At 72.6% G+C, this 57,671-nt stretch carries 13 protein-coding genes and 2 pseudogenes (1 of these 15 running past the window's edge); 6 read left to right on the top strand and 9 right to left on the bottom strand.

The features are described from left to right. Nucleotides 1–446, top strand: the final stretch of a protein-coding gene (locus tag ACFYOY_RS16450) for a flavin monoamine oxidase family protein (RefSeq protein WP_388587661.1). 1,213 nt of this gene lie to the left of the window's left edge; the window shows 446 of its 1,659 coding nt (coding positions 1,214–1,659); its start codon lies beyond the left edge, outside the window; it ends in the stop codon at nt 444–446. Between the two features lie 91 nt (nt 447–537). Here the strand turns inward: ACFYOY_RS16450 and ACFYOY_RS16445 are convergent, their stop codons facing one another. Together ACFYOY_RS16445 and ACFYOY_RS16440 are read right to left on the bottom strand one after the other, a co-directional pair. Then, nucleotides 538–1,947, bottom strand: a complete 1,410-nt coding sequence (locus ACFYOY_RS16445) for a class I adenylate-forming enzyme family protein (RefSeq protein ID WP_351882308.1) — start codon at nt 1,945–1,947, stop codon at nt 538–540. Nucleotides 1,948–2,005: 58 nt separating this feature from the next. Then, nucleotides 2,006–2,611, bottom strand: coding sequence for a thioesterase II family protein (locus ACFYOY_RS16440; RefSeq protein WP_237513509.1), 606 nt, complete (start codon nt 2,609–2,611; stop codon nt 2,006–2,008). A 385-nt stretch (nt 2,612–2,996) separates the two neighbouring features. Here ACFYOY_RS16440 and ACFYOY_RS16435 point away from each other — a divergent pair, with 385 nt between their 5' ends. From ACFYOY_RS16435 to ACFYOY_RS16425, 3 genes are read left to right on the top strand one after another with little or no spacing between them, the layout of a single operon-like run. Further along, nucleotides 2,997–4,022 carry an ATP-binding cassette domain-containing protein gene (locus ACFYOY_RS16435; protein ID WP_351882306.1) on the top strand — a complete coding sequence of 342 codons (1,026 nt, stop codon included), beginning with the start codon at nt 2,997–2,999 and terminating at the stop codon, nt 4,020–4,022. Then, entirely contained in the window at nt 4,019–5,449 is a 1,431-nt protein-coding gene (locus ACFYOY_RS16430) for an ABC transporter permease (RefSeq protein ID WP_236669511.1), read from the top strand. The genes ACFYOY_RS16435 and ACFYOY_RS16430 overlap by 4 nt, the downstream gene beginning before the upstream one ends. Before the next feature lie 33 nt (nt 5,450–5,482). Beyond that, entirely contained in the window at nt 5,483–6,421 is a 939-nt protein-coding gene (locus tag ACFYOY_RS16425) for an ACP S-malonyltransferase (protein WP_093461881.1), read from the top strand. 250 nt (nt 6,422–6,671) lie between these two features. On the opposite strand, the gene ACFYOY_RS16420 is transcribed toward ACFYOY_RS16425, so the two are convergent. From ACFYOY_RS16420 to ACFYOY_RS16410, 3 genes and pseudogenes are all read right to left on the bottom strand, one after another. Next, nucleotides 6,672–9,251 carry a tetratricopeptide repeat protein gene (locus ACFYOY_RS16420; RefSeq protein ID WP_388587656.1) on the bottom strand — a complete coding sequence of 860 codons (2,580 nt, stop codon included), beginning with the start codon at nt 9,249–9,251 and terminating at the stop codon, nt 6,672–6,674. Between the two features lie 290 nt (nt 9,252–9,541). Continuing rightward, nucleotides 9,542–9,750 (bottom strand): annotated as a pseudogene (locus ACFYOY_RS16415) (DUF397 domain-containing protein). Beyond that, nucleotides 9,747–10,584 (bottom strand): annotated as a pseudogene (locus ACFYOY_RS16410) (helix-turn-helix domain-containing protein). The pseudogenes ACFYOY_RS16415 and ACFYOY_RS16410 overlap by 4 nt, the downstream one beginning before the upstream one ends. 372 nt (nt 10,585–10,956) lie before the next feature. Between ACFYOY_RS16410 and ACFYOY_RS16405 the strand changes: the two are divergent. Next, a complete protein-coding gene (locus tag ACFYOY_RS16405) occupies nt 10,957–11,307 on the top strand; it encodes a hypothetical protein (RefSeq protein WP_388587654.1) in 351 nt (116 codons plus the stop codon). Next, complete coding sequence (locus tag ACFYOY_RS16400) at nt 11,307–11,522, top strand: hypothetical protein (protein WP_351882298.1); 216 nt, start codon at nt 11,307–11,309, stop codon at nt 11,520–11,522. Before ACFYOY_RS16405 ends, ACFYOY_RS16400 begins: the two co-directional genes overlap by 1 nt. 55 nt (nt 11,523–11,577) lie before the next feature. Here the strand turns inward: ACFYOY_RS16400 and ACFYOY_RS16395 are convergent, their stop codons facing one another. The 4 genes from ACFYOY_RS16395 to ACFYOY_RS16380 all read right to left on the bottom strand — a co-directional run. Further along, nucleotides 11,578–23,331, bottom strand: coding sequence for a type I polyketide synthase (locus ACFYOY_RS16395; protein ID WP_388587651.1), 11,754 nt, complete (start codon nt 23,329–23,331; stop codon nt 11,578–11,580). Nucleotides 23,332–23,393: 62 nt separating this feature from the next. Further along, complete coding sequence (locus ACFYOY_RS16390) at nt 23,394–40,601, bottom strand: SDR family NAD(P)-dependent oxidoreductase (protein WP_388587648.1); 17,208 nt, start codon at nt 40,599–40,601, stop codon at nt 23,394–23,396. 29 nt (nt 40,602–40,630) lie between these two features. After that, a complete protein-coding gene (locus ACFYOY_RS16385; protein WP_388587962.1) occupies nt 40,631–50,245 on the bottom strand; it encodes a type I polyketide synthase in 9,615 nt (3,204 codons plus the stop codon). A 59-nt stretch (nt 50,246–50,304) separates the two neighbouring features. After that, nucleotides 50,305–57,671: type I polyketide synthase (locus tag ACFYOY_RS16380; protein WP_388587645.1), on the bottom strand; the 7,367-nt coding region annotated here is incomplete at its 5' end.

Below are 57,671 nucleotides of genomic sequence, written 5' to 3'. Positions count from 1 at the left end.
TGTCGTACACCTGGAACGACGACTCACTGAAGGTCGCCACGCTCTCGGCCGAGGAGCGGCTGGAGACGCTGCTGACCAAGCTGGCCGCGATCTATCCGGATGTGGACATCCGGTCGCACATCATCGCGGGGCCGCTCACCGTCACCTGGGAGACCGAGCCCCGCTTCATGGGGGCCTTCAAGAACAATCTGCCCGGCCACTACCGCTATCAGCGGCGGCTGTTCACCCAGTTCATGCAGGACGGGTTGGATCCGGCGCAGCAGGGCTTCTTCCTGTGCGGGGACGATGTCTCCTGGACGGCCGGGTTCGCCGAGGGAGCGGTGACCACGGCGCTGAACGCGGTGTGGGGAGTCCTCCGCCACCTCGGCGGCACCACGCATCCGGACAACCCGGGCCCCGGTGATCTCTTCGACACCTTCGCGCCGCTGGAGCTTCCGTACGACTGACGGCCATGGCCGTACACCTACTGACGGCCGTGGCCGTACACATACAGCACACAGGGGGAGCCGACGTGCGCCGTCGGCTCCCCCTGTCGTCTCAGCCCTGGGCTATCTGCTCGAGCCGGCGCTTGTCCGGCTTGCCGTTGCGGTTGAGCGGGAAGCTCTCCAGCACCTCGACCCGGTTGGGCTGTTCGTAGAGCGGGAGCACCTGGCACAGCCGCTCCCGCCAGTGCTTGGCGTCCCGCAGCTCGTCGTCCTCCACGAAGAAGACCAGCTGGGTGTCGCCGGCCCGGCGCTCGTCGGGGAGCGGCACGATCCGGGTGGAGATCTCGGCCAGGGCGGCCTTCCGCTCGATCAGCTCGGGGTGGAGCGTGTAGCCGGAGCGGTGCACCGCGAACTTCCGCCCCAGGACGAAGAGGTTGTCGTCGGCGTCGAGGTAGCCGAGGTCGCCGGTGGTCTGCCAGCCGGTGGGCACGGCGTCGATGGTGCCGTCCTCGGCGAGATGGCCCTCGAGCGCGTCCGGGGTGTCGACCTCGATCTCGCCGGCCTCGCCGGGGGCGGCCGGGTGGCCGTCCTCGTCGATGACGCGCAGCTTGATGCCCTCCATGGCCCGGCCGCAGGAGACCGGGTTCTCCAGGGTGGCGAAGGCGATGTTGCCCAGCTCGGTGCTGCCGTAGCTGTCCAGCAGCGGCAGGCCGAACTCGGCCACATAGCGCTCGGAGAGCGCGCCGTCCAGCGGCGCGGCGCCCGAGCAGAACATCCGGACGCCCTCCAACTGCGTCCGCAGCGACGGCTTCCGGCCGACCAGGTTGAGCATGGTGCGGTAGCTGGAGGGGGTGGCGTCGATCACCGTGGCGCCGGTCCGGCCGGCCATCTGCACGGCCCGGTCCAGGCGCTTGTACGGGGCGATCACCAGCGAGCAGCGGGTGAGCCAGGCGATGAGCACCATGGACAGCCCGTACTGGTGGGCGAAGGGCAGCAGCGGCAGCAGTACGTCGTCCGGCCGGTGCCCGACCTGGGCGGCGTTGCGCTCCAGGTTGGTGAGGAACTTACGGCCGGACTTGACGGCGCCCTTGGGCTCGCCGGTGGAACCGGAGGTCCACATGATCAGGCCGTCGCGGCGGTCGGCCCAGGCGTCGAAGGACAGCTCCCGGGTGGTGAGCGGGCGTCCGGCGGCCGGGGCGATCAGTTCGTAGAGGTTCACCGTACGGATGTCGGCGTGGATCGGGGCGTCGTCGTCCACGAAGGCGATCGCGACGCCGGTGCGCTGGGCGATCCGCCGGGTCTCGTCCGGGTGCTCCTGCTGGTCGATCAGGACGATGGAGGCTCCCACGTGCATGAGCGCGAACAGCACGCTCACGTAGGCGGCGGAGTTGCCCGCCTTGAAGATGACGCGGTCGCCGTGGGTCACCCCGTGCTCGCGGATCACATCGGCGACGCGCAGCGCGTCCAGCTCGAAGTCGGCCAGGGTCTGCACCGAGTCGAGCGCGTAGATCTTCGCGGTCATCGAAACGTACTCTTTTCCTTTTCGCTCAGGAGTACGGGCAGCCCTGGGCGGGTCCCCCCTAGGCTCCCTGGTCTTCGAAGCCGGTCTCCCACTCGGCATCGACGGGGACGTGCGAGAGCAACTGGTCGTGCACCAGGTTGACGACCTCTCTCCGGCTCGAGTCGAGGTAGTAACGGGCGCCGGGAAACACCTCGAGGTCGAATCGTCCGCTCGTACGCCGCCGCCAGGCCCGTACGCCGCGCAGCGGGGTCTTGGGGTCGCCCTCACCGGCGAGGGCGACGATCCGGCAGCCGAGCTCCGGGGGCCCCAGGGACATGCCCCAGTGCGCGGTGCGGCCGGATACGAACAGGGTCAACAGTGCCGTCCCGGTCTCCCGTTCCAGGCGCTCGGCGACGCGGTAGGCGAGGTCGGCGCCGGCCCGGTGGCCGAAGAAGGCCAGCGGGCGGTCCATCCACTCCCCCAGCGCACCGAAGATCCGGTCCGCGAGGTCGGCCGAATCGGTCAGCCGCTCATCGTCGTCGATGCCCACGTACAGCGGGTACTGGATCGCCAACACCTCGACGGTGGGCAGCAGAAGCTCGGACAGCGAGAGGTAGTACGCGGTGGAGTGGGCGGATTCCGGGAAACAGATCAGCCGGAAACTACTCGGAGTTTCCGTTTGCAATATCCGAATAAGGCCCACATCATCGGGCTTGATCTGGCTCAAGGAGTACATCCCCGCGATTGCACTGAGGGGCCGGGCACGAGTGCGATGGTGGGGCGCGTCGACCACGCTCGTCCGAGATGCTGACTCCGTGAGGCTATGAGCCCTTCTCCCGGGCCACAACCCCTAGTAACCGCTATTCGCGGTACGCGCGATATGCGGGTACCACGCCATCGCGGCGTGGCCCGGGACACAGCGGGACACAGCAGGCGCCCCCTAAGGCCCCCTCACCCGTGCCACCACCCCCTAATCTGCGGACAGTTAGGGGTCAGGAGTCAAGCCGTCGTGCTAAACAAGAGGAAAGTAATGTTCTCCTCAAGCCAATTAAATCGGTGCGACGACAGCGATGAACACAACACGCCCTATTGACTTCGCCGTCGTTGTCGACGGCTTGATCAAGAAGTATCCCGGCCGGCCCGTTCCGGCTGTCGACAATCTCAGCTTCACCGTCAGGCACGGCGAGGTCTTCGGCTTCCTCGGACCCAACGGAGCGGGCAAGACCACCACCATCGGTATCCTGACCACCCGTGTCGCCCCCACCGGCGGGCGTGCCTTCGTGCAGGGCGTCGATGTGGTGCGCAGGCCGGCGGTGGCCCGGCAGTCCTTCGCCATCGTGCCGCAGCGCAACAACCTGGACCGGTCACTGACGATCCGTCAGAACCTGACCTTCCACGCCGGCTACCACGGTCTCCCCCGCTCGGAGCGCAACCGCCTGGCGGACGAGAGCCTGGAGTGGGTCGGCCTCGGCGACCACGCCAAGGCCCGCGCGGACCAGGTCTCCGGTGGTCAGGCACAGCGCGTGATGATCGCGCGGGCGCTGATGCACCGCCCCCGAGTGCTGTTCCTGGACGAGCCGGCCACCGGTCTGGACCCGCAGTCACAGATCTTCGTACGCGACCGGGTCGCCGAACTGAAGACCCGTGGCGTCACGGTGGTGATCACCACCCACGACATGGAGGAAGCCTCCAAGCTGTGTGACCGGATCGGCATCGTCGACCACGGCAAGCTGCTCGCCCTGGACACCCCCGAGGCACTGACCAGCCGGATGAGCAACACCGCGCTGACCGTCACGGTGCGCCCGCCGCACAGCGGGATGAACGGCGTGGTCCACATGGTGCAGGGCCTCGGGGTCGCCGAGCGGGTCGAGGTGCTCAGCGCCGAGGCCGAGATGGCCGCAGCCATGGGCGGGGCCGGGGCGATCGACGACGGCACCTTCCGGATGAAGGTCTACAGCAACGCGTCGTCCTCCGTACTTCTGCCCACGGTCATCAAGGCCCTGACCGACACCGGCTGCGAAATCAAGGACCTGAATGTGAGCAAGGCGAGCCTGGAAGACGTCTTTGTCGACCTGACGGGGAAGGAGATGCGATGAGCTCCTCCTCTCGACCCACGTCATCGACGGACGGGACCACGGGCGGCAAGGGCGCGGAGGAGAAGCCCGCGGCCGGCGCCGGGGCACCCGCGTCGCACCAAGGCGGCGCCGCCAGGGACGGTGGGCACCGGCCCGCCGACCCCAGGACCCCCGCTGCCAGGCCGGACGGGAACCGCACCACCGACCCGCGGGCCCCCGAGTCCAAGTCCCCCGAGGACGACGGCTTCGAGGACACCCGGACCGTGCTCGTCCGGTCCAAGCCGTCGGCCCCGCGTCCGGCCGCCGAGGTGCAGAAGGCCACCCCGAACGCGCCGGTCAAGCACGAGGGCAAGGCGCCGGATGTCCGGCAGCCCGACCCCCGGCAGCAGCAGAGCCGGCCGCAGGAGCACCGGCACCACGAGGCCAGGGGCATGGCCGCCCCGCACGGCGGCGGCGACATCGGGGACACCCTGACGCTCGTCATAAAGCCCATACCGGCCCCGTCGGCGACCCAGGCCGCACAGGACGCCAAGGCCGCGCTGAACGCCATCATCGCGGCGGCCGACGCCCGTTCGCCGCTCGTGGAGCCCGAGCCCGAGCCGCAGCCCGAACTCGAACTCGAACTGCCCGACGCCAAGCGCCGCCCCGGGCGCCACCGGCGCCGCGCCAACCGGTGGCGGACGTTCTTCTTCATCCTGTGGCGCGACATCTTCGTCACCGGCCGCGAGATGGGCCCCTTCCTGGGCCAGGTCATCGTGGAACCGTTCTTCATGCTGTTCGTCTTCGGCAAGGTGCTCGGCGAGATCGGCTTCACCCAGCCCGGCTTCCAGCAGGTGCTGCTGCCCGGTGTGGTGGCGCTCAACAGCTTCCTGGTCGCCCTCCAGAACACCGCACTGCCGCTGGCCATCGACTTCTCCTGGACCAAGGAGATCGAGGACCGATTGCTCGCCCCCATCCCGGTCTCCCTGGTGGCGGTGGAGAAGGCGATCTTCGGCGCGATGCGCGGTCTGATCGGCTCCCTGGTCATGATCCCGATCGGTCTGGCGCTGCTGGACGACGTCTCCTGGCCGCTGGAGAAGATGCCGGTGACGCTGGGCATCCTGAGCCTGGGCGGACTGGTCGGCGGCTGCGTCGGCCTCACCCTGGGCACCCTGGCGCCCGCGCGTCATATCTCCATCGTCTTCGCCATGACGCTCACCCCGATCATGTTCACCGGGGCCACGCAGTTCCCGTGGCGGAGCCTGGAGGGCGTCCGCTGGTTCCAGATCCTGTGCTCCTTCAACCCGTTGACCTACGTCACCGAGGCGATGCGCGGACTGCTGCTGGAACCCGGGCCCAAGGTTCCGGAGTCGATCCCGCTGTGGATCTGCTTCTCCGCGATCGGAGCGGCGATCCTGATCTTCGGGACCATCGGCATCCGCGGCTTCAACCGCCGGGCGCAGGACTGAGCGACGGCAGGATCGAGAGTAAGGCACCACACCATGACGGCATCCGAGCAGACGAAGACAGCCATCGTTTTCCCCGGTATGGGGCCCTCCGGCTTCTCCGAGGTGGGCAGGTTCCTGACGCTCGACCCGTTCGCCCGCAAGCGGCTCGCCGAGGCCGACGAGGCGCTGGGCTACTCGGTCTTCGACCGGCTCCGCGACTCCGAGGACGACTACTCCGAGGCCACCCAGATCGCCTTCCTGGTGAACTCGATGGCCTCGGCGGACCGCGCGGAGCAGGAGCACGGACTGGTCCCGGACCTGTGCGTGGGCCCCAGCTTCGGGCAGAAGGCGGCGGCGGCGTACGTCAGTTCGCTGCCGTTCCCCGAGGTGGTGCGGCTCACCGCGGAGCTGGCCCGCTGTGAGCACGCGTACTTCGCCGAGGAGCACCAGGACGCGGTCACCCACACCTTCGTCCGCACTCCGCAGGAGAAGCTGACGGAGATCCTCACCGAGCTCGGCGAGCGCGGTGAGTGGTACGACTACTCCGGCTATCTCGACGACGGCTTCTTCATGGTCTCGCTGCGCGAGAAGGAGCTGGAGGGGTTCAAGAAGGCGATCAGCCAGGCCGGCGGCTACTCCATGTACACCATGGTCCCGGCGGTGCACGCGCCCGCGTTCGCGGAGCTGCGGCGCCGGGCGGCCGAGGAGATCCTGCCGAAGTACGACATCCTCGACCCCAAGCTGCCCGTGGTCACCGACCAGGACGGCACCATCGTGACCTCGGCGGACGCGCTGCGCACGATGCTTCTGGACACCTTCGACCTGCCGATCCACTGGCCGAAGGTGGTGGACACGCTCAAGGGCGCCGGGGTGTCGAAGATGTACATCACCGGGCCGGACAACCTCTTCCACCGGCTGGACCGCACCAAGTCCAACTTCGAGGTGGTGACGGTGGGTCCGGGCAAGCGCTCGCGGCCCGCCCGTAAGCGCTGATGACGGCGTGACGCGCAGCGGCGGCAGTACTCCGCTCAACGCCTTGTGACTCTGCTGCGTTGACGGGGTGTTGGCGTACTCGGGGCGTCCGAGGCGCGCCGTATCCTCGAAGCGCCGCAGACCCGCCGCCGCCCGGAACCGGAGAACCGTGCGCGGAGGTATCCCGAATCATGAAGAGGGAGCGAGAGCTTCGCAGCGAGGACTCATTCGCCACGTGGGGTACGTCAGCCCGGGCGGTCGCCCCCGCACCTCAGGGGTGGTCGCCGATTTCCCGGAAGATGGTGAGCGCCTTCGTTCGGGCGTCGATGGCCTTCTTGAATCGCCCCCTCGCCAACAGGGCGTTGCTGAGGTTGTGCAGGGCTAGACCCTCACGGTGGCGGTCGCCGGTTTCCCGGAAGATGGTGAGCGCCTTCGTCTGGACGTCGATGGCTTCCTTGAACCGCCCCGCCTTCGACAGAGTGGCGCCGAGGTTGTGCAACGCCAATCCTTCACGGTGGCGGTCGCCGAGGTCGCGGTAGCTGGCCGCGGCCTGGGTGTGAGCGTCGATAGCCTCACTCAACCGCCCCATCTCACCCAGAGGCCGACCGAGATTGTTCAGCGCTTGGCTTTCACCATGGCGGTCCCTGGTCTCACGGAAAATGGCGGCGGCCTGGGTGTGAGCATCGATAGCCTCGCCGAACCGTCCGACCTCGACCAGAGCCAGGCCATGGTTGTTCAGCGCGATGCCTTCACGGTGGTGATCGCCGACCTCACCGTAGATCGCGGCGGCCTTGGCGTGAGCATTGATGGCCTGGTCGAACCGCCGTAGCCCGACCAGAGCCCGGCCAAGGTTGTTAAACGCGAGTGCTTCACCGTGGCGGTCACCGTGGGTGCGAAAGATGGTGGCAGCCACCACATGGTATTCGGTGGCCCATTCGAACTGCCGCAGCTCGGTCAAGACGCCGCCAGCGTTGTTCAGCGCATGGGCAGCATCCTGGCGGTTGCCGGCCTTATTGAAAATGGTGGCTGCCTGGGTGTAGGCGATGAGAGCATCGTCGAACCGCCGCAGCTCATTCAAAGTGGTGCCGAGGTTGCTGAGCGCATGACCTTCCCTCTGACCGTCGCCGGTTTCATGGAAAATGGTGACCGCCTGGGTATGCGCGGTGACGGCATCGTCGAACCGCCGCAGCTCAGTCAGCGCGCTGCCGAGATTCGTCAGCGCCCCCGCTTCACCGTCGCGGTCCCCGAGGTCGCGATAGACGATTGCGGCATTGTCGTGGGCGTCGATGGCCTCGTCGAACCGCCGCAGCCCGGCAAAGGCGAGACCGAGCTGGTTCAGCGCCGCCGCTTCACCGCAGCGGTCCTCGAACTCACGGCAGATGGCCAGGGCCGTCGTCGTGACGTTCACCCAGTCATCAAAGGCATAGCGGTCGTGGAGGTATCGGGTAAGAGCGTCCGCAAGGTCGAAGCTGGTTTTCTGGAGGCCGAATCGCGGAGCCGCGGTGACGGTGGCGACGAGGTTAGGGCGTTCGGCATCCAGCCAGGCCAGCGCGCCATCGCGGTCCGGAAAACAGGCCGAGGGGGTGCCGCGTCTCGTGTCCAGATGGGTGCTAGCAGCCTCCGCGGTGGTCTGGTAGTAGGCAAAGAGACGGGAGCGGGCCACGTTACGTTCATCGCTGTCGGCGTGGAGGCGGCCCTTCTCGTCGGCATACAGGCGCACGAGGTCGTGAAACCGCCAGCGGCCCCAGACGTGTGCAGGTTCGAGCAGGTGGGCGCGGGCCAGGTCTTGAAGGAGTCCCTCCACCTCGTACAGGTCGTCGGCGGCAAGGTTGGCAGCGGTTTCGGTAGAAAGGTCGTCGCCAGGGTTGAGCGACAGCAACCGGAACAGGCGGGCCTGTTGGTGGCCGAGGTGCTGGTGGGAGAGATCGAAGGCAGCGCGTACCGCGCGCTCCTCGCGGCGGAGCCGGTCCAGCCGGCGGTGCTCCGCTTCAAGGGCCAGAGCCAGGGAGACCAGCGGCCGCTGAGGAGTATCAGCCAGCAGGGCGGTTGCGATACGCAGGGCCAGCGGCAGGCCGGCACAGAGCCGGGCGATGGCTTTCGCGTGCTCTGGCTCGTCCCGCACACGGGTGTCGCCGGGGCCAAGGGCGTTGTGCAGGGCTTGGTCGAGCAACTCGATGGAGGATCGCACGTCGAGGACGTCGAGGTCGTGCAGACGAGCGTCGATGTCCAGCGTGTGACGGGAGGTGAGCAGAGCGGCGGTGGTGCCATCGGTGGGCAGCAGAGGGCGAGCTTGCTCCTCGTCGGAGGCGTTGTCGATGACGACCAGTATCCGCCGTCCCTGTTCCGCGAAGGCGGCCAGCACACTGCGATACAGCCGCGTACGGTCCTGCAGGCCGTCGGGGATGTGCTCGCCGGGCATTCCCAGAGCCCGTAACAGACCGTCCAGGGCATGATCTGGAGGCAGTCGCCGTTCGCTGTCGTAGCCGAACATGTCGACGAACAGCACGCCGCCGGGAAACCAGCCCGGCTCCTTCAACGCACGGGTGGCTGTCTGTACAACCAGTTCGGTCTTGCCGACTCCGGCCATCCCCGCCACCGCCGCTAGCAGCGGTGCTTTCCGCTGCTCCCTGCCGGGAGCGAGGCCCTCGAGTAGCCGCTCCACCTGCTCCTCACGACCGGTGAAAGTGCCGGACGCCGGAGGGAGTGCGGACAGCGCCGGGGTGACCTGCGGCGGCAACTGTACGGTGATGTCCCGGCCCTGGATCACGGCGTGGAAGAACACACCACCATTGATCGTGTTCGACGCCGCCCCGCTCGCGCCGTCCCGCCCGATGGCATCTGCCTCGGCCATGCCGCTCAGCCCTGTGGCGACGGGCTCAGCCCCGTCCACGTCTGCCGCCCGAGTTCGCCACCGGCGCCGTCAGCCAGCGCCACCAGCAGCGTTTTCACCGATATCGGATTCATCTCGTACCCCCGTTGGCACATCGGTTGCTCACCGACGGTGAACACAATAGGGGGACCGGCACCCGGGTTGGAACAGGTTGACAGACCGCGTAACGCCTGCGGCGACCAGCTGGGCACACCACGACGACGGCCCCCGATCCGGGGGCCGATCGCTTCGGTGACTGGCTGCCGGCCGGGTCAGGTGGTGGGGAACTCCCCGCGCCCGACAGCGGAGACGAACGACGACCAGGCGGTCGGCTCGAACATGAGCGCCGGGCCGTGCGGGTCCTTGCTGTCCCGGACGGGGACCACGCCGCGCAAGGCGACGAGGTTGGCGGCGACCTCTACGCAGGCGCCGCCGTTGTCGCTGTACGAGGACGTGAACCAACGGGGGATTCGGTCGTCATGGAGTGCCCTTCCGCAACTGACTGATCATGGCTACAGACTGAGCCTGAGAAGGTGCTTCGGCCTGTAGCTGATGGTAGGCCGTCAGCACGGGCACCACGGAGCTGCTGTCCCGTTCGAAATGGCCCCGCTGGGCGGACTCCGCGTAGGACATGAGCGAGCGGTCCGGCATCGTCAGGATGTAGAGCGGCAGATTGAACGGGCGGCGCGTGCCCATGTCGAACGGGGCGACCTGGAGCACGGTGTTCGGCAGCTCGGCGAACTCGGCCAGCCGGGCGAACTGGGCGTCCATGACGGCGGGCTCGCCGATGGGACGACGGAGACAGCTTTCGTCCAGCACCACGAAGACCAGCGGCGGGCGCGTCCGGACGAGCGTGGCCTGCCGCTCCGCGACGAGCGCCACCCGCTCCCACGCCTGTTCGGCGGTGATCGCCCCCCCGCTTGACGGCGCTCTCCGCCAGGGCCGTCGCGTACTCCGGTGTCTGGAGCAGACCGGGGATGACGCCCACTTCGTACAGCCGGATCTCCGCCGCCCGGCCCTCGTGCCCCACGTACTCGGGGAAGCCCTCCAACAGGCTGCCGTGGCGGATCTCGCGCCACTGTCGCTCGAACGAGTCCGCCGTCCCCTCGGTCCCAAAGGCGCGGTCCGTACTGCGCACGAAACGAAGAGTCGGAGGCTTCCGAGCAGTTTCGATGGCCGAAATATGCACACTGGAATATTCCGTCCGATCCGCCAGGTCTTCCTGTGTCCAGCCACGGCCTTCACGCAAGCTGCGCAGGCGTGCCCCGAAGGCAGCCAGCGGACTGCTGTCCGGGTGTAACTCCTTGCGATTCACCTGGCTTCACCATCCCTCTGTCCCCGCCTGACGAGTTGAATGATCCCCCGCTGAGGGTCACGCCGAACCTCCTCGGTAGTCACATCGCTACGGAGAGGAGCGATCGGTGGCCAGTGAGACCACGAACCCACCAGGCGCGCCAGAGCGTGAGCCCATGAACCGCGCTGACCGCCCGCCCATGCTGACCGGACCTGCCACCCCCTCACCGCATCGGGACGGCAGACCACGTCGCCTCGATCACGGCCGGTTTCCTCATGCGCAGGCCGGGCGTGACCCCACGGAAACAGACCGCGTACAAGACCCCCGCGACCGTCCGGCCGGCCCGGGGGCACGACCCTCAGCCGCTTGGAGGCTGATGAGTGTGGAGTCGCTGTGCGCGCCACACGGGATGGTGGTGATCCGGTGACCGCCGACGGACGGGCCGCCCCCGTCCTCTCCCCCGGGTGCGCCCTGTGCGCCACCCCCGGCGACTTCGGGGCCCACCACCCGACCGCGCCGCGTTCGGGCCTGTGCCCCGCGTGCGTCGCGGCCGGAAAGCCCACTCGCGACGGCCTCGAACAGGCCGTCGTGATCGTCGCCGGACAGACCCTCACGGAAGTCGAAACCCTCGACCTGGCCGACGCCACGCCCGAAGAACTGGCTTACCACCTCGGCACAATGAAGCGGAGCCTGCGCAGCCTGCTCCAACTCCTGGCCCCCGTACCAGGAGAGGAGGACCGCTGATGGCCGACAACCACCCTGACCGGAACGAACGGCCGAAGATGACGATGCGCGTCTACACCATGGCGCACAACGGGATCGTCACCACCCGACGCGCGATCGTGGCCGTCCTCGACGGGCAGAAGGGCGACGCCTACTCACTGGGGCAAGCGTGGCCGCCATGCCAGTGCCCCCGCCATCGCGACCACAACGACCCCGACCGATTCAAGCGGTCCTGAGAACAGCTCCGCAGGCGGGCCCGGCCCTTTGAGGGCTCGGGCCCGCGTCCGTCCGTCAGGACAGCCAGTCCTCCACGGCCCGTGCCGTCGTCCCGGCGTGCTCCTCCATCATCGTGAAGTGGTTCCCCGGCACGTCGAGCGCGGTGTGCGGGAGCTGCCAGTACGACCGCCAGTCGCCGTCGCGGGACCAGTCGAAGAGCCGCTCACCTGCCCTGACCAGCAGCGTCGGCGTCTTGACCTCCTTGGGCCGCCACTGGCCGAACAGCCGGAAGTAGGCGCCCATGGCCAGCAGCCGGGTGTCGTCCACCGGCACCTGGCCGGCGCTGCGCTCGTCCATCCCGGCGCTCAGCCCGGGCTGGAGGGCCACGGCCGCGTCCCGGTCGTGCGAGTAGATGTCGAGCAGGACGACCGCGTCCGGGAAGACCCCGGTGCTCTCCAGCCGCGCGGCCACCTCATGGGCCAGCAGCCCGCCCGAGGAGTGGCCCAGCAGCACGAACGGCGCCCCGTCGGTCTCCCGCAGCACCGCCTCGGCCTGCGCCTCGATCACCGCCTCCGGGTTGGCCGGGAGCCGTTCCCCGGCGACGAAGCCGGGGTTGCCCAGCGCCCAGACGTCCCGGTGGCCGCGGAATCCGGCGGCGAACCGAGCGTACTGGTGCGGGCCGCCGATCGACAGGATCGAGGAGAAGCACACCAGCGCGGGCCCGGTCTCCCCGCGCGACAGCCGCACCAGCGCGGGCGCCTTGTCCAGCTCGGTGGCGCGTCCGAACGAGGGGCGGAACCGCGAGACGTCCATCAGCAGCCGGGTGAACTCCTCCTGCTTGCCGAGCTGTCCGGCCTCCCGCATCATCGCGCCGAACACGGCCGACGGCTCCGCGCCCGCCGCCTCGTCACGCGCCGCGTCCGAGACCGCACCGCCCTCCGCGGCCACCGAATTGGCCAGCTGAGCGAGCAGTTGCCGGGCGACCAGCTCGGGCGTCGGGTGGTCGAACAGCAGCGTCGGGGCCAGCCGCAGCCCGCTCGCGGCGTTCAGCCGGTTGCGCAGCTCGACGGCGGTCAGTGAGTCGAAGCCCTGCTCCAGGAAGCCACGCGTGGCCCCCACCGCCTCCGCGTCCGGAAAGCCGAGGACCGCGGCGGCCTGGCCGCGGACCAGGTCCAGCACGGCCTTCTCCCGCTCCGCCTCGGCCAGCCCGGCCAGCCGCCGCGCCAGCGAGGGGCCGCCCGTGTCGGCCGCCCCGGCGGCGACGGTGCGCCGCCGGGCCGGAGCCCGGACCAGCCCGCGGAACACGGCGGGCAGCCCACCCTCGGCGGCCTGCTCGCGCAGCGGCGCGATGTCCAGGTGCAGCGGTACGAGCACCGCCTCACCGCCGACCGTGCACGCCGTGTCGAACAGCTCCAGACCGTCCCGCGAGGACAGCGGCGCCATCCCGGAGCGCTCCATACGGGCCACATCCGCGTCCGCCATGCCGCCGGTCATCGCGCTGCGCTGCTCCCACAGGCCCCAGGCCAGCGAGAGCGCGGGCAGTCCGGCGGAGCGGCGCTGCGCGGCCAGGGCGTCCAGGAAGGTGTTGGCCGCCGCGTAGTTGGCCTGGCCCGGCGCGCCGAAGGTACCGGCGGCGGACGAGAACAGCACGAACGCGGAGAGGTCCAGATCGCGGGTCAGCTCGTGCAGGTTGTGCGCCGCGGCCACCTTCGGCCGGAAGACCGTGTCGATCCGGCCCGGGGTGAGCGTGGGCAGCAGCCCGTCGTCCAGCACACCCGCGGTGTGCACGACGGCGGTGAGCGGATGCTCCGCGTCCACCTCGGCCAGCAGCATCGACAGCGCCTCGCGGTCGGCCACATCGCAGGCCGCGACACTCACCCGGGCCCCCAGCGCGGTCAGTTCGTCGACCAGCTCGGGCATCCCCGGGGCACGCTGTCCGCGGCGGCTGTTGAGCAGCAGATGCCGCACACCGCGCTCGGCCACCAGATGGCGGGCGAGCTGCCCGCCGAGGACACCGGTGGCGCCGGTGATCAGGACCGTGCCGTCCGGGTCGAGCTCCGGGAGCCCTTCCCCTACCCGGCCCTCGTGCTGCTCCTGGGTGGCGACCCGGGCCAGTCGCGGCGCGTGGAGGGCGCCCGCGCGGACGGCGAGCTGCGGCTCGCCGCCGGTCACGGCCGCCGTGAGCAGATCGGCCGAGGTCTCGTCACCGTCCAGGTCGAGCAGCAGGAAACGGTCCGGGTTCTCGGTCTGGGCGGTGCGGATCAGGCCCCATACGGCCGACCGTGGCAGGTCGTGCACCTCGGCGTCCGGGGACGTGGCGACCGCGCTCCGGGTGACGAACGCCAGCCGCGCCCCGGCGAGGCCCTCCTCCGCGAGCCACGACAGCGCGCTGTCCAGCGCGGCGTGGGTGGCCAGCCGGGCGCCCTCCGCCACATCCCCGCCCCCGGCGGGGCCGGTGTGCGGGAGGAGGACGACGTCCGGCCGGGGGCTGCCCGAGGCCACCACGGCCGCGAGTTCGGCCAGGTCGGGGAAGACGGCGCATTCGGCACCGGCGGACTCCAGCGCGGCGACGAGCCCGAAGGCGTCCGTGCCGTGCGCGGCGTCCTGGCCGGCGCTGTTCGCCGTGTCCTGGCCGAGCAGGGCCCAACGGAGGGTCCCGGGGGCCGCCGAAGGCACCGGCACCGGCGCCCACTCCAGCCGGAACAGCGAGTCGTGGTAGGTCACCTGGGCCGCGCGCAGCTGCTCCGGGGCGATACGCCGCAGCACCAGGGAGTCCACCGTCGCGACCGCGCCACCGTTCTCGTCCGCGACGGTGAGGGCCACCGTGTCCGGCCCGGCCGGGGCGATCCGTACGCGCAGCGCCGTGGCGCCCGCCGCGTGGAGGGAGACCCCGGTCCAGGAGAACGGCAGCCGGATCCCGTCGGCCTCGGCGCCCAGGAAGTCGCCGAGCGCGACCCCGTGCAGCGCGGCGTCCAGCAGCGCCGGATGCAGTCCGAACAGCGCGGCGTCGGCATGCTGCCGCTGCTCCAGGCGCAGCTCGGCGAAGACCTCCTCGCCGCGCCGCCAGGCGGCGCCCAGCCCCTGGAACGCGGGGCCGTAGCCGAAGCCGCCCGCCGCGAACCGCTCGTAGAGGTCGTCCACGTCGAGGGCGACGGCCTCGGCGGGCGGCCATACGGACAGGTCGGCTCCGCCGTCCATGGCGTCACCGGAGGCCAGAACACCGCTGGCGTGGCGGATCCAGGGCTGGTCCGAGGCGTCGCCCCGGTCCGCGTCCGGCTCCGGGCGGGAGTAGACCTCCAGCGCCCGGCGGCCGCTCGCGTCGGGCGCGCCGACGGTCAGCCGCAGCTGGATCCCACCCCGGCCGGGCAGGATCAGCGGTGCCTCGAGGGTCAGCTCCTCCAGGAGGTCGCAGCCGACCTGGTCACCGGCGCGGATCGCCAGCTCCACGAAGGCGGTTCCCGGCAGCAGTACGGTGCCGGACACGGCGTGGTCGGCGAGCCAGGGGTGGGTCTGGAGGGAGAGCCGCCCGGTGAGCAGGAAGCCATCGGAGTCGGGCAGTTCGACGGCGGCGCCCAGCAGCGGATGCCCGGCGGCGCCCAGTCCGGCGGAGGCGACATCGCCCACCGAGAGCGGGACCTCGATCCAGTAGCGCTCGTGCTGGAAGGCGTACGTGGGCAGCTCGACGCGCTCCGCGCCCGTCCCCTCGTACACCGCCTCCCAGTCCACGGTGACGCCGCGCGTCCACGCCTCGCCGAGCGAGGCCCAGAACCGGTCCAGGCCACCCTCGTCACGGCGCAGCGACCCCATCGCGGCAGCCTCACGGCCCGCGTCCTCGGCGGTCTCCTGCACACCCATCGTCAGCACGGGGTGCGCGCTGGACTCGATGAAGGCGCCAAAGCCCTCATCCAGCAGACGGCGCACCGCGCCCTCCAGCTCCACCGTGCGGCGGAGGTTGGTGAACCAGTACTCGGCGTCCAGCTCCGGACCCTCGACCCACTCCCCCGTCACCGTCGACAGGAACGGCACCTGGGCGCTCTTCGGCTGTACGGGGGCGAGCAGTTCGAGAAGTTCCTCGCGGAGCAGTTCGACCTGGGCCGAATGCGAGGCGTAGTCCACCGGCACCCGGCGGGCCCGCACCTCATCGGCCTCGCAGGACGCCAGCAGCTCGTCCAGCGCCTCGGGCTCGCCCGAAACCACCGCCGACGAGGGGCCGTTGACGGCAGCGACGGAGATCCGCTCCTCGCCCCACACCGCGATCCGCTCCCGAACCTCCGCCACCGGCAGCGCCACGGACACCATGCCGCCCTTGCCCGCCAGCACCCGGCCGATCGCCTGGCTCCGCAACGCCACCACGCGGGCAGCGTCCTGAAGCGTCAGGATTCCGGCCACGCAGGCGGCCGCGATCTCGCCCTGGGAGTGGCCGACCACGGCGGACGGCCGGACGCCCAGCGAACGCCACAGTTCGGCGAGGGACACCATCACCGCGAACAGCACCGGCTGGACCACGTCCACGCGCTCCAGCGACGGCGCGCCCGCGGCGCCGCGCAGCACCTCCACCAACGACCAGTCGGTGAACTCCGCCAGCGCCGCGGCGCATTCGTGGATCCGGGCCGCGAAGACGGGCGAGGCGTCCATCAGCCCCACCGCCATACCGGCCCACTGCGACCCCTGCCCCGGGAACACGAACGCCGTCTTGCCGGCCGTTCCGGTGCCCTGGACCAGCTGGGCCTCCGCCTCGCCCCGGGCGAGTGCCGTCAGGGCGCGGATGAAGTCGTCGCGGTCGGTGCCGACCAGCACGGCGCGCTGGTCGTGGACGGCGCGGGTGGTGGCCAGGGAGTAGCCGACGTCGGCCTGGCGCAGGCCCGGATCCGTGTCGAGGTGTGCCAGCAGCCGCTCGGCCTGGGCGCCCAGCGCCGCCTCGCTCCTGCCGGACAGGATCCACGGCAGCACACCGGGCTCGGGCGCGGCGGCGTCGGCGGCGGCCGTGGGGCGCTCCGCCGGGGCCTGTTCGATGATGGTGTGCGCGTTGGTGCCGCTGATGCCGAAGGAGGACACCGCGGCGCGGCGCGGACGGCCGGTCTCCGGCCACTCCAGCTGCTCGGTGAGCAGCGACACCGCGCCCGCCGACCAGTCCACGTGCGGCGACGGCTCGTCCACATGCAGGGTCCTGGGCAGGACGCCGTGCTCGATGGCCTTGACCATCTTGATGATGCCGGCGACACCGGCCGCGGCCTGGGTGTGGCCGAAGTTGGACTTCACCGAGCCGAGCCAGAGCGGCTCGTCCTCGGTCCGCTCCTGGCCGTAGGTGGCGAGCAGCGCCTGCGCCTCGATCGGGTCACCCAGCGTCGTACCGGTGCCGTGTGCCTCGACGACGTCCACCTCGGCGGCGGACAGCCGGGCGTTGGCGAGAGCCTGGCGGATGACCCGCTGCTGGGACGGGCCGTTGGGCGCGGTGAGGCCGTTGGAGGCGCCGTCCTGGTTGATCGCGGAGCCGCGGACGATCGCGAGCACCGGATGGCCGTTCTTGCGGGCGTCCGACAGCCGCTCGACCAGCAGCATGCCCACGCCCTCGCCCCAGGCCGTACCGTCGGCGGCGGCGGCGAAGGGCTTGCAGCGGCCGTCGGTGGCGAGGCCGCGCTGCTTGCTGAAGGCCACGAAGGTGCCGGGGGTGGCCATCACGGTCACACCGCCCGCGAGCGCGAGCGAGCATTCGCCGCTGCGCAGTGCCTGCACCGCCATATGCAGGGTGACCAGCGACGACGAGCACGCCGTGTCGACGGTGACCGCCGGACCCTCCAGACCGAAGGTGTACGACACCCGGCCCGAGGCGACACTGCCGGAGCTGGCGGTGCCCATATAGCCCTCGAGGCCGTCGGGGGCGCGGTGCAGCAGGGTGCCGTAGTCGTTGTACATGACGCCGGTGTAGACACCGGTCCGGCTGCCGCGCACCGCCGCCGGGTCGATCCCGGCCCGCTCGAACGCCTCCCACGTCGTCTCCAGCAGCAGCCGCTGCTGGGGGTCCATGGCGAGCGCCTCACGGGGCGAGATCCCGAAGAAGACGGGGTCGAAGTGGTGGGCGTCGTGCAGGAATCCGCCGTTGCGGGCGTAGCTGGTGCCCTGCTGGTCGGGGTCGTCGTCGTAGAGCGACTCGATGTCCCAGCCACGGTCGGTGGGCATGTCGGTGATGGCGTCGGCGCCCTCGACGACCAGCTTCCACAGGTCCTCGGGCGAGGTCACCCCGCCGGGGAACCGGCAGCTCATGGCCACGATGGCGATCGGCTCGTCATCGCCCGCTGCCGCGGCGGCCACAGGTGCGGCGGCGTCCTCCTGGCCGCCCTGGGCCTCGGCCCGCAGATACGCGGCGAGGGCGGCGGGGGTCGGGTAGTCGAAGATCAGCGTCGCGGGGAGCCGGACGCCGCTGACCGCGGTGAGGCGGTTGCGCAGTTCGACGGCGGTGAGCGAGTCGAAGCCGACCTCGCTGAACGCGCGCTGCGGCTCGACCGCTTCGGGCCCGGCGTAGCCGAGCACGGCCGCCACCTGCGTACGGACCACGCCGAGGACGATCGCCTCGGCCTCGGCGTCGGACGCCCCGGCGAGCTGCTGGGCGAGCGCGCCGGACCGCGCCGCGGCGGCGGCCTGGGCCGCGCGGCGGGGCGGGACGCGGACCAGACCACGGAAGAGCGGCGGCAGCATTCCGGCGCTCGCCTGCGCCCGGAGGGCGGCCAGGTCGAGGGGCATCGGCACGAGGAGGGCCTCGTCGGCGGTGTCCGCGAGGTCGAACAGCTCCCGGCCCTGGGCGGCGGTGATGGCGGCGACACCACCGCGCCGCAGCCGGTCCAGCTCCGTCTCGTCCAGCTCACCGGCCATGCCGCCGGACTCGGCCCACAGGCCCCAGGCGAGGGAGGTGGCGGGCAGGCCCTGCGCGGTGCGGTGCTGGGCGAGGGCGTCCAGGAAGGCGTTGGCCGCCGCGTAGTTGCCCTGGCCCGCACCGCCGAAGACACCGGCGGCGGAGGAGAACAGGACGAACGCGGACAGGTCCGCGCCCTGGGTCAGCTCGTGGAGGTTCCACGCCGCGTCGACCTTCGGGCGCAGTACGTGCGCCATGCGGTCGGGGGTGAGGGAGGCGATGACGCCATCGTCCAGGACACCTGCCGTGTGGATGACGGCGGTGAGGGGGTGCTCGTCCGGGATCGCCGTCAGTGCGTCGGCGAGGGCGTCTCGGTCTGCTACGTCGCAGGCGGCCCAGTGGGCTTCCGCGCCCAGCGCGGTGAGTTCCGCGGTGAGTTCGGCGGCGCCGGGGGCTTCCGCGCCACGGCGGCTGAGCAGGAGGAGGTGGCGAGCACCGCGCTCGGTCACCACGTGCTTGGCGAACAGGGTGCCGAGGGTGCCGGTGGCGCCTGTGATCAGCACCGTGCCGTTGGGGTTCCACGCAGGGGCGGGGGCCGGGGCGGCGGCGGGGGCGGCGGCCCTCGCCAGGCGCGGGGCCCGGACCTCGCCGTTGCGCACCGCGACTTCCTGCTCGCCGGATGCCACAGCGGTCCGCAGTGCGGCCAGCGAATCCGCGTGGCCGTCCACGTCTACGTCCACGAGCAGGATTCGGCCCGGGTTCTCCGACTGGGCGGAGCGGATCAGGCCGCGGGCCGCGGCGTGGGGGAGGTTGGTGAGGGGTTCGGTGGGGGTGGTGCTTGCGGCGCCGGTGGTGAGGATGACCAGGCGGGTGTCCGCGAAGTGGTCTTCGGTGAGGTAGGTCTGGAGCAGGGTGAGGGTGCGGGTGGTGGCTTCGTGTGCGGCTTGGGTGGGGCTATCCCCTGTCCCGCCCCTTCCCGCAACCATGGGCTCCGCCCCTGGACCCTGGTCCTCAATCGCCGGACGGGCTTCCATTGCCGCGGCCGGTGCCCCGGCACGCCCTTCGGGCGTGTCCTCAATCGCCGGACGGGCTTGATGTGCCGCGCTCGGATGGGCATGCGGAACCACACCATCGGAGGCCATCAGCGACACCACGATGTACTCCGGGGCCTCCCCCGCCGCCTCGGTCAGGGTGGTCAGGTCCGGGTAGGTATCGAGGCCCAGGGAGTTGGGGCCCACCGCCACCCAGCCGTCCGTGGATACCGGGCCGGACGGGGTCGGGATCGGCGTCCAGTCCACGCGGAAGAGGGCGTCCGCCGCGTTGCCGCCGGAGCGGTCGGCGCTCAGCTGGTCCGGAGAGACCGTGCGCAGGGCGAGGCGTTCCACCTCGGCCACCGGGGCGCCGGTGACATCGGCGAGTTGCAGGGAAACCGTGCCGTTTCCGGCCGGGGACAGCCGGACCCGTACGCTGTCCGCGCCCACCGAGTGGACGCGCACACCGGTCCAGGAGAAGGGCAGTCCGCCCTGGCCCGGGTTCTCGGTCAGATCGCTGAGGCCGATGGTGTGCAGGACGGCGTCCAGCAGGGCCGGGTGCAGTCCGAAGAAGGCGGCGCCGGGTTCGGCGTCCTCGGGCAGGGCGACCTCGGCGTAGACCTCGCCGTCGCCCCGCCAGGCGGCCCGCAGCCCCTGGAAGACCGGGCCGTAGCCGAAGCCCGCCTCGGCCAGGCCGTCGTACAGTCCGTCGGTCTCGATGCGCTCGGTGCCCGCGGGCGGCCAGGCGCTCAGGTCGAACGACGGGGCCGCGGGCGCGCTCTCCGCGAGCACACCGGTGGCGTGCCGCAGCCACGGTTCGTCGTCTCCGGCCTCGTCGGGGCGGGAGTGGAGGGCGAGGGTGCGGCGGCCGGTGTCGTCCTGGGCGCCCACGGCGATCTGGAGCCGGACCCCGCCCCGCTCGGGCAGGATCAGCGGGGCCTCCAGGGTGAGTTCCTCGACCAGGTCGCAGCCGGCCTGCTCACCGGCGCGCACCGCCAGCTCCACGAACGCGGTGCCGGGCAGCAGCACCGCGCCCATGACGGCGTGGTCGGCCAGCCACGGGTGGGTGTCCAGGGCGAGCCGCCCGGTGAACAGGAAGCCCTCCGCGTCGGCCAGGGACACGGCCGTGCCGAGCAGCGGATGGTCGGCGGTGCCGAGGCCGAACGAGGAGACGTCGCCGTAGGCGGTGCCCGCGTCCAGCCAGTAGTGCTCGCGCTGGAAGGCGTAGGTGGGCAGCTCGACGCGCTCGGCGCCGGTCCCCGCGTAGTACGCCTCCCAGTCGGGGGCCGTGCCGCGGGTGTGGAGGGTGGCCAGGGCAGTGGTCAGGGTTTCGGCCTCGGGGCGGTCCTTGCGCAGCGCGGCGGCGAACGCCACGTGCTCGGACTCGCCCGCCAGGCACTCCTGGCCGAGCGCGGACAGCACACCGTCCGGGCCGAGTTCGAGGTAGGTGGTGACGCCCTGCGCCTCCATGGCGCGCATACCGTCGAGGAAGCGCACGGCCTCGCGGACATGGCGGACCCAGAAGTCGGCGGTGGCGATCTCCGCGGCGGGCGCGATGCCGCCGGTCAGGTTGGAGACCACCGGGATCTTCGGGGCCTCGTACGTCAGGCTCTCGGCGACCTTGCGGAACGCCTCCAGCATCGGGTCCATCAGCGGCGAGTGGAAGGCGTGGCTGACGGTGAGGCGTTTGGTCTTGCGGCCCTGGGCCTCGAAGCCTTCCGCGATCTCCACCGTGGCGTCCTCGTCACCGGCGATGACGACCGACGTCGGGCCGTTGAGCGCGGCGATCGAGACGCGCTCGGTCAGCTGCGGCGCCACCTCGTCCTCGGACGCCTGGACGCCGATCATCGCGCCGCCGCCCGGCAGCCGCTGCATCAAGCGGCCCCGGGCCGCCACCAGCAGAGCGGCGGCGTCGAGCGAGAGCACCCCCGCCACATGCGCGGCGGCGATCTCGCCGATGGAGTGTCCGGAGACCACGTCCGGCTTCAGCCCCCACGACTCGACGAGGCGGAACAGCGCCACCTCGATGGCGAACAGCGCGGGCTGGGTGAAGCCGGTCCGGTCCAGCGCGGCGGCGTCGTCGCCGAACAGCACGTCCTTCAGCGGCCGTTCCAGGCGCGGGTCGAGCGCGGCACACACCGCGTCAAACGCCTCGGCGAACGCCGGGTAGGTCGAGTACAGCTCGTGTCCCATGCCGAGGCGCTGGCTGCCCTGGCCGGTGAAGAGGAACGCCAGCTTGCCCCGCGTCTCCACGCCCTGGACCACCCCGGCGGCGGGCTGACCGGAGGCGAGCGCGGCGAGGCGGTCGAGGAAGGTCGCGCGGTCACCGGCGATGACGGCGGCCCGGTTCTCCAGGGCGGCACGGGTGGTGGCCAGGGAGTGGCCGAGGGACACCGGGTCCAGCTCGGGGCGTTCGGCCACGTAGCGGTGGAGCCGGGCGGCCTGGGCGCGCAGGGCGTCCTCGCCCTTGGCGGAGACCAGCCACGGCAGTACCGGAAGGGTGCGGGGCTCCGCCAGCTCCTCAACGGGGGCCTCTTCGGCCTCCTCGCCGTCGGTCTCCTCCTCCGCCACCGGCGCCTGCTCGATGATCAAGTGGGCGTTGGTGCCGCTGATGCCGAACGAGGACACGGCGGCGCGGCGCGGACGGTCGGTCTCCGGCCAGGGCCGGCCCTCGGTCAGCAGCGAGACGGCCCCGGCCGACCAGTCGATGTGCGGCGACGGCTCGTCGATGTGCAGGGACTTGGGCACATAGCCGTGCTCGATGGCCTTGACCATCTTGATGATCCCGGCGACACCGGCGGCGGCCTGGGTGTGGCCGACATTGGACTTGATGGAGCCCAGCAGCAGCGGCCGCTCGGGGCTCTTCTCCTTGCCGTAGGTGGCCAGCAGCGCCTGCGCCTCGATCGGGTCGCCGAGCGTCGTACCGGTGCCGTGTGCCTCGACCACGTCGATCTGGTCGGCGGTCAGCCGGGCGCTGGCGAGCGCCTGGCGGATGACGCGCTGCTGGGACGGGCCGTTGGGCGCGGTCAGGCCGTTGCTCGCGCCGTCCTGATTGATCGCGGAGCCACGGACGACGGCCAGCACCCGGTGGCCGTTCTTACGGGCGTCCGACAGCCGCTCCACCAGCAGCATGCCCGCGCCCTCGGACCAGCCGGTGCCGTCCGCCGACGCCGCGAAGGACTTGCAGCGGCCGTCGAAGGACAGCCCGCGCTGGCGGCTGAACTCGGTGAAGGTGCCGGGCGTCGACATCACGGTCACACCGCCCGCCAGCGCCAGCGAGCATTCGCCGTTGCGCAGCGCCTGCATGGCCAGATGCAGGGTCACCAGCGACGAGGAGCACGCGGTGTCGACGGTGAGCGCGGGGCCCTCCAGGCCGAAGGTGTACGCCACCCGGCCGGAGGCGATGCTGCTGGAGCCGCCGGTGCCGAGATAGCCCTCGACACCGGGCGGCACGGCGCGCAGCCGCGAGGCGTAGTCGTGGTACATGACGCCCGCGAAGACACCGGTACGGGTGCCGCGCACGGAGGTGGCGTCGATGCCCGCCCGCTCGAACACCTCCCACGTGGTCTCCAGCAGCAGCCGCTGCTGGGGGTCCATCGCGAGGGCCTCGCGCGGATTGATACCGAAGAACGCGGGGTCGAAGTAGTTGGCGTCGTGGAGGAAACCGCCCTCCCGGACATAGCTCGTACCCGCGCCGTCCGGATTGTCGTCGAAGAGCCGCCCGATGTCCCAGCCGCGGTCGGTGGGGAACTCGGAAATGCCGTCCCCGCCCTCGGACACCAGCCGCCACAGGTCCTCGGGCGACTCGACGCCGCCCGGGTAGCGGCAGCTCATGCCGACGATCGCGATGGGCTCCTGGTCCTCCGACTCCACCTCCTGCAGGCGGCGCCGGGTCTCATGCAGGTCGGCGGTCACCCGCTTGAGAAAGTAGCGGAGCTTTTCCTCATTCATACGTGCGTTTCCCTCTCGAGGAATCCGGAAGACCTTGTCACTTCACGCCGGCCACGGTCATTTCAGGAGATCCCGAATTCCTTGCCGATGAAGTCGAAGAGGTCGTCGTCCGTGGCGGACTCCAGCTCCTCGGCGACTCCGGCGCCGTCTTCCGGTCCTCGGTCGTCATTCCATTGCGCGAGCAGCGCCTGCAGTCGCGCGGTGATCCTGCTCCGGCCCTCGTCGTCCGGGGCGGCCCCGGACAGGGACTTCTCCAGCCCGTCGAGCTCCGCGAGCAGCGAGGTGACCGCCGTCGCGTCGTCCGGCAGGATCTCGCCGCGCAGGTACTCGACCAGTGCGTTCGGTGTCGGGTAGTCGAAGACCAGCGTCGCCGGGAGCCGGACTCCGGTGGTCGCGTTCAGGCGGTTGCGCAGCTCCACGGCGGTCAGCGAGTCGAAGCCGACCTCGCTGAACGAGCGAGCCGGGTCGACCGTCTCCGCGCCCGGGTAGCCGAGGACGGCCGCCACCTGGGTGCACACCAGCTCCAGCAGCACCTCTTCCCGCTCGGACTCGGAGAGCCCGGCGAGCCGCTCCCGCAGCTCCTCGGCACCGGCCGCGGCGGCCGCCGCGGACTCGGCGACGCGGCGGGCGGGGGCCCGGACGAGACCGCGGAAGAGCGCGGGCAGCATGCCGCTTCCCGCCTGTGCCCTGAGGGCTGCCATGTCGAGCGGCAGCGGTACGAGGACGGCCTCGTCCGAGCCCTGCGCCGCGTCGAACAGCTCCAGGCCGCTCTCGGCCGTGAGCACGCCGACGCCTCCGCGGCGGATGCGGGCGATCTCGGCCTCGTCCAGCTCACCGCCCATGCCGCCGCCGGCCACGGACCACAGACCCCAGGCGAGGGAGGTGGCGGGCAGGCCCTGTGCGGCGCGGTGCTGGGCGAGGGCGTCCAGGAAGGCATTGGCCGCCGCGTAGTTGCCCTGGCCGGGGCCGCCGAAGACTCCGGAGGCCGAGGAGAACAGGACGAACGCGGACAGGCCCGGGTGGTCGCGGGTCAGCTCGTGGAGGTTCCACGCCGCGTCGGCCTTCGGGCGGGCCACGGTGGCCATGCGCTCGGGGGTCAGCGAGGCGATCACGCCATCGTCCAGGACACCTGCCGTGTGGATGACGGCGGTGAGGGGGTGGGCGGTGGGGATGGACTCGATGACCTCCGCGAGGGCGGTGCGGTCGGCTGCGTCGCAGGCCGCCCAGTGTGCTTCGGCGCCCAACTCGGCTAGTTCAGTGCTGAGTTCGGGAGCGCCCGGTGCCTGGTCGCCTCGGCGGCTGAGCAGGAGGAGGCGGCGTACGCCGTGGTTGGTCGCCAAGTGCTTGGCAAGCAGGGTGCCCAGGGTGCCGGTGGCGCCCGTGATCAGGACCGTGCCGTCGGGGTCGAACGCGGGGGTCTCCCGCTCTGCCGCCACGGCGGCCCGTGCCAGCCTCGGCGCCCGTGCGGTGCCGTTGCGCACGGCCACCTGCGGTTCGCCTGCGGCGAGGGCTGCGGCCACGGTCTTCTGTGGCTCGCCCTGGCCGTCGGTGTCCACCAGGACGATGCGGTCCGGGTTTTCCGCTTGTGCGGAGCGGACGAGGCCCCAGATGGCGGCTTGGGCCGGGTCGGGCGCGGACTCGTCCGTGCCGGTGCTTACGGCTCCCGAGGTGAGGATGACCAGGCGGGCGTCGGCGAAGCGGTCTTCGGCCAGCCAGGTCTGGAGGAGGGTGAGGGTTTGGGTGGTGGCTTGGTGTGCGGCTTCGGCGGGGTTTTCCCCTGTCCCGCCCCCTCCCGAAACTTGGGGCTCCGCCCCAAGGCCCCGGTCCTCAAGCGCCGGACGGGCTTGATTTGCCGCAGACGTGTGAGATGCCGTGTCCGTTGCGGTCAGCGATACCACTACGTACTCCGGCAGCTCTCCGCCGGAATCGAGTGCCTCTGCCAACGCCGCCAGGTCCTCGTAGCCCGTGAGGCCCAAGGTGTCGGGGCCCACGGACGCCCAGCGGTCGGGGGTCACCTCGGCGGACGGCGAGGCCGCCACCGGCGCCCAGTCCAGGCGGAACAGGGAGTCGGACGCGCTGCCCGGACGGGCCGCGCCGAGTTGGTCCGGGGAGACCGTGCGCAGGGCCAGGCCCTCGACCGATGCCACCGGGGCGCCTGTCGCATCGGCGAGTTCCAGCGACACCGTGCCCGTGGCCGTACCGGCGAGCCGGACTCGCAGCGAAGCGGCGCCGACGGCGTGCAGGGATACTCCGGTCCAGGAGAAGGGCAAACGGCCCTGGCCGCCGCCCTGTTCACTCGCCTGGAGCCCCAGCGCGTGCAGCGCGGCGTCCAGCAGTGCCGGATGCAGGCCGAACGCGGCGGCGTCGGACTTGCGGTCCTCCGGCAGGCTTACTTCGGCGAACACCTCGTCACCGCGTCGCCAGGCGGCCGTCAGGCCCTGGAAGACCGGGCCGTAGTCGAAGCCCGAATCGGCCAGGCCCTCGTACAGGCCGTCAGAATCGATGCGCTCCGCCTCGGCGGGCGGCCAGGCATTCAGGTCGAACGAACTTTCCGCCATGCCCACCGCCAAGGCGCCCGTGGCGTGGCGCAGCCACGGCTCGTCGGCCGGGGCGCCCTCGGTGCGGGAGTGCAGGGTCAGCGCGCGGCGGCCGGTGTCGTCGGGCGCGGCGAGCGCGAGCCGGAGCTGGACGGCGCCCTGTTCGGGCACGATCAGCGGGGCTTCCAGGGTCAGTTCGTCCAGGCGGTCGCAGCCCGCGTGGTCCCCGGCGCGCAGCGCCAGCTCCACGAAGGCGGTGCCGGGCAGCAGCACCGTGCCCATCACGGCGTGGTCGGCCAGCCAGGGCTGGGTCTGCAGGGAGAGCCGTCCGGTGAAGGCGATGCCGTCCGAGTCGGGCAGCTCCACTGCGGCGCCCAGCAGCGGATGGCCCGCCGCGTGCAGGCCGATCGCGGTGGCGTCGCCGCCGACCGGCCCGGCGTTCAGCCAGAACGAGCGGCGCTGGAAGGCGTACGTCGGCAGGTCGACCTGATGCGGGCCGTACGGCGCGTACAGCGCGGTGAAGTCCACGGCGGCGCCCCGGACCTGGGCGGTGCCGACCGCCGTGAGTAGCGTCTCGGCCTCCGGCCGGCCGCCGCGCAGGGCGGTGGCGAAGGAGCCGCCGTCCTCGGTGACGCAGTCCTGTGCCATCGCGGTCAGCACCCCGTCGGGGCCGAGTTCCAGGTAGGTGGTGACGCCCTGGGCCTCCAGGGTGCGGACGCCGTCGAGGAAGCGGACGGCCTCCCGGACGTGGCGCACCCAGAAGTCCGCGCTGGTGATCTCCTCGGCAGCCACCACGCCACCGGTCAGATTCGACACGATCGGGATCTTCGGAGCCTGGTACGCCAGCCCCTGCGCGACCTCGCGGAACGCGTCCAGCATGCCGTCCATATGGGGCGAGTGGAACGCGTGGCTGACCGTGAGCCGCTTGGTCTTACGGCCCTCCGCCTCGAACGACGCCGCGATCTCCAGCGCCGCGTCCTCGTCGCCCGCGACCACGACCGAGGTCGGGCCGTTGACGGCCGCGATGCTCACCCGCTTGCCCAGCTGCGGGGTCACCTCGTCCTCGGACGCCTGGACGGCGATCATCGCGCCACCGGCCGGAAGCCGCTGCATCAACCGCCCACGAGCGGCCACCAGCTTCACCGCGTCCGCCAGCGAGAGCACACCGGCCACGTGGGCGGCGGCCAGTTCGCCAATCGAGTGGCCGGACAGGTAGTCCGGCTTCACGCCCCAGGTCTCGACCAGGCGGAACAGCGCCACCTCGACCGCGAACAGCGCGGGCTGGGTGAAGCCGGTCTGGTCCAGCTCCTCGGCGTCGTCCCCGAAGAGCACCTCACGAAGCGGCCGCTCCAGATGTGCGTCCAGCTCGTCGCAGACCGCGTCCAGTGCCTCGGCGAACGCCGGATAGGCGCCGTAGAGCTCACGGCCCATGCCGAGCCGCTGGCTGCCCTGCCCGGTGAACAGGACGGCCAGCTTGCCGCCCTCGGCCACCGCGCCCTCGACCAGTCCGGTCGCGGTGCGGCCCTCGGCGAGGGCGTCGAGACCGGCCAGGAAGGCGTCCCGGCCCGCGGCGACGAGCGTCGCCCGGTGCTCGAAGGACACCCGGGAGGTGGCCAGCGAGTGGCCGATGTCGGCGAGGGACAGCTCGGGGTGGTCGGCCACCTGGGCCCGGAGCCGGGCCCCCTGGGCGCGCAGCGCCTCGGGGGTCTTGGCGGACATCACCCACGGCAGCGCGGACGGCTCGCCGCCCGGAAGCGCGGGCGCCTCCGCCGGTTCGGGCTCCGGCATCTGCTCGATGATGGCGTGCGCGTTGGTGCCGCTCATGCCGAAGGAGGAGATACCGGCCCGGCGCGGACGCCCGGTCTCCGGCCACTCCCGCGCCTCGGTCAGCAGCGAGACCGCACCCGACTCCCAGTCCACATGCGGCGACGGCTCATCGATGTGCAGCGACTTCGGCAGGACGCCATGCCGCATCGCCAGCACCATCTTGATGATGCCCGCGACACCCGCGGCCGCCTGCGTGTGGCCGAAGTTGGACTTGATGGAGCCCAGCCACAGCGGCTGGTCCTCGGTCTTCTCCTTGCCGTAGGTGGCCAGCAGCGCCTGCGCCTCGATCGGGTCACCCAGCGTCGTACCCGTACCGTGCGCCTCGACCGCGTCCACCTCGGACGCCGACAGCCGCGCGTTCGCCAGCGCCTGACGGATCACCCGCTGCTGCGAGGGACCATTCGGCGCCGTCAGACCGTTGGACGCACCGTCCTGGTTGACCGCCGTGCCCCGCACGACCGCCAGCACCCGGTGACCGTTCTTCTTCGCATCGGACAGCCGCTCCACCAGCAGCATGCCCACGCCTTCACCCCAGGCCGTACCGTCGGCGGCGGCGGCGAACGGCTTGCAGCGGCCGTTCCTGGCCAGTCCGCGCTGGCGGCTGAACTCGGTGAACACATCGGGGGTGGTGATGATGGTGACACCGCCCGCGAGCGCCATGGTGCACTCGCCGTTGCGCAGCGCCTGCGCCGCGAGGTGCAGCGCCACCAGCGACGACGAGCACGCCGTGTCGACGGTGACCGCCGGGCCCTCGAAGCCGAAGGTGTACGAGACCCGGCCGGAGGCGATGCTGCTGGAGCCGCCGGTGCCGAGGTAGCCCTCGACGCCCTCCGGGACGGTGTGCAGCCGCGACACGTAGTCGTTGTGCATCTGGCCGACGAACACGCCGACCTGCTTGCCGCGCAGCGCGCCCGGGTCGAGGCCCGCCCGCTCGAAGGACTCCCAGGAGGTCTCCAGCAGCAGCCGCTGCTGGGGGTCCATGGCGAGCGCCTCACGCGGGTTGATGCCGAAGAAGGCCGGGTCGAAGTGGTGGGCGTCGTAGTAGAAGCCGCCCTCGCGGGCGTACGAGGTGCCGGGCCGGTCCGGGTCCGGGTCGTAGAACGCGTCGAGGTCCCAGCCGCGGTCCTCCGGCAGCCGGGCGATGCCGTCCCGGCCCTCGGCCAGCAGCTCCCACAGGTCCTCGGGGGTGCGCACATCCCCGGGGAAGCGGCAGCTCATCGCGATGATCGCGATCGGGTCGTCCTCGTCGGCCACGCCACCCGCCGGGCCTTCCGCCCGGGCGGGGACGGCCGCGGCCGCGGCCGCCTCGGAGCCGAGCAGCTCCTCCAGCAGATATCCGGCGAGCGCGGTCGGCGTCGGGTAGTCGAAGACCAGCGTGGCGGGCAGCCGCAGCCCGGCGGCGCCGCCGAGGCGGTTGCGGAACTCCACCGCGGTCAGCGAGTCGAAGCCGAGGTCCTTGAAGGCCCGGCTCGCCTCGACCGCGTCGGGCGAGTCATGGCCGAGCACCACGGCCACCTGGGCGCGCACCAGGTCGAGCAGGGTCTGCTCGCGCTCGGCCGCGTCCAGCCGGACCAGCCGCTCCACCAGCGAGGAGCCGTCCTGGGCCGCGCCCGATTCGGCGGTGCGGCGGGTCGTGCCGCCGCGTACCAGACCGCGCAGCAGCGGCGGCACCATCTCGATGGGCGCGCCGGTGAGCGGCGCCAGGTCGAGCTGCATGGGCACCAGGAAGGCGTCGCCCACCTCCTGGGCGGCGTCGAACAGCGCCAGGCCCTCGTCGGAGGACAGGCCGAGCACACCGGAGCGGGTCATCCGGGACTTGTCGGTGGCCTCCAGCTCACCGGTCATCCCACTGGCCTCGGCCCACAGTCCCCAGGCCAGCGAGGTGGCGGCGAGGCCCTGGGCCTGGCGGTGGCGGGCCAGGGCGTCCAGGAAGGAGTTGGCCGCCGCGTAGTTGGCCTGCCCGGGGCCGCCGAACGTACCGGCCGCCGAGGAGAACAGGACGAACGCGGCGAGGTCCTGGTCGCGGGTCAGCTCGTGCAGGTTCACGGCCGCGTCCACCTTGGGGCGCAGCACCTTCTCCAGCCGCTCCGGTGTCAGCGCGTCGATCACACCGTCGTCCAGCACACCGGCGGTGTGCACGACGGCGGTCAGCGGATGCCCGGCGGGGATGTCGGCCAGGACGGCGGCGAGCGCGTCCCGGTCGGCGGCGTCGCAGGCGGCGATGGTGACCTCGGCGCCCAACGCGCGCAGTTCGGCGGCGAGTTCGGCCGCGCCGGCGGCCTGCTCACCACGCCGGCTGGTGAGCACCAGACGGCGGGCGCCGCGCTCGGTCACCGCGTGCTTGGCGACCAGGCCGCCCAGGGTGCCGGTGCCGCCGGTGATCAGCACGGTGCCGTCCGGGTTCCACGGGGCGGGCACGGTGAGCACGACCTTGCCGATGTGGCGGGCCTGGCTGAGGTAGCGGAACGCGTCCGGGGCCTGCCGCAGATCCCATGCGGTGATCGGCAGCGCCCGCAGCGCGCCCCGCTGGAACAGCTCCAGCAGCTCGCACAGCATCTCCTGGATGCGGTCCAGGCCCGCCTCGGTCAGGTCGAACGCCTGGTAGGAGACGCCGGGGTAGGCGGCCGCGACCTCCTCCGGCAGCCGGACGTCGGTCTTGCCCATCTCGACGAACCGGCCGCCGCGCGGCAGCAGCCGCAGCGAGGCGTCCACGAACTCCCGGGCCAGCGAGTCCAGCACCACATCGACGCCGCGACCACCGCTGGCCTCGCGGAACTTCTCCTCGAAGGCCAGGTCGCGGGAGGAGGCGATGCGGTCGTCGGCCAGCCCCAGCGAGCGCAGTGTGTCCCACTTGCCCTGGCTGGCGGTGGCGTAGACGTCCACGCCCCAGTGGCGGGCCAGTTGCACGGCGGCCATGCCGACACCACCGGCGGCGGCGTGCACCAGCAGCGACTCGCCGCCCTGGAGGTCGGCCAGGTCGCGCAGCGCGTAGTAGGCCGTCATGAAGACGATCGGCACGGACGCGGCCTGGGCGAACGACCAGCCCTCCGGCATCGGCGCGATCATGCGGCGGTCCACGACCACCAGCGGGCCGAAGCCACCGGGCAGCATGCCCATCACCCGGTCGCCGGGCGCCAGATCGGTGACTCCCGGGCCGGTTTCGAGGACGACACCGGCGCCCTCGCTGCCCATCAGGCCCGCGTCACCGGGGTACATGCCGAGCGCGTTGAGCACATCGCGGAAGTTCACACCGGCGGCCCGGACCGCGACCCGCACCTGTCCCGTCTCCAGCGGCGCGGCGGCCTCCGGGCTGGGCAGCAGGGTGAGGTTCTCCAGGGTGCCCTTGTCCTGGATGTCCAGGCGCCAGGCCGGCTCGCCGGGCGGCGGCACCATGGGCCCACTGGCGGCGGTGCGCGCCAGCCGGGGGGCGTGTACGGCGCCCCGGCGCAGCACGAACTGCGGCTCGCCGGAGGCGATCGCGGTGCCCAGCGCCTCGTAGGAGGCGTCGGTGCCGTCCAGGTCCACCAGCACCAGCCGGTCCGGGTGCTCCGACTGCGCCGAGCGCACCAGACCCCACGCGGGGGCGTGGGCCAGGTCGTGGGTACCGGCGTCGCCCGCTGTGGCCACCGCGCCCCGGGTGACGAGCACGAGCTGGGACGCCGCGAACCGGTCGTCGGCCAGCCACGCCCGTACGAGCGCCAGTGTCCGCTGGGTGGCGGTGTGGACGGCGGCGGTCACCTCGTCATCGGTGGCGCCGCGCGGGTCGAGGTAGGCCAGGACGTACTCGGGCGCGTCCCCGGCCGCGGCCAGCGCGTCCAGATCGGCGTGGATGGCCGCACCCGACGTCAGCGCGGCGGGCGCGCCCTCGCCGAGCACCGTCCACGCCGCGGTGGCCGCGCCGTCCGTGGCCAGTGGCACGGTGGCCCAGTCCAGCCGGTACAGCGACTCGTGGTACGCGGCGGACCGGCCGTCCGCGAGCTGTCCCGCCGAGACGGGGCGCAGCGCCAACTGCTCGACGGAGGCCACCGGGGCGCCGGTGCCGTCGGCCAGCTCCAGCGTCACCCCGTCGGCCCCGGCCGGGGTCAGCCGGACCCGGAGCGCGTCGGCGCCGACCGCGTGCAGCGACACCCCGCTCCAGGAGAACGGCAGCCGCCCCTGCTCATCGCCGCCCGCACGGGCGAACGTGCTGTGCAGGGCGGCGTCCAGCAGCGCCGGGTGCAGCCCGAACGCGGTGGCCTCGGACGTGCGGTCCTCCGGCAGCCGCACCTCGGCGAACACCTCGTCGCCGCGCAGCCACGCCGCGCTCAGCCCCTGGAACATCGGCCCGTACGCGAAGCCGCCCTGCGCCAGGTGCTCGTAGAGCCCCTCGACCTCGGCGGGCTCGGCACCCGGCGGCGGCCATGCCGTCAGGTCGAACGAGGGCCGCGGGGCACCGGCCACCAGCACACCGCTGGCATGGCGGATCCACGGCATCTCGGCGGGCGCGTCCTGCGCCCGCGAGTACAGCTCCAGCGTGCGGTGCCCGGCCTGCTGCGGGGCGCCGACGAGGATCTGCAGCTGGACCGCGCCACGCTCGGGCAGGACCAGCGGCGCCTCGATCGTCAGCTCGTCCAGCCGGTCGCAGCCCACCTGGTCACCGGCGCGGATGGCCAGCTCGACGAAGGCGGTGCCGGGCAGCAGGACGGTGCCCATGACGGCGTGGTCGGCCAGCCACGGGTGGCTTTCGAGGGAGAGCCGGCCGGTGAACAGGAAGCCGTCGGAGTCCGCCAGCGGCACGGCCGCGCCCAGCAGCGGATGGTCGGCCCGGTCCAGGCCCGCCGACTCCACGTCACCCACGAAGCCCGCGGGGGAGGTCAGCCAGAAGCGGCGGTGCTGGAAGGCGTAGGTCGGCAGGTCGACGCGGTGGGCGCCGGTCCCGGCGAAGTACGCGGACCAGTCCGGCGTCACCCCGCGGACCTGCAGGGCGGCGAGGGCGGTGGCGACGGTCTCGGCCTCGGGGCGGCCGCCGCGCAGCGTGGCGGCGAAACCGGCCACGTCGGCGTCGGCGAGGCAGTCCTGGCCCATGGCGGACAGCACGCCGTCCGGGCCGAGTTCGAGATAGGTGGTGACGCCCTGGGCTTCGAGGGTGCGGACGCCGTCGAGGAAGCGGACGGCCTCCCGGACGTGGCGCACCCAGAAGCCGGGGCTGGTGATCTCCTCGGCCAAGACCACGGTCCCGGTGAGGTTGGAGACGATCGGGATGCGCGGGGCCTCGTACGTGAGGCCCTCGGCCACCTCGCGGAACGCCTCCAGCATCTCGTCCATGCGCGGCGAGTGGAACGCGTGGCTGACAGTGAGGCGCTTGGTCTTGCGGCCCCGCTCCTCGAAGGCCGCCGCGATCTCCAGTGCCGCGTCCTCGTCACCCGCGACCACGACCGAGGTCGGGCCGTTGAGGGCGGCGATGCTGACCCGCTCGGTGAGCAGCGGCAGTACCTCGTCCTCGGACGCCTGGACAGCGATCATCGCGCCACCGGCGGGCAGCGCCTGCATCAGGCGGCCACGGGCGGCCACCAGCTTCGCCGCGTCGGGGAGCGAGAGCACACCGGCCACATGCGCGGCGGCCAGCTCGCCGATGGAGTGACCCGAGAGGAAGTCGGGCCGCAGGCCCCACGCCTCGGCCAGGTGGAACAGCGCGACCTCGATGGCGAACAGTGCGGGCTGGGTGAACCCGGTCTGGTCCAGCTCCTCCGCGTCGTTCCCGAACATCACCGTCTTCAGCGGCCGTTCGAGGTACCGGTCCAGCTCGTCGCAGACCGCGTCCAGCGCCTCGGCGAACGCCGGATAGGCGTCGTAGAGCTCACGGCCCATGCCGAGCCGCTGGCTGCCCTGGCCGGTGAACAGGAACGCCACCTTGCCGTCCGCCACCGAGCCCTGGACCAGCCCCGACGCCGACTCGCCACGTGCCAGCGCCGCCAGGCCCGAGACCAGCGCGGCGCGGTCCCCGCCGACCACGACGGCACGGTGGTCCAGCGCGGCACGGGTGGTCGCGAGCGAGTACGCCAGGTCGGTCGGCGACAGCTCCGGCCGCCGCTCCAGGTCGGCGAGCAGCCGCTCGGCCTGCGCCCGCAGCGCGTCGGCGCTCTTCCCGGACACCATCCAGGGCAGCACGGACGGCCGGGCCGCCGGAAGCGCGGACGCCTCGGCCGGTTCGGGCTCCGGCGCCTGCTCGATGATGGCGTGCGCGTTGGTGCCGCTGACGCCGAAGGAGGAGATACCGGCCCGGCGCGGACGCCCGGTCTCCGGCCACTCCCGCGCCTCGGTCAGCAGCGAGACCGCACCCGACTCCCAGTCCACATGCGGCGACGGCTCGTTGATGTGCAGCGACTGGGGCAGGACGCCGTGGTCCATCGCCTGCACCATCTTGATGATGCCCGCGACACCCGCGGCCGCCTGCGTGTGGCCGAAGTTGGACTTGATGGAGCCCAGCCACAGCGGCTGGTCCTCGGTCTTCTCCTTGCCGTAGGTGGCCAGCAGCGCCTGCGCCTCGATCGGGTCACCCAGCGTCGTACCCGTGCCATGGGCCTCGACCGCGTCCACCTCGGACGCCGACAGCCGCGCGTTCGCCAGCGCCTGACGGATCACCCGCTGCTGGGACGGGCCGTTCGGCGCCGTCAGACCGTTGGACGCGCCGTCCTGGTTGACCGCCGTACCGCGCACGACCGCCAGCACCCGGTGACCGTTCTTCTTCGCGTCCGACAGCCGCTCCACCAGCAGCATGCCGACGCCCTCGGCCCAGCCGGTGCCGTCCGCGTCGCCCGAGAACGCCTTGCAGCGGCCGCTGGTCGACAGACCGCCCTGGCGGCTGAAGTCGATGAAGGTGTCCGGGGTGGACATGACGGTGACACCGCCCGCGAGGGCCATGGTGCACTCGCCGCTGCGCAGCGCCTGCGCGGCCAGGTGCAGCGCCACCAGCGACGACGAGCACGCCGTGTCGATGGTGACGGCGGGGCCTTCGAGGCCGAAGGTGTACGCCACCCGGCCGGAGGCGACACTGCCCGCCGTACCGGTGCCGAGGTAGCCCTCCAGGCCCTCCGGCAGGGCGGTCAGCCGGGAGAGGTAGTCGTGGTACATGACGCCCGCGAAGACGCCGGTCTTGCTGCCGCGCACGGTCGCCGGGTCGATCCCGGCCCGCTCGAACGCCTCCCAGGAGCTCTCCAGCAGCAGCCGCTGGTGCGGGTCCATGGCGAGGGCCTCGCGCGGGTTGATCCCGAAGAAGTCGGGGTCGAACTCGCCCGCGTCGTAGAGGAATCCGCCCTCGATGGTGGCGCTGGTGCCGGTCTGCTCGGGGTCCTCGCCCAGCAGTCCGTCCAGCTGCCAGCCGCGGTCGGTCGGGAAGCCGGAGATGGCGTCCACCGAGCCGGTGACCAGCTGCCACAGCTCTTCGGGGCTGGTGACCCCGCCCGGGTAGCGGCAGCTCATGCCGACGATCGCGATGGGCTCGTCGTCGCCGACGGCCACCGTGGCGGCGGGGGCCGCGGCCGCCTCGTCGGCCTGGTCGCCGAGGATCTCGGTGCGCAGGAAGCCGGCGAGCGAGGTGGGCGTCGGGTAGTCGAAGACAAGGGTGGCCGGGAGCCGTACGCCCGTGACGGCGCCGAGGCGGTTGCGCAGCTCGACGGCGGTGAGCGAGTCGAAGCCCAGCTCCTTGAAGGCGCGCCCGGCGCCGACGGCTTCGGGGCCCGCGTAGCCGAGGACGGCGGCGACCTGGCCGCAGACGATCTCCAGCAGCAGCCGGTCCCGCTCGGGGACGGACAGCCCGAGGAGCCGCTCCGCGAGCCCCCCGGGGGCCGCGGCGCCGCCCGCCTCCACCACACGGCGGCCGGGGGCCCGCACCAGGCCGCGCAGCAGCGCGGGCACCATGCCGGCGTCGGCGTGGCGCAGCGGCGCCAGGTCCAGGTGCATGGGGACGAGCGTGGGGTCGCCCACGGCGAGGGCGGTGTCCAGGAGGGCGAGGCCCTCCTCGGAGGAGAGGGCGGCCACTCCGGCGCGGGTGATGCGCTGGATATCGGTGTCGTCGAGGTCGCCGGTCATCCCGCTGCGCTCGGCCCACAGGCCCCAGGCGAGGGCGGTGGCGGGCAGCCCCTGGGCGCGGCGCCGGTGGGCGAGGCCGTCCAGGAAGGCGTTGGCGGCCGCGTAGTTGGCCTGGCCGGGGCCGCCGAGGGTACCGGCCGCGGCGGAGAACAGTACGAACGCGGACAGGTCGAGGTCGCGGGTCAGCTCGTGCAGATTCCACGCGGCGTCGACCTTGGGCGGCAGGACGCGGTCGACGCGCTCGGCGGTCAGCGAGCCGATGACACCGTCGTCCAGCACGCCCGCCGTGTGCACCACGGCGGTCAGCGGGTGCTCGGCCGGGATGGCGGCGAGCGCCCCGGCGAGCGCGGTGCGGTCGGCCACGTCGCAGGCGGTGAGGGTGACCTCGGCGCCCGACGCGCGCAGTTCGGCGACGAGTTCGGCGGCGCCGTGGGCGTCGGCCCCGCGCCTGCTGAGCAGCAGGAGGTGGCGTACGCCGTGCTCGGTGACCAGGTGGCGGGCGACGAGCCCGCCGAGGGTGCCGGTGGCGCCGGTGACCAGGGCGGTGCCCTCGGGGTCGAGCGCGGGCGCGGTCTGCTCGGGGTCGGCGGCGACCTTGGCCAGACGCGGGACGACCACGGTCCCGGCGCGGACCGCGAGCTGCGATTCGCCGGTGGCCAGGGCGGGGGCGAACCCACGGTAGGACTCGTCGGTCCCATCGAGGTCCGCCAACACGAAGCGGTCCGGGTTCTCGGACTGCGCGGAGCGCAGCAGACCCCACAGCGGGGCGTGGACCAGGTCCTCGGTGTCGGCGCCGGCGGAGGTGGCGACGGCGCCACGGGTGGCGATGACCAGCCGGGAGCCCTCGAAGCGGGCATCGGCGAGCCAGCATTGGACCAGCTCCAGCGCGCGGTGCAGGGCCTCGCGTACGGCTTCCTCGACGGGACGGCCCGTCTCGTCCGCGAAGAACGGGGCGACGACGGCCTGCGGCAGCGGGGTCCCGGCGTCCACGGCCTCGCCGAGCGCGGCCAGGTCGGCGTAACCGGCGGCGGTGGGCAGGGCGGCGGCGAGCTCGGGGTGCTCGGCGCCCAGCAGCGCCCACTGCCCGGCCACGACGGTGGTGGCGGCGGGCACCGGGGCGGGGGTCCACTCGACGCGGAACAGCGCCTCGTGGAAGGCGGCGCGCGCGGCGTGCACCTGGTCGGGCGAGACGGGGCGCAGCAGCAGCGAGTCGACGGAGGCGACGGGTGCGCCGCTCTCGTCCGTGACCAGCACGGCCACGGCGTCCTGACCGGCGGGCGAGAGCCGGACGCGCAGCGTGGCGGCGCCGACGGCGTGGAGCCGCACACCGCTCCAGGAGAAGGGGAGGCGGCCATGTTCGGTGTCCTCCAGGAGAGAACCGATGCCCACGGCGTGCAGGGCGGCGTCCAGCAGCGCGGGGTGCAGTCCGAACAGCTCGGCCTCGGCGCGGGCGCTCTCGGGCAGCCGTACCTCGGCGTACACCTGGTCCTCGTGCTGCCAGGCGCCCTGGAGGCCCTGGAAGACCGGGCCGTAGGCGAATCCGGTCTCGGCGAGCCAGTCGTAGAGGCCGTCCACGGGGACCTCGGTGGCACCGGCCGGCGGCCATGCGGTGAGGCTCTCATCGGGGGTGGTGGCGCCGGTGCCGAGCACACCGGTGGCGTGGCGGGTCCACTCGCCCTCGCCCCAGGTGCCGTCGGCGGCGTCCTCCAGGCGCGAGTGCAGGGTCAGCGAGCGGCGGCCGGTCTCGTCCGGGGCGCCCACGGACACCTGGAGCTGGACGCCGCCCTGCGGGGGCAGGACCAGCGGGGCTTCGAGGGTGAGCTCCTCCAGGACGTCCGCGCCGACGTGGTCACCGGCGCGGATGGCCAGTTCGACGAAGGCGGTGCCGGGCAGCAGCACGGTGTCCATGACGGCGTGGTCGGCCAGCCACGGGTGGGTCTGGAGGGACAGCCGGCCGGTGAAGAGGAATCCGGCGGCGTCGGCGAGCGACACGGCGGCGCCGAGCAGCGGATGGTCCGCCGAGCCGAGTCCGGCGGCGGTGACGTCGCCGGTCCAGGGGCCGGGCGGCTCGGGCCAGTACAGCTCGCGCTGGAAGGCGTAGGTGGGGAGTTCGACGCGGCGGGCGCCGGAGCCCTCGAAGACCGCGGCCCAGTCGACGGCCACGCCGTGGACGTGGGCGCGGGCGAGCGCACCGGCCAGGGCGGTGGCCTCGGGGCGGTCGCCGCGCAGCAGGGGGACGAACACGGCGCCGTCGGAGGTGACGCAGTCCTGCGCCATGGCGGAGAGCACCCCGTCGGGGCCGAGCTCCACGTAGGCGCCGACGTCGTACTCCTCGAGCCGGCGGATGCCGTCGGTGAAGCGGACCGCCTCACGGACGTGCCGGACCCAGTAGTCGGGCGAGCAGATCTCGTCGGCGGAGACCGAGCCGCCGGTCAGGTTGGAGATGATGGGGATGACCGGCGGGGCGTAGGTCACCTGCCGGGCGACCTCGCGGAAGGCGTCCAGCATGCCGTCCATGCGGGGCGAGTGGAACGCGTGGCTGACGGTGAGCCGCTTGGTCTTACGGCCCTGCGCCTGGAACGACTCGGCGATGGCGACAGCCGTGTCCTCGTCACCGGCGATGACGACCGAGGTGGGCCCGTTGAGCGCGGCGATCGACACCCGCTCGGTGAGCAGCGGGGCCACCTCGTCCTCGGACGCCTGGATCGCGATCATCGCGCCACCGGCGGGCAGTTCCTCCATCAGCCGGCCACGGGCGGCCACCAGCTTCGCCGCATCCGCGAGCGACAGCACACCGGACACATGCGCGGCGGCCAGTTCGCCGATGGAGTGGCCGACGAGGAAGTCGGGCTTCACACCCCAGGTTTCCAGCAGCCGGAACAGCGCCACTTCGAGGGCGAACAGCGCGGGCTGGGTGTAGCCGGTACGGTCCAGCAGTCCGCTGTCGTCGCCGAACATCACCTCGCGCAGCGGCTGCTGAAGGTGCTGGTCGAGCTCGGCGCACACCTCGTCCAGGGCGCGGGCGAAGGCCGGGACGGCCGCGTACAGCTCACGGCCCATTCCGGTGCGCTGGCTGCCCTGGCCGGTGAAGAGGAACGCGACCTTGCCCTCGCCGACCTCGCCACGCACGACGCCGCCCGCGGGGGTGTCCTCGGCGAGCTCGGCCAGTCCGCGCAGCAGGTCCTCGCGGCCGCCCTCGCCCGCGAGGACCACGGCCCGGTGGTCCAGCGCGGCGCGGGTGGTGGCCAGCGAGTGGGCCAGATCGACCAGGCCGAGGCCCGGCTCGTCCTGCACATGGGTGGTGAGCCGCTCGGCCTGGGCGCGCAGCGCCGCCGCGCTCTGCGCGGACACCAGCACCGGCACCAGACCGCCGACGCCGGTCCACTCCGAAGGCGTCGCGTCGCCGTCGGGGACCTCGCGGTCCTCGGCGGGTGCCTGCTCGATGACGGTGTGCGCGTTCGTACCGCTCACACCGAAGGAGGAGATGCCCGCGCGGCGCGGCTGGCCGGTCTCCGGCCACGGGGTGTTCTCGGTGAGCAGGGAGACGGCACCGGCCGTCCAGTCCACGTCCCGGGAGGGCGCGTCGACATGCAGGGTCCTGGGCAGCACGCCGTGCTCGATGGCCTTGACCATCTTGATGATGCCCGCGACACCGGCCGCGGCCTGGGTGTGGCCGAAGTTGGACTTGATCGAGCCGAGCCACAGCGGGCGGCCCTCGGCCCGGTTCTGCCCGTACGTGGCGAGCAGGGCCTGCGCCTCGATGGGGTCGCCGAGGCTGGTGCCGGTGCCGTGTGCCTCGACGGCGTCCACCTGGGCCGGGGTGAGCCGGGCGTCGGTGAGCGCCTGGCGGATGACGCGCTGCTGGGACGGGCCGTTGGGCGCCGTCAGACCGTTGGACGCGCCGTCCTGGTTGATGGCGGAGCCCCGGACGATGGCGAGCACCGGGTGGCCGTTCTTGCGGGCGTCCGACAGCCGCTCGACGAGCAGCATGCCGACGCCCTCGCCCCAGCCGGTGCCGTCCGCGCCGTCGGCGAACGCCTTGCAGCGGCCGTCGGGCGCCAGGCCCCGCTGACGGCTGAAGTTGATGAACGCGCGCGGGCTGTTCATCACCGTGACACCACCGGTGAGCGCCAGCGAGCACTCGCCGCCTCGCAGTGCCTGGATGGCCAGGTGCAGCGCCACCAGCGACGCCGAGCACGCGGTGTCGACGGTGAGCGCCGGGCCCTCCAGGCCGAAGGTGTAGGAGATCCGGCCGGAGATGACGCTGGCCGCGTTGCCGGTGAGCAGATACTGCTCCACGCCCTGCGGCAGCGTGTGCATCAGCTCCGGGTAGTCCTGGCCGTTGGTGCCGACGAAGACACCGGCCTTGCTGCCGCGGAGTGTGGCCGGGTCGATCCCGGCCCGCTCGAACGCCTCCCAGGACGTCTCCAGCAGCAGCCGCTGCTGCGGGTCCATGCCGAGGGTCTCGCGCGGGCTGATCCCGAAGAACGCGGCGTCGAACTCGCCCGCGCCCTCCAGGAATCCGCCCTTGTCGGTGTAGCTGGTGCCCTGCTGGTCAGGATCGGCGTCGAAGAGCGCGTCGGTGTCCCAGCCACGGTCCGTGGGGAAGTCCGCGATGGCGTCGCCGCCCGCGGCGACGAGCTCCCACAGCTGCTCCGGAGACGTGACGCCTCCGGGGAACCGGCAGCTCATGCCGACGATCGCGATCGGCTCAGGCTCCTGCGACTCGACCTCGCGAAGACGCTGCCGCGTCTGGTGCAGATCGGCAGTTACCCGCTTGAGGTAGTCGAGGATCTTGTCCTGATCCGCCATTGGAGTCTCACCCATGCTTCTCGTCACAAACCTTGCGCCCGGGGACCTTCAGATCCTCAGATTCCGAGTTCTTTGTCGATGAAGGCGAAGACCTCGTCGGGCGTCGCCTCCTGCAACTTCTCCGTCACGGTCCCGCCCTCGCCGTCGGCCGCCTCGGCCTCGGCCGTACGGGGCTCCGCCCACTTCGCCGCGAGGTCCCGCAGCCGGGCCGCGATGTCGTCCCGTGCCTCGTTGTCGGGGTCGAGGACGGACAGCGCGGACTCCAGCGCGTCGAGCTCAGCGAGCCCGGGCGCCGCGGCCGTACCGCCGTCGCCCACGATCCGGCCGCACAGGAACTCGGCGAGGACCGCCGGGGTCGGGTAGTCGAAGACCAGCGTGGCGGGCAGCTTCTGCCCGGTGGCGGCGGTCAGCCGGTTGCGCAGCTCCAGCGCGATGAGCGAGTCGAAGCCGAGCTCCTTGAACGCCCGCCCGGCGCCGACCTCGTCGGTCGAGGGGTGGCCGAGCGCGGCGGCCGCGTTGGTGCGCACGACCTCCAGGACGACCACGGACTGTTCGGCCCGGGAGATCCCGGCCAGCCGCTTGCGCAGCGTGTCCGCCGGGGATCCGTCCGAGGCCGTGCCGGGCTCACCGGCCGTGGCGCCGGTCTCCCGAAGCCGCCGGACCTCGGGCAGTTCGCCGATGAGCGGGCTGGGGCGGACCGCCGTGTAGCCGTAGGCGAAGGGGTCCCACTGGATGTCGGCGACGGCCACGACCGTGTCGGCGTGGTCCAGGGCCCGCTGCAGCGCCGTGATGGCCGCGTGCGGCGCCATCGCCGGGACACCGCCCCGGTCCAGCCGCTCGCCGATGGCGCCGTCGGCGGCCAGACCCGTCTCGCCCCAGCGGCCCCAGGCCACCGAAGTGGCGGGCAGGCCCTGGGCGCGGCGCTGTTCGGCCAGCGCGTCGAGATAGGCGTTGGCCGCCGCGTAGTTGCCCTGTCCGGCGTCCCCGAGGGTGCCCGCGATACCGGAGAACAGCACGAACGCGGACAGCTCCAGGTCGCGGGTCAGCTCGTGCAGATGGCGCGCCGCGTCGGCCTTGGGACCGAGGACGGTCGCGAACCGCTCGGGGGTGAGCGCGTCCAGGACACCGTCGTCCAGGACGCCCGCGGCGTGCATGACCGCGGTGAGCGGCTGGTCGGCCGGGATGGCGGCCAGCAGCGTCTCGACGGCCTTGCGGTCGGCCACATCGCATGCGGTGACGGTCACCTTGGTGCCCAGCTCGGTCAGCTCGTCCCGCAGCTCGGCAGCGCCCGGGGCCTCCAGGCCACGACGGCTGGTCAGCACCAGATGCTCGGCCCCGTTGGTGGCCAGCCAGCGCGCCACATGAGCGCCCAGCGCACCTGTACCGCCGGTGACCAGCGTCGTACCGGCCGGCTTCCACGTCCGTACGGCGGGCGCACCGGCCAGCGGGGCGTGGGCGAGCCTGCGGGCGAACACCCCGGCCGCGCGCACCGCGAGCTGGTCCTCACCGTCGGTCCCGGCGAGCACCCCGGCGAGCCGGGCCAGCGCCCGCTCGTCGGGCGATCCGGGCAGGTCGACCAGACCGCCCCAGCGCTCCGGGTACTCCAGCGCAGCGGTCCGGCCCAGGCCCCAGACAAGTGCCTGCTCGGGGGATTCCACGGTGTCCGTCTGGCCGACGGCGACCGCGCCCCGGGTGGCGCACCACAGCGGCGCGTCCACCCCGGCGTCGCCCAGCGCCTGGATCAGCACGGCGGTGCCGGTCAGCCCGGCGTTGACACCGTCGGTGCCGGGCGCGATGCCCTGGTCGAAGGCGAGCAGCGACAGCACACCCGAGACGGTCGCGGTGTCGGCCAGCTCCTCGCGCACCAGGCGGGTCAGCGACGCGCGGTCCGACTCCACGGCGGTCGGGGTGATCTGCCGTACCTCGGCGCCGCGTTCGGTGAGCATCCGGACCGCGCCGAGCGTCCAGTCGTCGATGGCGGCGGACTCCGGGACGGCCAGCAGCCAGGTCCCGGACAGCCGCACGGTCTGGGCTTCGGTCAGGGAGGTCCAGGTCACGCGGTAGCGCCAGCCATCCACCGTGGACTGCTCACGGGCCTGCTTGCGCCAGGTGGCCAGGGCGGGCAGCACGGCGCCGAGCGAGGACCGCTCGCCGTCGTCCTCGAACGCGAGGGTGTCGGCCAGCGACGCCAGGTCCTCGCGCTCGACAGCCTCCCAGAAGCGGGCGTCGACGGCGTCGGACGGCGCGCCCGACTCGTCGGCCGGGGTGTCGGCCGCCTGCGGCCAGTAGCTCTGGTGCTGGAAGGCGTACGTGGGCAGCTCGACGCGCTCCGCGCCCGTCCCCTCGTACACCGCCTCCCAGTCCACGGTGACGCCGCGTGTCCACGCCTCGCCGACGGAGATCCAGAAGCGGTCCAGGCCACCCTCGTCACGGCGCAGCGACCCGATCGCGGCAGCCTCACGGCCCGCGTCCTCGGCCGTCTCCTGCACACCCATCGTCAGCACGGGGTGCGCACTGGACTCGATGAACACCCCGAAGCCCTCGTCCAGGAGTCGGCGGACCGCGCCCTCCAGCTCGACGGTGCGGCGCAGGTTGGTGAACCAGTACTCCGCGTCCAGCTCCGGACCCTCGACCCACTCCCCCGTCACCGTCGACAGGAACGGCACCTCGGCCGCCTTGGGCTCCACGGGCGCGAGCAGTTCGAGGAGTTCCTCGCGGAGCAGCTCGACCTGGGCCGAGTGCGAGGCGTAGTCCACCGGCACCCGGCGCGCCCGCACCTCATCGGCCTCACACGCGGCGACCAGCTCATCCAGCGCGGTCGGCTCACCGGAGACGACCACCGACGACGGCCCGTTGACGGCCGCCACCGAGATCCGCTCCTCGCCCCAGCGCGCGATCCGCTCCCGGACCTCCGCCACCGGCAGCGCCACCGACACCATGCCGCCCTTGCCCGCCAGCACCCGGCCAATCGCCTGACTCCGCAGCGCCACCACACGCGCCGCATCCCGCAGCGACAGAATCCCCGCCACACACGCGGCCGCGATCTCACCCTGCGAGTGCCCGACCACGGCCGACGGCCGCACACCCAGCGAACGCCACAGCTCCGCGAGCGAAACCATCACGGAGAACAACACCGGCTGAACAACGTCCACCCGCTCCAGTGACGGTGCGCCCTCCGCCTCGCGCAGCACATCCACCAACGACCAGTCGGTGAACTCTGCGAGCGCGGCGGCACACTCATCAATACGGGCAGCGAACACCGGTGAAGCATCCAACAGCTCCACGGCCATGCCTACCCATTGTGACCCCTGTCCTGGGAACACGAATGCGGCCTTGCCCCCGATTGAGGCCCCCTGCACCAGGTTGGGCAGGACCTGCCCCCTAGCGAGGGCGTCCAAACCACCGGCGAATTCGTCCCGGTCCGTGCCCACCAGCACCGCGCGCTGCTCGAAGGCGGCGCGGGTGGTGGCCAGCGAGTGGCCGATGTCCAGCGGGCGCAGGGCCGGGTCGGCGTCGAGGTGGGCCAGCAGCTTGGCGGCCTGGGCGCGCAGCGCGGCCTCGCTCTTGCCGGACACCGTCCACGGCAGCGCGCCGGGCCGCCGGGTCGCCGGCTCGGCCTCGTCCGGCTCCTCGGCGGGGGCCTGCTCGATGATGGCGTGGGCGTTGGTGCCGCTGAAGCCGAACGAGGACACCGCGGCCCGGCGCGGACGGCCGGTCTCCGGCCACTCCCGCGCCTCGGTCAGCAGCTCGACCTCGCCCGCCGACCAGTCCACATGCGGGGTGGGCTCGACGATGTGCAGCGACTCCGGCAGCACGCCGTGGCGCAGCGCGAGCACGAGCTTCATCACACCCGCGACACCGGCGGCCGCCTGGGCGTGGCCGATGTTCGACTTGATGGAGCCGAGCAGCAGGGGCTGCCCCTCGGGGCGCTCCTGGCCGTAGGTGGCGAGCAGCGCCTGCGCCTCGATCGGGTCACCCAGCGTCGTACCGGTGCCGTGTGCCTCGACGACGTCCACCTCGGCGGCCGTCAGCCGGGCGTTGGCGAGAGCCTGCCGGATCACCCGCTGCTGGGACGGCCCGTTGGGCGCGGTCAGACCGTTGGACGCGCCGTCCTGATTGATCGCGGAACCCCGCACGACCGCGAGCACCGGGTGGCCGTTCTTGCGCGCGTCCGACAGCCGCTCGACCAGCAGCATGCCCACGCCCTCGGCCGGGCTGAAGCCGTCCGCATCCGAGGAGAACGCCTTGCTGCGGCCGTCGGAGGACAGTCCGCGCTGACGGCTGAACTCGATGAAGGTGCCCGGGGTGGCCATCACGGTCACCCCGCCCGCGAGCGCGAGCGTGCACTCGCCCTGGCGCAGCGACTGGACGGCCAGGTGCAGCGCCACCAACGACGCCGAGCACGCGGTGTCGACGGTGACCGCCGGGCCCTCCAGACCGAAGGTGTACGAGAGGCGGCCGGAGACGACGCTCGCGGCGCTGCCGGTGGCCAGGTGGCCCTCGTAGCCCTCGGTGTTGCTGCGCATGACGATGGAGTAGTCGGAGCCGTTGGTGCCGACGAAGACACCGGACGGGGTGCCGTGCAGCGTGGCCGGGTCGATGCCCGCCCGTTCGAACGCCTCCCAGGAGGTCTCCAGCAGCAGCCGCTGCTGCGGGTCCATCGCCATGGCCTCACGCGGCGAGATCCCGAAGAAGGTGGGGTCGAAGTCGGCGGCCCCGGTGAGGAAGCCGCCCTCGCGGGTGTAGCTGGTGCCCTGCGCGTCCGGGTCCGGGTTGTACAGGGACTCGATGTCCCAGCCGCGGTCGCCCGGGAACTCCGACAGCGCGTCGCCACCGGAGGTGAGCAGCTGCCACAGCTCCTCGGGGGTGCGCACGCCGCCCGGGAAGCGGCAGCTCATGGAGACGATGGCGATCGGCTCGTCGTCGGCGAGCGCCGCCGCGGTCGGCAGCGCGGCCACGGCCGCCCGCTGCCCGCCCGCGATCTCGGTGCGCAGATGGCGCGCGAGCACCGTGGGGGTGGGGTAGTCGAAGATCAGGGTCGGCGGCAGCTTCAGCCCGCTGGCGGCGCTGAGCCGGTTGCGCAGCTCTACGGCGGTCAGCGAGTCGAAGCCCAGCTCCTTGAAGGCCCGGCCCGCCTCGACGTCGTCCGCGCCCGCGTAGCCCAGGACGGCCGCGACGGCGGTGCGGACCAGCTCCAGCACCAGCCGCTCCTGCTCGGCCTCCGGTACCCCGGCGAGCTGCTGGGCCAGCGCGACCGCGCCGGCGCCGTCCGCCTCGGCGTCCCCGGCCATGTCCTGGATGACGTCCCGCGCCTCGGGCAGGTCGTGCAGCAGCGGACGGGAGCGGCCGGAGGTGAAGGCGAGAACGAAGCGCTTCCACTCCATGTCGACGACGGTCAGCACCGACTCGTCGCGGTCCAGCGCGTGCTGGAGCGCGGTGACGGCCGACCGCGGCGCCATCTCGATGACGCCGTGGCGGCGCATCCGGTCACCGACGCCGCCCTCGGCCATCCCGCCCTCGCCCCACGGGCCCCAGGCCAGCGAGGTGGCGGGCAGGCCCTGGGCGCGCCGGTGCTCGGCGAAGGCGTCGAGGAAGGCGTTGCCCGGGGCGTAGTTGCCCTGGCCGGGCGCGCCGAAGGTGGCCGCGAAGGACGAGAACAGCACGAACGCGGAGAGGTCCAGATCCCGGGTCAGCTCGTGCAGATGGCGGGTGGCGTCGACCTTGACCTTCAGCACCCGGTCCACCTGGTCCGGGGTCAGGCCCTCGATCACCCCGTCGTCCAGCACGGCGGCCGTGTGAACGACGGCCGTCAGCGGATGCTCGGCGGGGATGTCCGCGAGCAGCGCCTCGACCTGGGCACGGTCGGCCACATCGCATGCGGCGATGGTGACCTTCGCGCCCAGCTCGGTCAGTTCGGACCGCAGATCCGCCGCGCCCGGGGCCTCCAGGCCACGGCGGCTGGTGAGCACCAGATGCTCGGCCCCGTTGGTGGCCAGCCAGCGCGCCACATGGGCGCCCAGCGCACCCGTACCGCCGGTGACCAGCGTCGTACCGGCCGGCTCCCAGGACCGTACGGCGGGCGTGGCGGCCAGCGGGGCGCGCACCAGACGGCGTACGAGCAGCCCGGTGGCGCGGATCGCGACCTGGTCCTCCTCCTCGGCCCCGGCGAGCACGGTCACCAGCCGGGCCAACGCCTTCTCGTCGGGCGCCCCGGGCAGGTCGACCAGACCGCCCCAGCGCTCGCCGTGCTCCAGCGCGGCCACCCGGCCGAGCCCCCAGACCAGCGCCTGCTCGGGGGATTCGAGGGTGTCCGTACGGCCGACGGAGACCGCGCCACGGGTGGCGGACCACAGCGGCGCGCCGATCTCCGCGTCGCCCAGCGCCTGCACCAGCGCGAGCTGCGCCGCCACCCCGGCGGGGACGGAGGGGTGATGGGGGTGCGGGTGGCCGTCGAGGGCCAGCAGCGACAGCACTCCGGCGAACGGGATGCCGTCGGTTTCGGTGAGCGCGGCCCGCAGCCGCTCGATCAGCTCGTCCCGGCCGTCGGCGTCGGTGTCCACGGCGATCCGCCGTACGTCGGCGCCGCGTTCGGCGAGCACACCGGCCACGGCGTCGGTCCAGATGTCCTCGGCGGCCGGGGCGACGACGAGCCAGGCGCCGGACAGCCGCGCGGGCTGCCCGTCGGCGAGCGGCTTCCAGGTGACGCGGTAACGCCAGCCGTCCACCGTGGACTGCTCACGGCTCTGCTTGCGCCAGGTGGCCAGGGCGGGCAGCAGCGCGCTGACCCGCTCATCGCCGTCGACGTCCAGCTCGGCGGCGAGCGCCTGCCAGTCCTCGCCCTCCACGGCCTCCCAGAAGCGGGCCTCGACGGGGTCGGCGGCGGTGGCGGCAGCGGCGGGGGTGCCCGCCTCCAGCCAGTAGTGCTGGTGCTGGAAGGCGTACGTGGGCAGCTCGACGCGCTCCGCGCCCGTACCGTCGAACACCGCCTCCCAGTCCACGGCGACGCCGCGTGTCCACGCCTCGCCGAGCGAGGCCCAGAAGCGGTCCAGGCCACCCTCGTCACGGCGCAGCGACCCCATCGCGGCAGCCTCACGGCCCGCGCTCTCGGCGGTCTCCTGCACACCCATCGTCAGCACGGGGTGCGCGCTGGACTCGATGAAGGCGCCAAAGCCCTCATCCAGCAGACGGCGCACCGCGCCCTCCAGCTCCACCGTGCGGCGGAGGTTGGTGAACCAGTACTCGGCGTCCAGCTCCGGACCCTCGACCCACTCCCCCGTCACCGTCGACAGGAACGGCACCTCGGCCGCCTTGGGCTCCACCGGCGCCAGCAGCTCCAGCAGCTCATCGCGGAGCAGCTCGACCTGCGCCGAATGCGAGGCGTAGTCCACCGGCACCCGGCGCGCCCGCACCTCATCGGCCTCACACGCGGCGACCAGCTCATCCAGCGCGGTCGGCTCACCGGAGACGACCACCGACGACGGCCCGTTGACGGCCGCCACCGAGATCCGCTCCTCGCCCCAGCGCGCGATCCGCTCACGCACCTCCGCCACCGGCAGCGCCACCGACACCATGCCGCCCTTGCCCGCCAGCACCCGGCCAATCGCCTGACTCCGCAGCGCCACCACACGCGCCGCATCCCGCAGCGACAGAATCCCCGCCACACACGCGGCCGCGATCTCACCCTGCGAGTGCCCGACCACAGCCGCCGGGACGACACCCAGCGAACGCCACAGCTCCGCGAGCGAAACCATCACCGCGAACAACACCGGCTGGACCACATCCACGCGCTCCAGCGACGGCGCGCCCTCCGCGCCGCGCAGCACATCCACCAACGACCAGTCGGTGAACTCCGCCAGCGCCGCGGCACACTCCTCGATCCGCGCGGCGAACACCGGCGAGGCGTCCATCAGCCCCACCGCCATACCGGCCCACTGCGACCCCTGCCCCGGGAACACGAACGCCGTCCGGCCGCCGACGACGGCGCCCTGTGCGACGCCCGCCGCCATACCCCCGTCGGCCAGGGCGGTGAGCCCGGCCAGCAGGTCGGCGCGGTCGTGGCCGCGCACCACGGCGCGGTGGTCGAGCTGGGCCCGGGTGGTGGTCAGCGAGAGGCCCACGTCGACCGGGCTCAGCCCGGGGTCGGCCTCGATGCGCGCCAGCAGCCGCTGTGCCTGGGCGCGCAGCGCCGCCGCGCTCTTGCCCGACACCGCCCACGGCACCACGTCCAGCCGCTTCGACGACGGGGCCGGTTGCTCGGTGGCCTCCTCGGCCTCCTCGGTCTCCTCGGCGGGGGCCTGCTCCAGGATGGTGTGCGCGTTGGTGCCGCTGAAGCCGAAGGAGGACACGGCGGCCCGGCGCGGGTGGTCGGTCTCCGGCCAGGGGGTGGTCTCGGCCAGCAGCGACACCGCGCCCGCCGACCAGTCGACATGCGGGGTCGGCTCGTCGATGTGCAGGGTCCTGGGCAGGACGCCATGGCGGATGGCCATGACCATCTTGATGATGCCCGCGACACCGGCCGCGGCCTGGGTGTGCCCGATGTTGGACTTGATCGAGCCGAGCAGCAGCGGCTGGTCCTCGGTGTGCTCCTGGCCGTAGGTGGCGAGCAGCGCCTGCGCCTCTATCGGGTCACCCAGCGTCGTACCGGTGCCGTGTGCCTCGACGACGTCCACATCGGCCGCGGAGAGGCGGCCGTTGGTGAGCGCCTGGTGGATGACGCGCTGCTGGGACGGGCCGTTGGGCGCGGTCAGGCCGTTGGACGCACCGTCCTGGTTGATGGCGCTTCCGCGCACGATCGCCAGCACCGGATGGCCGTTCTTGCGCGCGTCCGACAGCCGCTCGACCAGCAGCATGCCCACGCCCTCGCCCCAGCCGGTGCCGTCCGCGGCGGCGGCGAAGGGCTTGCAGCGGCCGTCGGCGGCGAGCCCACGCTGCCGGCTGAACTCGGTGAACGTCGAGGGGGTGGCCATCACCGTGACCCCGCCCGCGAGCGCGAGCGAGCATTCACCGTTGCGCAGCGCCTGGACCGCCATGTGCAGGGTGACCAGCGACGACGAGCACGCCGTGTCGACGGTGACCGCCGGACCCTCCAGACCGAAGGTGTACGACACCCGGCCGGAGGCGATGGAGCCGGAGCTTCCGGTGCCGAGGAAACCCTCGACGCCCTCGGGCACGGAGTCGAGCCGCGAGGTGTAGTCGTGGTACATCACGCCCGCGAAGACACCGGTCCGGCTGCCGCGCAGCCCGGTCGGGTCGACCCCGGCGCGCTCGAACGCCTCCCACGTCGTCTCCAGCAGCAGCCGCTGCTGCGGGTCCATCGCCATGGCCTCACGCGGCGAGATCCCGAAGAGCGTGGGGTCGAAGCCGCCCGCGTCGTAGAGGAATCCGCCCTCGTTCACATAGCTGGCACCCGCCTGGTCGGGGTCGGCGTCATACAGCGACTCGACGTCCCAGCCACGGTCCGTGGGGAAGCCGGAGATCGCGTCCTCGCCCTCCAGGACGAGCCGCCACAGTTCCTCGGGGGTGCGGACACCGCCCGGGTAGCGGCAGCTCATCGCGACGATCGCGATCGGCTCCTGGTGCCGCTCCTCGACCTCGCGCAGCTGTCGGCGGGCCTGACGCAGGTCGGCGGTGGCCCGCTTGAGGTAATCCCGGAGCTTGTCCTCGTTATTCACCATTGCGTCGGCTCCTTGCGAAGAGGGAGGGGGTGCTCATGTGTTCAGAACGCTCCCGTTCAGGAGGAGCCGAGTTCGTCGTCGAGCAGGTCGAAGAGCTCATCGTCGGTCGCGGATTCGAGGTCGTGGTCGTCGGTGTCGCCGCCTGCGGTCGCTTCCTGGGCGTCGTTCCACTTCGCCAGGAGCGCCTGGAGACGCATGGTGATCCTGGAGCGGGTGACGCTGTCGTCGGCGGCCACGGCCAGGGCGGCTTCCAGGCGGTCGAGTTCGCCGAACACCGACGGGCCGCCGCCGTCCCCGTGCGGGAGTTCCGCGCGCAGATGGTCGGTCAGGGCGTCGGGGGTCGGGTAGTCGAAGATCAGCGTGGCGGGCAGCCGGAGCCCGGTGGCCGCGCCGAGCCGGTTGCGGAGTTCGACGGCGGTGAGCGAGTCGAAGCCCAGCTCCTTGAAGGCCGCGCCGGGTTCGATCGCCGCCGCGCTGCCGTAGCCGAGCACGGTGGCCACCTGGCCGCAGACCAGGTTGAGCAGGAAGCGGTCCCGTTCGGCCGCGGACATGCCCGCGAGCCGCTCGGCGAGGCTCGCCGCCTCGTCCGCCCCGCCGCCACCGGCCGCGGCCCGGCGTACGGGGGTGCGGATCAGCCCGCGCAGCAGCGGGGCGACCCCGCCCGTGGACTGGGCGCGCAGGGCGGCGATGTCCAGGGCGGCGGGGATCAGCACCGCGTGTCCGGCGAGGGCGGACACGTCGAACAGGGCCAGGCCCTCGGCGTTGCTCAGCGCGCCCATGCTGCCGCGGCTCATCCGCTGCCGGTCGGCGTCGGCGAGGGTCGCGGCCATGCCGCCCTCGTCCTCCCACAGGCCAAAGGCCAGGGAGACGGCGGGCAGGCCCTGGGCGCGGCGGTGCTGGGCGAGGGCGTCCAGGAAGGTGTTGGCCGCCGCGTAGTTGCCCTGCCCCGGGTTGCCGAAGACACCGGCCGCCGAGGAGAACAGCACGAATGCGGAGAGATTGCTGCCGCGGGTCAGCTCGTGGAGGTTCCACGCCGCGTCCACCTTGGGCCGCAGCACCCGCTCGACGCGCTCCGGGGTGAGGGATTCGATGATCCCGTCGTCCAGCACGCCCGCCGCGTGGATCACGGCGGTGAGGGGTTGGTCGGCGGGAATGTCCGCCAGGAGGCCGGCGAGCGCGTCCCGGTCGGCCGCGTCACACGCCGCCCAGGTCGCCTCGGCGCCCAACGCGCCGAGCTCGGCGGCCAGTTCGGCGGCGCCCGCCGCCTCCGCGCCACGGCGGCTGGTCAGCAGCAGCCTCCGGGCGCCGCGCTCGGTCACCAGATGGCGGGCCAACTGCCCGCCCAGGGTGCCGGACGCGCCGGTGATCAGCACGGTGCCATTCGGGTCGAGACCGGGCACGGCCGCCTCGTCCAGGGCCGCCACCCGCGCGAGGCGCGGTGCGTGGACGGTTCCGGCGCGGACGGCAAGCTGCGGCTCGTCCGTCCGCAACCCTGCGACCAGGGCGGGGAGCCAGCCGTTGGCGGCGCTGTCTCCTTGAACATCGACGTCGCCTTGGACATCGACCAGGACGAAGCGGCCCGGGTGCTCGGCCTGCGCCGACCGCACCAGACCCCAGGCGGCGGCGTGGGTCAGGTCGTCCACGCCCTCGGTCCCTTCGGCCCCTTCGGTCCCGGTGTCGTCGCCGGTGGTCACGGCCACGGCGCCACGGGTGAGGAGGACCAGCCGGGAGTCGGCGAACCGCTCGTCCGCGATCCACTCCTGGACCAGCGCCAGCGTCCGCCGGACGACGGTGTGTGCGGCGCCCGCGGTGTCCCCGGGCGTGCCCAGGTCGGGCAGGCACGGTGCGAGGACCACATCGGGCGCGATCCCCTCGGCCTCCACCGCCTCGGCGAGCGCGGAGAGCCCCGTGTAGGTCTCGGCCTCGATACCGGTGTCCGCGTCCGTCAGCGCGGCCGTGATCTTCAGATCACCGCCGGTGCCGTCCAGGACGGCCCACAGGGCGGTGTCCTCCGGCCGCTGCGGCTCGGCGAGCGTGGGCAGCGCGGCCCAGTCGAGACGGAACAGCGCCTCGTGGTGTGCGGTACGCGCGGCCGCGAACTGCTCGGCGTCCAGCGGCCGCAGCGCCAGCGAGCCGACCGACACCACCGGGGCACCGGCCTCGTCGGTGATCTCCAGCGCCACCGCGCCCTGCCCCGCCGGGGAGACCCGCACCCGCAGCGCGGTCGCGCCGACCGCGTGCAGCCGTACGGCGTCCCACGAGAACGGCAGCCGGGCCCGGCCCGCCTCCTCGGCCGGGAAGAACCCGCCGAGCGCCACCGTGTGCAGCGCGGCGTCCAGCAGCGCCGGGTGCAGCCCGTAAGCACGGGCCTCGCCCTGCCGGTCCTCGTCCAGCGCCACCTCGGCGAACACCTCGTCCCCGCGCCGCCAGGCGGCCCGCAGGCCCTGGAAGACCGGCCCGTAGGCGAGGCCCAGCGCGGCGAAGCCGTCGTACAGCCCGTCCACGTCGAGCGGTTCGAGGTCGTCGGTGGTCCCGGTGGCGGCCGGGGGCCATTCCGCCGTGCCGGTGGTGTCGGCGGCGGAGCCGGAGACCGTCAGCACACCGGAGGCGTGCCGGATCCACGGCGCGTCGGCGGCGTCCTCCAGCCGCGAGTAGACGGTCAGCGCGCGCCGCCCGTCGGGGCCGTCGGGCTCGTCCACGGCCACCCGAAGCTGTACCCCACCGCGCTCCGGAAGGATCAGCGGCGCTTCGAGGGTCAGTTCGTCCAGCAGATCGCAGCCGACCTGGTCACCGGCGCGCACCGCCAGCTCGACCAGAGCCGTACCGGGCAGCATCACGGTGTCCATGACGGCGTGGTCGGCCAGCCAGGGGTGCGTACGGAGCGAGAGCCGGCCCGTGAAGAGGAAGCCCTCGGAGTCGGGCAGATCCACCGCCGCGCCCAGCAACGGGTGATCGGCCGCGCCGAGACCGGCCGAGACCACGTCGCCCACGGCTCCGGCGGGAGCCTCCAGCCAGTAGCGCTCGCGCTGGAAGGGGTACGTCGGCAGCTCGGTGCGCTGGGCGCCGGTTCCCGCGAAGAACGCCGCCCAGTCGACTGCCACACCGCGCACATGGGCCCGGGCGATGGCGGCCGTCAGCGTCTCGGCCTCGGTGCGGTCCTTGCGCAGCGCGGCGGCGAAGGCGACGTCGGCCTCGGTGTCGGTGACGCACTCCTGGGCCATGGCGGTGAGGACACCGTCGGGGCCGAGTTCGAGATAGGTGGTGACGCCCTGGGCTTCGAGGGTGCGGACGCCGTCGAGGAAACGGACGGCTTCGCGCACATGGCGCACCCAGAAGTCGGCCGTCGTGATCTCCTCGGCGGAGACGACGTTCCCGGTGAGGTTCGAGACGATCGGAATGCGCGGGGCCTCATAGGTCAGCCCCTCCGCGACCTCGCGGAACGCGTCCACCATGCCATCCATACGCGGGGAATGGAACGCGTGGCTGACCGTGAGCCGCTTGGTCTTGCGACCCCGCTCCTCGAAGCCCGCCGCGATCTCCTGAGCCACGTCCTCATCGCCCGCGATGACGACGGAGGTGGGCCCATTGAGGGCAGCGATGCTCACACGGTCGGTGAGCAGCGGCAGCACCTCGTCCTCGGACGCCTGGACAGCGATCATCGCGCCACCGGCCGGAAGCTCCTGCATCAGGCGGCCACGCGCGGCCACCAGCTTCGCCGCGTCCGCGAGGGAGAGGACACCGGCCACGTGGGCGGCGGCCAGCTCACCGATGGAGTGGCCGGAGAGGAAGTCCGCCTTCAGACCCCAGGTCGCGACCAGCCGGAACAGCGCCACCTCGACCGCGAACAGCGCGGGCTGGGTGAACCCCGTCTGATCCAGCGCCTCGGCGTCAGCCCCGAACAGCACCGTCTTCAGCGGCCGCTCCAGATGCGCGTCCAGCTCATCGCAGACCGCGTCCAGCGCCTCCGCGAACACCGGATAGGAGTCATACAGCTCACGTCCCATACCGAGCCGCTGGCTGCCCTGCCCCGTGAACAGGAACGCCACCTTGCCGTCCGCCACCGTGCCTTCGGTGAGCCCGGCCGCCGACTCGCCACGTGCCAGCGCCTCCAGGCCCGAAGCCAGCCCGACCCGGTCACCGCCGACGACCACCGCACGGTGGTCCAGCGCGGCGCGCGTGGTCGCGAGCGAGTACGCCAAGTCGGTCAGCGACCGCTCCGGCCGCCCCTCGACGTCGGCGAGCAGCCGCCCGGCCTGGGCGCGCAGCGCGTCGGTGTTCTTGCCGGAGAGCACCCACGGCAGAACGGACGGCTGGGCGACCGGGGCGGTGGGAACCTCCGCCGGTTCGGGCTCAGGGGCCTGCTCGATGATCGTGTGCGCGTTGGTACCGCTGAAGCCGAACGACGAGACCGCAGCCCGCCGGGGACGACCCACCTCCGGCCACTCCACCGACTCCTGCAACAACGACACCGCACCCGCCGACCAATCGATATGCGGCGACGGCTCCTGCGCATGCAACGTCCGCGGCAACACACCATGCCGCATCGCCATCACGATCTTGATGATCCCCGCAACACCGGCAGCAGCCTGCGTATGACCCATATTCGACTTGATCGAACCGAGCAGCAACGGCCGCTCCGCATCCCGCTCCTGACCGTACGTGGCCATCAACGCCTGCGCCTCGATCGGGTCACCAAGGCTGGTGCCCGTGCCATGCGCCTCCACCGCATCCACCTCGGACGCCGACAGACCCGCATTCGCCAACGCCTGACGAATCACCCGCTGCTGCGACGGACCATTCGGCGCCGTCAGACCATTCGACGCACCATCCTGGTTGATCGCGGAACCCCGCACCACGGCCAGCACCGGATGCCCGTTCTTCCGCGCGTCCGACAGCCGCTCCACCAGCAGCATGCCCGCACCCTCGGACCACCCCGTGCCATCCGCATCCGCCGAGAACGCCTTGCACCGACCATCCGCCGCAAGCCCACGCTGACGACTGAACTCCACAAACGGCGCCGGAGTCGCCATCACCGTCACACCACCGGCCAACGCCAGCGAACACTCACCGTTCCGCAGCGCCTGAACCGCCAGATGCAACGCCACCAACGACGACGAACACGCCGTATCCACCGTAATCGTCGGCCCCTCAAGACCAAACGTGTACGCCAACCGACCAGAAATCACACTCGCCGCATTACCCGTACCGACGAAGCCCTCCACGCCTTCCGGGAGCGCCGGCAGCGAGGAGGCGTAGTCGTGGTACATCACACCGGCGAAGACACCGGTACGGCTGCCGCGCAGCACACCCGGGGCGATCCCGGCCCGCTCGAAAGCCTCCCACGACGTCTCCAGCAGCAACCGCTGCTGCGGGTCCATGGCGAGGGCCTCACGCGGCGAGATACCGAAGAACGCCGGGTCGAAGTGGCCCGCCCGGTCGACGAAGCCGCCCTCGCGGGAGTACGAGGTGCCCGGGTGGTCGGGGTCCGGGTGGTAGAGCCCATCCAGGTCCCAGCCGCGGTCGGTGGGGAACTCGGAGATCGCGTCCCGGCCCTCCATGACCAGCCGCCACAGATCCTCCGGAGTCTCCACCCCACCCGGATAACGGCAGCCCAACCCCACAATCGCGATCGGCTCATCATCCGCCGCCGTCACCACAACCGGCCCGGACACAGCAGCAGCCGCACCCACCACCTCAGCGCGCAGGAACTCCGCCAACACCACCGGCGTCGGGTAGTCGAAGACCAGCGTCGCGGGCAGCCGCAGCTCACTCACCGCACCCAGCGCATTCCGCAGCTCCACCGCCGTCAGCGAGTCAAAGCCCAGCTCACGGAAGGAGCGATGCGGTTCGACGGTGTCCAGCGAGTCATGGCCGAGTACGGCCGCGACCTGCGTACGGACCAGTTCCAGCAGGGCGTCGAGCTGCTCGGCCTCACTCAGACCGGCCAGCCGCCGCGTCAGCGCGCCCGACGCCGCCGCACCTTCCGCCGCACGCCGCGCCGGAACCCGCACCAGCCCCCGCAGCAGCGGCGCGACCACACCGGCCGACGCCGCCTCGGCGCGCAGCACGGCCAGGTCCAGCCGGACGGGCACGAGCAGCGCCTCGTCCGTGCGGCCCGCGGCGTCGAACAGCTCCAGGCCCTCGGTGGCGGACAGCGCGACCACGCCGCCCCGGCTCATCCGGAACACATCGGCCTCGTCCAACTCACCGGTCATCGCGCTGGAGTCCGCCCACAGACCCCAGGCCAGCGAGGTACCGGCCAGGCCGTGCGCCCGGCGGTGTTGGGCCAGGGCGTCCAGGAAGGCGTTGGCGGCGGCGTAGTTGCCCTGGCCCGCGTTGCCGAAGACACCGGCGGCGGACGAGAACAGCACGAACGCCGACAGGTCGAGCTCGCGGGTCAGCTCATGCAGGTTCCACGCCGCATCCACCTTCGGACGCAACACCCGCGCCAACCGCTCCGGCGTCAACGAACCGACCACACCGTCATCCAGCACACCGGCCGTGTGGACGACCGCCGTCAGCGGATGCTCGGTGGGGACGTCGGCGAGGGTCGCGGCGAGCGCGTCCCGGTCCGCCACATCGCACGCCGCCCAGCGCACGCTCGCGCCCAACTCGGCTAGTTCGGAGCTGAGTTCGGCCGCGCCCGGAGCCTCGCCACCACGGCGACTCACCAGCAGCAGACGCCGGACCCCACGCTCCACCACCAGGTGCCGCGCCAGCAGACCGCCCAGCGTGCCACTCGCACCGGTCACCAGCACCGTGCCCTCGGCATCGACATCGAGCGGCTGCTCGGTGTCCACGGCGGCCCGCGCCAGACGCGGCGCCCGCAGCGCCCCGTCCCGTACGGCCACCTGCGGTTCACCGGACCGCAGCGCACCCGCGACCGCCGACAACGAACCGGCCGCACCGTCGACGTCGACCAGGACGAACCGGCCCGGGTTCTCCGACTGCGCCGAGCGCAGCAGACCCCATACGGCGGCGCCCGCCAGGTCCGCCACCGGCTCGGCGGCCTCGGTGGCCACCGCGCCCGAGGTCAGCAGTGTCAGACGCGCATCCGCGAACCGCTCATCGGCCAGCCAGGTCTGGATCAGCCCCAGCGCCCTGGCCGTGGCCCGGTGCACGGCGGCGGGACCGCCGTCCCCGTCGGACGAGAAGTCGACGAGCACCTCATCGGCCACTGCCTCGCCCGACTCGATCGCCGCACCCAGCGCGGCCAGATCCGCGTACGCGGCCACGTCCGAGCCGGAGAGGCCGCGCTCCAGCGCCTCGGAACCGAGCACCGCCCAGCCGCCGCCGACCCGCGCGTCCTTCTCGGCCGCGAACTCGGTCCACTCCAGGCGGAAGAGGGAGTCCTGACGACCGCCCCGCGCACCACCGATCTGCTCGGCCGACACCGGCCGCAGCACCAGCGAATCCACCGACA

It is taken from the genome of Streptomyces sp. NPDC007875, assembly GCF_042868035.1.
Lineage (GTDB): Bacteria > Actinomycetota > Actinomycetes > Streptomycetales > Streptomycetaceae > Streptomyces > Streptomyces antimycoticus.
The sequence above is the reverse complement of the archived record's forward strand: the minus strand, read 5'-3'. Positions and strand labels throughout refer to the sequence as shown.

Excerpts from the sequence above, each read along its gene's own strand:
- ACFYOY_RS16430 (WP_236669511.1), top strand. The coding sequence starts at position 4,019 with ATGAGCTCCTCCTCTCGACCCACGTCATCGACGGACGGGACCACGGGC.
- ACFYOY_RS16445 (WP_351882308.1), bottom strand. The coding sequence starts at position 1,947 with ATGACCGCGAAGATCTACGCGCTCGACTCGGTGCAGACCCTGGCCGAC.
- ACFYOY_RS16420 (WP_388587656.1), bottom strand. The coding sequence starts at position 9,251 with ATGGCCGAGGCAGATGCCATCGGGCGGGACGGCGCGAGCGGGGCGGCG.
- ACFYOY_RS16435 (WP_351882306.1), top strand. The coding sequence starts at position 2,997 with ATGAACACAACACGCCCTATTGACTTCGCCGTCGTTGTCGACGGCTTG.
- ACFYOY_RS16395 (WP_388587651.1), bottom strand. The coding sequence starts at position 23,331 with ATGAATGAGGAAAAGCTCCGCTACTTTCTCAAGCGGGTGACCGCCGAC.
- ACFYOY_RS16425 (WP_093461881.1), top strand. The coding sequence starts at position 5,483 with ATGACGGCATCCGAGCAGACGAAGACAGCCATCGTTTTCCCCGGTATG.
- ACFYOY_RS16400 (WP_351882298.1), top strand. The coding sequence starts at position 11,307 with ATGGCCGACAACCACCCTGACCGGAACGAACGGCCGAAGATGACGATG.